Raw genomic sequence first — 56228 nt, forward strand, 5'->3', positions numbered from 1 at the left:
CAGCGCCCGCGGGGCCTGCGCTGGCTGCTGCGGCCCACCCTGCGGCTGCGGCTCACCCTGCTGAACGGGATCCTGCTGGTCGCGGCCGGCGCGGTGCTGGTGGTGCTGGCCTGGCTGCTGGTCGACGAGTCCCTGCACCCGGCCGACGAGCTGCGCCCCGGCTCCACCGTGACGCTCAACGACGGCAGCGTCCGGGAGGCCCGCGCCTGGCAGACCGAGACCATCGACGAGGCCTCCGACCAGCTGCTGATCAAAGGGCTGAGCGCGCTGGTGGCGATCGGCATCATCGGCATCGCCGGGGGATACCTGGTGACCCGGCGGGCGCTGCGCCCGCTGCACACCGTCACCCAGACCGCCCAGCGGCTCGGCGAGGAGACGCTGGACCAGCGGATCCGGTATTCCGGCGCGGACGACGAGGTGGCCGAGCTGGCCCGCACGTTCGACGCGATGCTGGACCGGCTGGCCGAGGCGTTCGAGTCACAGAAGCGGTTCGTCGCGAACGCCTCGCACGAGCTGCGCACCCCACTGGCGGTGATGCGCACCGAGATCGACGTGACGCTCAGCGACCCGGACGCCGACGTCGCGGAGTACCGGCGGATGGCCCGGGTGGTGCGCGACGCCTCGTCCCGGGCGAACGGGCTGGTCGACGCGCTGCTGGTGCTGGCCCGCTCGGAGGCGCAGTCCGGCCGGCGGCTGGTCCGCAAGGTGCCGGCCGACCTGGCCACCAGTGTGTACAACGCGCTGTCCGCGGTGAAGGACGAGGCCGAGCGGATGCGGCTGGAGGTCACCACCGACCTCGCGGCGGCCCCGGTGGTCGGCGACCCGAGTCTGCTGGACCGGCTGGCCGGCAACCTGATCGAGAACGCGATCCGCTACAACCACCTGCTCGGCCGCCTCTGGCTGCGCACCGCGTCGGTGGACGGGCAGGCCCGGTTGATCGTCGGCAACACCGGCCACGAGGTGGAGCAGAACGAGGTGCCGGGGTTGTTCGAGCCGTTCCGGCGGGGTGGCTGGGAGCGGACCGGCTCGCGCGGCTCCGGCCTGGGGCTGTCGATCGTCCGGGCGGTGTGTGACGCGCACGGCGGCACGGTCTCGGCCATCGCCCTGGTCGACGGCGGCCTGGAGGTCACCGTCTCGCTGCCGGCCGCGGACACCACCCCGGTGGTGGCCGCGACCGCGAGCGTCCCCCGGTCCCGCTAGCCGACCTTCTCGATCTGCCCCCGCAGGACCGGGAACTCCGCCTTCGCCCTGGTCGCCGACGAGTGGTACCAGACCAGCATGCCGACGCTGCCCTCGTCGCTCCAGACGCAGACGGCCAGGTCGATCCCGGACGTCTCGCTGTTGCCGCACCTGGCCACGCCGCCGAGCGAGCCGGTGCCGACCGGTGCGACGTCGTCCACCGCCAGGCCGGTCAGGCTCATGTTGGTGAAGTTGCGGTCGAGCTCCAGCGCCGGGTCCGGGATCGGGGCGGCCACCGCGATCGCCATCACCATGTTCTTCTTCGGCGGCGCGCCGTAGAACGCGCCGAACGAGGTGCTCGCCCCCGGGTACGAGGTGAGCAGGCTGTCCTCCATGGTGCCGGTGACCGCGGAGAACTCCGCGTTGTCCAGGTGCGGCCGGCCGCCCAGCGTCTTCGGCTCGCTCACCGTGAGAACGCTCCCGCCCGGCATCCGGGCGGGAGCGTGGGGGAGATCTCGTTCAGGAGCGGCGGACGTCCGCCACGCCGCGCGGCAGGAACCGCTTGCCGGTGACCCGCTCCGCGACGCCGCTGCGGTCCAGGTACGGCGTGATCCCGCCGAGGTGGAACGGGTAGCCGGCGCCGAGGATCATGCACAGGTCGATGTCCTGCGCCTCGGCGACCACACCCTCGTCCAGCATGATCCGGACCTCCTCGGCCAGCGCGGCGAGCGCCTTGGCGCGCACCTCGTCGGCGGTCAGCGGGGTGTCGCCGACCTCGAGCAGCTTGACCACGTCGGCGTTGATCTCGTCGTCGACCAGCAGCGGCAGGCCGGCGTCGACGATCCGCTTGAGGTTGGGGCTGTCGGCGAACCGGTCCGGGAACGCCCGGTGCAGCGTCTCGCCCACGTGGTACGCCACCGCGGGGCCGACCAGCTGCAGCAGCGCGATCGGGCGCATCGGCAGGCCCATCGGGTCGAACGCCTCGTTCACCACATCGAGCGGGGTGCCGCCGTCGATCGCCTTGAAGACCTCGCTGGTGAAGCGGGTCAGCACCCGGTTGACCACGAACGCCGGGGCGTCCTTGACCAGAACCGAGGACTTCTTCAGCTCCCTGCCGACGGCGAACGCGGTGGCCAGCGTGGCGTCGTCGGTCTGCTCGCCCTTGATGATCTCCAGCAGCGGGAGGACCGCGACCGGGTTGAAGAAGTGGAAGCCGACCACCCGCTCCGGGTGCTGCAGGTCGGCCGCCATCTCGGTGATCGACAGGGAGCTGGTGTTGGTGGCGAGGATCGCCTCCGGCTTGACGATCGTCTCGAACTCGGCCCAGATCTTCTTCTTCAGCTCGAGGTTCTCGAAGACCGCCTCGATCACGAAGTCGGCGTCCGCGAAGACCGCCTTGTCCACCGAGCCGCTGATCAGGCCGCGCAGCTTGGCCGCGGTGCCCTCGTCCAGGCGGCGCTTGCCGACCAGCTTGTCGATCTCGCCGGTGACGTAGGCCACGCCCTTGTCCACCCGAGCCTGGTCCAGGTCGGTGAGGACCACGGGGACCTGCAGGCGGCGCAGGAAGAGCAGGGCCAGCTGGGACGCCATCAGGCCGGCGCCGACGATGCCGACCTTGGTGACCTTGCGAGCCAGCGACCTGTCCGGGACGCCGACGGGGCGCTTGGCGCGTCGCTGGACCAGGTCGAACGCGTACAGGCTGGCCCGCGCCTCGTCACCCATGATCAGGTCGGCGAGCGCCTCGGTCTCGGCAGCGGTGCCGTCGGAGAAGGACGCCTCCTTGGCCAGAGCCAGCAGCTCCAGGGCCTTGTTGGCGGACGGGACCGCGCCGTGCAGCTTCTCGTCCAGCTGGTTCTTGGCGAACCAGAGCACGCCGTCCCACATCTCCCGGTCGATCTCCGGGCGCTCCACCGTGACCTCACCCTTGACCACGCCGGCCGCCCAGGCCAGCGAGCTCTCCAGGAAGTCGGCGGCCTCGAAGAGCGCGTCCGCGACGCCCAGCTCCTTGGCCTGCTTCGGGCGCAGGGTCTTCTGGGTCAGCGGGTTCTGCAGGATCACCTGGGCCGCGCCGGCGATGCCGATCAGGTTCGGCAGCAGCTGGCTGCCGCCCCAGCCGGGGATCAGGCCGATCGCGACCTCGGGCAGGCCGAGCGCCGCGGCGCCGGTGGACACCGTGCGGTAATGGCAGTGCAGGGCCACCTCGAGGCCGCCGCCGAGGGCCGCGCCGTTGACGAACGCGAACGTCGGGATGGTGCTGTCCCGCAGCCGGGCGAACACCCGGTGGCCCAGCTCGCCCAGCTCGACGGCCTGCTCCCGGGAGGAGAGCAGCGGCATGCCGGTGATGTCCGCGCCGACGCAGAAGATGTACGGCTTGCCGGTGATCGCGATGAACGCCGGGTCCGACTCGACGGCCGCGGTGATCGCGTCGTCCAGCGACTTGAGGCCGGCCGGGCCGAAGCTGTTCGGCTTCTTGTGGTCGAAGCCGTTGTCCAGGGTGATCAGGGCGACCGGCTTGTCCAGCCCGGGGACCCGGACCGGGCGCAGGAGCGCCTTGGTGACTACCTCGTTCGGGTTCTCGATCACTTCGCGAAGCCTTCCCAGTTCGGGTTCTCCCAGATCACGGTGCCACCCATGCCGATACCGATGCACATGGCGTTGATGCCGTACCGGACCTCGGGGTGCTCCGCGAAGTGCCGGGCCAGCTGCGTCATCAGGCGCACGCCGGAGGACGCCAGGGGGTGACCGATGGCGATCGCGCCGCCCCACGGGTTCACCCGCGGGTCGTCGTCGGCGATGCCGTAGTGGTCCAGCAGCGCCAGCACCTGTACCGCGAAGGCCTCGTTCAGCTCGAACAGGCCGATGTCGTCGATGGTCAGGCCGGCCTTCTTCAGCGCCTTCTCGGTCGACGGGATCGGGCCGTACCCCATGATCTCCGGCTCGACGCCGGCGTAGGCGAACGACACCAGCCGCATGGCGACCGGCAGGCCCAGCTCGCGGGCGGTCCCCTCGTCGGCGATCAGGGCCGCGGTGGCGCCGTCGTTGAGGCCCGCCGCGTTGCCCGCGGTGACCCGGCCGTGCGGGCGGAACGGGGTCTTCAGCGTGGCCAGCTTCTCCATCGAGGTCTCGCGCGGCGCCTCGTCCACGGTGGCCAGGCCCCAGCCCAGCTCGGAGCTGCGGATCGCGACCGGGACCAGGTCCGGCTGGAGCTTGCCGTCGGCGTACGCCTTGGCCGTCTTGAGCTGCGAGTTCAGCCCGAAGCGGTCGGCCCGCTCCTTGGTGATGTGCGGGAGCCGGTCGTGCAGGTTCTCCGCGGTCGCGCCCATCACCAGGGCGGACGGGTCGACCAGCTTCTCGGTCAGGATCCGCGGGTTCGGGTCGGCGCCCTCGCCCATCGGGTGCCGGCCCATGTGCTCGACGCCACCGGCGACGGCGATGTCGTACGCCCCCATCGCGATGCCGCCGGCGACGTTCGTCACCGCGGTCATCGCGCCGGCGCACATCCGGTCCACGGCGTACCCGGGCACCGTCTTGGGCAGGCCGGCCAGCAGGGCCGCGGTCCGGCCGATGGTCAGGCCCTGGTCGCCGGTCTGGGTGGTGGCCGCGATCGCGACCTCGTCCACCCGGTCCGTGGGGAGCTGGGGATTCCGCTTGATCAGCTCTCGGATGCAGCGGATCACCAGGTCGTCGGCGCGGGTCTCGGCGTACATGCCGCCCGCCTTGCCGAACGGTGTGCGGACGCCGTCGACGAAGACGACCTCGCGTACTTCACGGGGCACAGCAAGCCTCCTTGCGGGCGTGAACCCAAATGTCCCGGCAATGCTACTCGCCGGTAACTAGAGGCTGCCATCCCCTCGGGAAAGTTCACAAAGTCGCCGGAAGCACCGCCGCGAGCTGGTTGGCGATCAGGCCGACCTGCCAGTTGCGCGCCCCGAACCCGCGCAGCGTGTCGCTCACCGTCTGCGCGCTCACCTCGTCCGGCGGCGACCAGGCCAGCCGGCGGATGTAGTCCGGGCTGATCAGGTTCTCCGGGGGCAGCCGGTGCGTCTCCGCGGTGCCCACCACCACCTGCCGGCAGCGGGCCAGCCGGGCGGCGGCCATCGGGTCGCGCTCGGCCCAGCGGTGCGGCGGGGGCGGGCCCTCCACCGGCTGGTTCACCGGCAGCGCGTCGTCCGGCAGCGCCCGCGCCTGGTCCAGCGCGTCCAGCCAGATCTTCGCGAGCCGGCGCACCGAGCGGCCACCGAAGCCGGGGATGGTGAGCAGCGTGCGCTCGTCCTTCGGATCGGCCTCGGCCGCGGCCACGATCGCCGAGTCCGGCAGCACCCGGCCGGGCGCCGAGTCCCGGCGGGCGGCGACGCCGTCCCGCGCGTACCACAGCGCGCGCACCCGGGCCTGGGCGCGCGCCCCGCGCACCCGGTGGATGCCGGAGGTACGGCGCCACGGGTCGGGGCGGACCCGGGGCGGCCGGTCCGCGCCGGCCACCAGCGCGGCGAACTCCTCGGCCGCCCAGCCGGCCTTGCCCTGCCGGTCCAGCTCGGCGGCGAGGATGTCGCGCAGGTCGGTGAGCAGCTCCACGTCCAGGGCGGCATAGGTCAGCCAGGACTCCGGCAGCGGCCGGGTCGACCAGTCCGCCGCCGAGTGGTGTTTCTCCAGGGAGAAGCCGAGCAGGTGTTCGGTGAGCGCGGCCAGGCCGACCCGCTCGAACCCGGCCAGCCGCGCGGCCAGCTCGGTGTCGAACAGCCGGCGCGGCCTCATCCCGAGCTCGGCCAGGCAGGGCAGGTCCTGGCTGGCGGCGTGCAGCACCCACTCGGTGTCGGCCAGCGCGGTGTCCAGGGTGCGCAGATCGTCCAGCGGCAGCGGGTCGATCAGCACGGTGCCGGCGCCGGCCCGGCGCAACTGCACCAGGTACGCCCGCTGGGTGTAGCGGTAGCCGGACGCGCGCTCCGCGTCGACGGCGACCGGGCCGGAGCCCGCGGCCATCCGGGCCACGACCTCGGCGAGTTCGCCGGTGCTCTCCACCGGGGCGGGGGTGCCGTCGCGGGGCGCCGTGAGGGGAACAGCCTCGGGACCGCCAGAACTCGGGTCGGGCGGCACGTCGTGCGGTCCGTCCCCTGCTGGCTCTGGCGTGTCCCGACGGCGCAGGGGTGTTTCGTCGGTCACTCCGTAACCGTACGGGGGTCTTCCCCATGGCGCGCGCAGCCGGGTCCCGGCGCGCCGATTTCTCGATCGACTTCTCGGTTCAACCATTGAGCGTCCCGCTCCGTATACCCGGGTGCCACGCCGAACAACCCGGGAGGCCGTGCGGATGACCGCCACCTACGAGCCCTTCACCCCAGCCGGTTCCCCGGAGCCGCGCCGGGACCGCTACGCCTCGCGACAGGACGAGCGTTACGGCTCGCGGGACGACCGCTACGACACCCGGGACGACCGCTACGACACCCGGTACGACGACGGTCACCGCCGGCCCGAGGACCCGTGGGCGGCCCAGCAGCCTTCCTGGGCGCAGCCGGAGCCGGCCGTCCCGCGCTGGTCCGGCCAGCCCGAGCCGGCCGCCCCGCGCTGGTCCGACCAGCCCGAGCCGGACTACGGATACGCCGCCCCGGCGCCGGTTCAGCACGGCCCGGGTCCGGGGCCGGGCCTGGCCCCGCTCCGCGAGAGGCGTCCCGCCCGCACCAAGCCGATGGTCATCGGCCTGGTGGCGGTGCTGCTCGCGGTGACCGGCTGGCAGGCGTACCGCATCGAAACCGTGATCCAGAGCAGCAACGACCTGGCCACCGCGGTCTCCACCGAGCAGAACCGCAGCGCCGAACTGGAGAAGGCGCTCACCAACGTCTTCGACCCGGAGGGCATCTCCTCGTCCGCGCTGCCCAGCGTCTTCCGGGTGCGCGCCGGCGACTTCACCGGCACCGCGTTCTCGGTCGGCGCCAAGGCCAAGGACGGCACCGCCAACCTGCTGACGAACTTCCACGTCGTCGAGTCGGTGTTCAACGCCGGCAACCGCGGGGTCACCCTGGAACAGGGCGCCACCCGGATCAACGCCACGATCGTCAAGGTCGACAAGGCCAAGGACCTGGCGCTGCTCACCGCCAAGAAGGAGATCAAGCCGCTCGCGGTCGCCGCCGGCACGGTCAAGCCGGGCCAGCCGGTGGTCGTTCTGGGCAACCCGCTCGGCCTCGACGACACCGTCACCCAGGGTGTGATCAGCGCCTTCCGCCAGGACGACGCCGACGGGCCGACCATCCAGTTCGACGCGCCGATCAACCCCGGCAACTCCGGCGGCCCGGTGGTCAACACCGGCAAGCAGGTGGTCGCCCTGGCCACCGCCAAGGCCCGCGACGCCGAGGGCATCGGCCTGGGCATCCCGATCGCGACCGCCTGCGCCACCTTCAAGAACGTCTGCTGACCGCTGCGGGCCGCTGGTGGCCCGGGCTCGCCTCGTGCCGTCGACACCCCTCGCGGCCCGCCGGGAACCGCGGACCAGTCGGCGTCCGAGTCGTCGCCGCGCGGTCACCCCTCGCGGCCCGCCGGGAACCGCGAGCCGGGTCAGGTGGCGGGGGCCCGGTGGCGGTCGGTGAGGGAGGCCACGCCGGGCGGGGGCAGGCCGGCCGTGGAGGCCAGCATCGCGCACCAGCCCCGCAGGTGGGCGGCGAAGTCGTCGGAGAGCGGCGTCCAGGAGGCCCGGACCTCCAGGTCGGCCGTCGGAGCCGGGCCGGCCAGCTCGCCGAAGCGGGTCGACGCGGTCTGGGTGACCGTGCCGCCGATCGCGGTGTACGCGGCCGTGTGCTGGTCGAGGGCGTCGGTCAGCCAGGTCCAGGCGACCGCCGGGAGCAACGGGTCGGTGGCCAGATCCGGCTCCAGTTCCGCGGTCACCAGGGTGACCAGCCGCATCTCGCCGCGCCAGGCGTCGTGGCCGGCCGGGTCGTGCAGCAGGATGAGCCGGCCGCTGGCCACCTCGTCCCCGGCGCGCAGGACGGTGGCGCTGAGCGCGAACGAGTACGGCGCGAGCCGCTGCGGCGCGGCGATCTCCTCGAGCAGGATCTCCGGCCGTGGCGAGTCCGCGCGCAACGCGGCCACCGCACGGGTGAACGCCTCGGGAACAGCGGAGGGGGACGCCATGGTGGAAGAGTATGCCGATCTACGCCCCGGCAGCCTTCGCCGCGCCGCCGGGGCTTCTTCACTCACGTGGCACCATGAGCCGGTGACCGTTCTCGAGGATTCCCCGTTCGTCCGCGCGTGCCGCGGCCTGCCCGGCCCGCACACGCCGGTCTGGTTCATGCGGCAGGCCGGGCGCTCGCTGCCGGAATACCGCAAGATCCGGGAGAGGACCGGGATGCTGGAGTCGTGCCGCCGGCCCGACCTGGTCACCGAGATCACCCTGCAGCCGGTGCGCCGGCACAACGTCGACGCGGCGATCCTGTTCAGCGACATCGTGGTGCCGATCGCGGCGGCCGGCATCGATCTGGACATCGTGGCCGGCACCGGCCCGGTCGTCGCCGACCCGGTCCGCTCCGCCGGTGACCTGGAGCGGCTGCGGCCGATCACCACGGCGGACGTGGACTTCGTCGCCGAGGCGGTGCGGCTGCTGGTGGCCGAGCTGGGCGCGACGCCGCTGATCGGTTTCGCCGGTGCGCCGTTCACGCTGGCCAGCTATCTGATCGAGGGCGGTCCTTCACGGACCTACCTGAAGACCAAGGCGATGATGTACGCCGAGCCGGCGCTGTGGCACGCCCTGCTCGGCCGGCTCGCCGACATCACGCTGACGTTCCTGACGACGCAGGTCGACGCGGGTGTCAGCGCGGTGCAGCTGTTCGACTCGTGGGCGGGTGCCCTCTCCGAGGCGGACTACCGTGAGTTCGTCATGCCGCACTCGGCGAGCGTGCTGCGCGGGCTGGCCGGCGCCGGCGTGCCGCGGATCCACTTCGGCGTCGGCACCGCGGTGCTTCTGGAGGCGATGGGCGAGGCCGGCGCGGACGTGGTCGGCGTCGATTGGCGTACTCCGCTGGACGTGGCGGCGAAGCGGGTCGGCCCGGACCGCGCGGTGCAGGGCAATCTGGACCCGGCGATCCTGTTCGCCGGCTGGGACGTGGTGGAGCGGGAGGCCCGGCGGGTGCTGGCACAGGGCCGGGCAGCCTCCGGTCACGTGTTCAATCTCGGTCACGGCGTGATGCCGGAGACGGACCCGGACATCCTCACCCGGCTCGTCGCGCTGGTGCACGAGATCACCGCCCGGTAGGGACCTTCGTCCCTGTCCCGCCCGGCTTTCCCCGGGCGGTCCGCCCAGCGGCATCTCGACGGCACTGGACACCGCTCGCGTCCAGCCGGCGGCGGCCGGCTGGCACCGAGGGGCCTCTCGACGGCCTTGAGCCATCCGTGACGGCCAGCCGGCAGCCGCCGACCGGAGGGTGTGTCGACGGCCTTGGGGCGCCCCTGAGGGCCAGTGGCCCGCGCGGGCCGGGCGTGAGAGGTGTGCGGCCCGAGGACTGCCGCGCGGGCTGCCGCCGGGGTGGCGGTCACAGGGGTGGACCCCGGGCGTTGCGGATCGGGGCGGGCTGGGAGGGTGGAGAGCGTGCGGAAGCGGATCGCGATCATCGGCGGCGGCATCGCCGGGCTGGCGGCCGCCGTCCGCCTGCGGGATGTGACGCCCGCGGACACCGAGATCGTCGTGTACGAGCAGAGCGGCGCCCTCGGCGGCAAACTGCGCACCGGCGAGCTGGCCGGCGTCCCGGTCGAGCGGGGCGCCGAGTCCTTCCTGAACGGCGCTCCCGGCGGCGGCGAGTCCGCGGCCGTGCGGTTCGCCCGCCGGCTCGGCCTCGGCGACGCGCTGGTGCACCCGGCCCCCCAGCCGGCCGCCCTGGCGATCGGCGGGAAGCTGGCCCGCATCCCGGCCGGCACTCTGGTCGGCGTCCCCGGCGACCTGTCCGCGCTGGACGGCGTGGCCGTCCCGGACGCGGACTCGGACGCCGACACCGGGCAGCCGTTGCTCGCCCCGGGCCAGGACGTCGCGGTCGGCGAGCTGGTCCGCTCGCGGTACGGCGCGCAGGTGGTGGACCGGCTGGTCGACCCGATGCTCGGCGGGGTCTACGCGGGCCGCGCCGACCAGCTGTCGCTGCGCGCCACGATGCCGCAGCTGGCCCGCACGGCGGAGACCGAGCACACGCTGCGCGGCGCGGTCCGGGCGGCGCAGGCGCTGAGCCGGCGCACCCCGGGGCAGCCGGTCTTCGCGGCCGTGGCCGGCGGGATGAGCCGCCTGGTCGAGGCGGCCGCGACCGCCGCCCGGGCGCGGATCGGCCTCGGGCTGCCGGTGCGCGAGCTGGTCCGTACCGGCGATCGCTGGCAGCTGGTGCTGGGGCCGGCGCCCGATCCGCGGACCGAGGACGTCGACGCCGTGATCCTGGCCGTGCCGGCGAAGCCGGCGGCCCGGCTGCTGGCCGGGGCCGCGCCGGAGGCCGCGCGGCTGATCGGCGCGCTGGAGTACGCGAGCGTCGCCCTGGCCGGGATGGCGCTGCCAGCCGGCACCGAACTGCCCGAACTGTCCGGTTTCCTGGTCCCGCCGGGCGAGGGCACACTGGTCAAGGCGGCCACCTTCTTCACCCGTAAATGGCCGCACCTGACCGGTGCGGACGGCCCGGTGATCGTGCGGGCCTCGCTGGGCCGGGCGGGTGAACAGGAGCGCCTGCACCCCAGCGACGAGGCGTTGCTCGAGATCGCGCACCGGGAGCTGGGCGAGCTGGCCGGCACACGGCTGCCGGCGCCGGCCGCGTCGTGGATCCAGCGCTGGGGCGGTGGCCTGCCGCAGTACGCGCCGGGCCACCCGGACCGGGCGCTGGCGGCCCGGGCGGCGCTGCCGCCGGGCCTGGCGGTGGCCGGCGCCGCCCTGGACGGCGTCGGCATCCCGGTCTGTGTGGCCAGCGGTGAACGCGCGGCGGACGATGTGAACAGTTATCTGGACGCGTGAGCGGCAGCGTCCGGGGAGCATGCAAAGGAAGGCACACGACTGTGAGTGAGCAGCAGACCAACGCGGCTCGGATCAACGAGCTGAACGCCACCATCCGGTACACGATGTGGTCGGTCTTCCGGGCGTCCACCCCGCTGCCGGCGCTGCGTGACGAGCTGGCCGGTGAGGTCGACGGCCTCTTCGAGCAGCTGGCGGCGAAGGATGTGACGGTCCGCGGCACGTACGACGTCTCCGGCCTGCGCGCCGACGCGGACGTGATGATCTGGTGGCACTCGGCCGACTCGGACAACCTGCAGGAGGCGTACTCGCTGTTCCGGCGGACCGCGCTGGGCCGGCACCTGACCCCGGTCTGGTCGCAGATGGCCCTGCACCGGCCGGCCGAGTTCAACAAGAGTCACCTGCCGGCGTTCCTGGCCGGGGAGGAGGCGCGGCCGTACATCTGCGTCTACCCGTTCGTCCGCTCCTACGAGTGGTACCTGCTGCCCGACGAGGAGCGCCGGGACATGCTCGCCGAGCACGGCCGGCAGGCCCGCGGGTACCCGGACGTGCGGGCCAACACGGTCGCGTCGTTCGCGCTCGGCGACTACGAGTGGATGCTCGCCTTCGAGGCGGACGTGCTGCACCGGATCGTCGACCTGATGCGGGACCTGCGGGCCTCCCGGGCGCGCCGGCACGTCCGCGAGGAGGTGCCGTTCTACACCGGGCGGCGCCGGTCGATCGCGGAGATCGCCGCCAGCCTGCCGTGATCTAGACCCGCCGGGCCATGGGTACGTGGGGGATGCCGTCCTCCACGTACTCCGGCCCGGACGGCTCGAATCCGTACCGCATGTAGAACTTCACCAGGTACGACTGGGCGTCCAGCACGCTCGGCCGGTGACCGACGATTTCCAGCGCGTGCTCCATCAGCCGGCCGGCCAGCCCGGCGCCCCGGGCCGCCCTCGCGGTCACCACCCGGCCGATCCGTTCCATCCCGTGGTCATCGAGAATCCGCAGATAGGCCCGGATCTCCCGGTCCCGGGAGAACCATAGGTGTCGGGTGCCGGGTTCGGTGTCGCGGCCGTCCAGGTCGGGATAGGCGCATTCCTGCTCGACCACGAACACGTCGCTCCGTAGCCGGAGGATGTCGTAGAGCGTCGCGGCGGGGAGGTCGCGGAACGATGACACGCGCAGTTCGTCGTGCGGTTCGGGATGCATCGGGCCAGCGTATGCGGCGCGTCGTCGCCGTTCCCCCCGGTCCCGCGTAGTAGTGATGTGGCTACTGCCTGTGGAGGACGCATGATCAAACGCAGCAAGCTGTTCGGCAACAAGACCCGGGTGACCTTCTCCCTGCCGGCGGACGAGCCGTTCGGGGTGGTCAGCGTCGTCGGCACCTTCAACGACTGGCAGCCCGGCAAGCACGAGCTGCAGGTGCGCCGCAACGGCACCCGGACCGTGAGCGTCCCGCTGGAACCGGGGGAGTACCGGTTCCGCTACCTGGCCACCGGCGGCGTCTGGTTCGACGATCCGGACGGCAGCGAACTGCACCTATAAGCGTTTCGGCGACCGGTTCCGGGGGATCTGTTCGAATCTGCGGTTCAGGCGTCCCGGAGGGGGAATCGTGGCAGACGTCAAGCTGGCGATCGTCTACTACTCGGCGACCGGCACCGTGCACGCGATGGCGAAGCGGTTGGCGCGCCGGATCGTCGCCATCGGCGGCAAGCTGAAGGCCTGATAGAAAGGGCCCATGGCCGTCGACACGCAATACGAGGAACTGCTCCGGCGGGTGCTGGAGACCGGCACGCCGAAGAGCGACCGCACCGGGACCGGCACCCGCAGCCTCTTCGGCGAGCGCCTGCGCTACGACCTGTCCGCGGGTTTCCCGCTGATCACCACGAAGCGCGTGCACTTCAAGTCGATCGCCGTCGAGCTGCTCTGGTTCCTGCGCGGGGACACCAACGTGCGCTGGCTGCGGGACCAGGGCGTGACGATCTGGGACGAGTGGGCCGGCCCGGACGGTGAGCTGGGTCCGGTCTACGGCTACCAGTGGCGCTCCTGGCCCGGCCGGAACGGCGGCATCGACCAGCTCTCCGGGGTCCTGGACACGCTCCGGAGGAATCCGGACTCGCGGCGCATGGTGGTCTCCGCCTGGAACGTCGGCGACCTCGACGAGATGGCGCTGATGCCGTGCCACGCGATGTTCCAGTTCTACGTCGCCGACGGCCGGCTCTCCTGCCAGCTCTACCAGCGCAGCGCCGACCTGTTCCTCGGCGTCCCGTTCAACATCGCGTCCTACGCCCTGCTCACCCGGATGATCGCCGACCAGGTGGGGCTGGCCCCGGGCGACTTCATCTGGGTGGGTGGCGACTGCCACATCTACGACAACCACGTCGATCAGGTCCAGGAGCAGCTCGGCCGCGAGCCCTACCCGTTCCCGTCGCTGCGGATCGCGCCGCGGCCGAGCCTGTTCGACCACGAGTACGCCGACTTCGAGGTCGTCGGCTACCGCCACCACCCGGCGATCAAGGCGCCGGTGGCGGTGTGAGCGTGCACCTGATCTGGGCGGAGGCCCGTCACCGGGTGATCGGCGCCGGGGGCGGTATCCCCTGGCACGTCCCGGGCGAACAGGCGGTCTTCAAGGAGCGGACGATGGGCGCCACAGTGGTGATGGGCCGCGTCACCTGGGACTCGCTGCCCCGCCGGCCGCTGCCCGGGCGGCGCAACGTGGTGCTCACCCGGGACCGGTCGTGGAACGCGGACGGCGCTCACGTCGTACACCATCGTGATCAGATCGTCGAAGACGATTTCTGGGTGATGGGTGGCGCGTCGATCTATGCGGACTTCCTGCCGCTGGCCGACCACATCGTGCGGACGACCATCGACCTTGCGGTGGAGGGCGACACCTACGCCCCGGAACTGGGTCCGGAGTGGAAGGTGGCCGCCTCCACCGGGTGGACGACCGCGCCGAACGGTGTCCGTTACCTCGTCGAGGACCTGGTCACTTCGGGTCGAGGCGGATAGACAGGCTGTTCACGCAGTGCCGCGTGTTCTTGGCGGTGAAACCCTCACCCCGGAACACGTGGCCCAGGTGCCCGTCGCAGCGCGCGCAGCGGATCTCGACGCGCACCATGCCGTGGCTGCGGTCCTCGATCTCCTTGACCGCGCCGGGGATGGCGTCGTCGAACGAGGGCCACCCGCAGTGCGAGTCGAACTTGGTGGAGCTGGGGTAGAGCTCCGCGCCGCAGCCACGGCAGTGGTACATCCCCTCGGTCTTGGTGTTCACATACTCCCCGCTCCAGGGGGCCTCGGTGCCGGCCTCGCGAAGCACCCGGAACTCGGCCGGGTCGAGCCGGACCCGCCACTCGTCCTCGGTGGTGGGCAGCGTGGTCTCTTCGATCGCCATGCCGTCAACGGTACGTCGGCCTCCCGTCGCACCGGACGTGCGGCGACACGCGTGGGCGGGCCGTTGAGCCGTCTATGGAAGCTGCATCTCCGACGTTCCGGCCGACCTTCCAGCAAGCTTTCGGCCACGGCCTGTATCTCGGCGCGCTGAGCGCGGTGGCGAGTGTCACGACGGGGGTGATCGCGACCATGTTCTGGCCCGGGCCGTCGAGCCCGCCGGGATGGTCGTGGGCGGTGCTGGTGCTGGCGCCGCTGCTGCTCGGGATCGCGCTGGGGATCATGTCGGGGCGGCGGACCGGGGTCCAGGTCGGCAGCCGCGAGATCCGCACGTCGTCGTTGCTCGGCGAGGGCGAGGTGCCCTGGAACCGGGTGGTGGACCTGCGCGCCGAGCGCCGGGGGCGGCGCAACGTGGTCTCGGTCTACCTGGACTCCGGGGCCAGCGTGCAGTTGAACGCGCCGTACAGCGGGGGGCTCTTCGCCGCGGATCCGCAGTTCGAGCTCAAAGTGTTTGCTTTGTCGCATTTATGGCGCAGTCACCGATTCGGTGGTCTTCCGAGTTGAAGACGCGCCGAGAGTGCCTTTCGGGTAAAACGGGCAATCCCCGCTAAGCTCCCGTGCGACCATGCAATCGTACCTAACAGCAACAGAACGGATACTCCTCATGAGTCTTGCTCGTCGGCTGGCCGTGGGTCTTCCCGTGGCCGGCGCAGCCGCTTTCGCCGCTCTCGCCGTCTCGTCGCCGGTCCTCGGGGCGACCGATCCGGTCCGGGCCGGCCATCCGGTCGTGATGGCCAGCCCGGACCGGGGCCACGCCGGTTACGGCCCCGGAGGCGCCGCTCCGGCGACGCCGGCCACCACCGCGCCGGCCACCACGGCTCCACCGGCGGGTGCCGCGCCGGTCACCGAGACCCCGGGCACCGTCGGCGGCGCCCGCGGGAACGCCGGTTACGGCTCGATCAGCCCGGCGGGGTCCCCGACCGTCACCGGCGGGGCGAAGAGCGTTCCGGGCCGGGTCAGCTCGGCGTCCGTGCCGCAGCCCGGCGGCGTCTCGAACGAGCGCCTGCCGCTGACCGGCGGGCCGGTCGGCGCCACCGTGGCGGTCGGGGCGGTGCTGGTCGCCGGTGGCGCGGGCGCACTCTGGTACACCCGCCGCCGGAAGACCGCCTGATCGCGTCATGTGTCCGATTTGCGAGGGTCGCCCGAGTTTTTCGGGTGACCCTCCAGCTTTGGCATAGGGTCGGGGGCATGCCGAGAGCCGCCGCCGAGGAACACCTGATCGCCGGTCACACCGTGCGCCTGAGCAGCCCCGACAAGCTCGTCTTCGCCGAGCGCGGCTATACCAAGCGGGACGTCTTCGAGTACTACCTGGCCGCTGGCGACGGCATCCTGCGCGCCCTGCGCGACCGGCCCACCACGCTGCAGCGGTTCCCCGACGGCCTGGACGGTGAGGCGTTCTTCCAGAAACGCATACCGACCCGGGGCGTCCCCGACTGGATCACCACCGCGAAGATCACATTCCCGAGCGGCCGTACGGCGGACGAGCTCTGCGTCGCCGACCTCGCCCACGTGGCATGGGCCGCCCAGATGGGCACCGTGGTGTTCCACCCGTGGCCGGTCCGCGGCTCCGCGCCGGACCACCCCGACGAGCTGCGCATCGACCTGGATCCGCAGCCGGGCCTCGGCTTCGGCGACGTGACAGCGGCCGCCGGCGTGGTCCGCGAGGTGCTCGACGAGCTGGGCTGGGTGGGCTATCCGAAGACCTCCGGCGGCCGGGGCGTGCACGTCTACGTCCGGATCGCGCCGCGGTGGGACTTCGTGCGGGTGCGCCGGGCCGCGATCGCGCTGGCCCGGGAGGTGGAGCGGCGCAACCCGGCAGGCATCACCACCGCCTGGTGGAAGGAGGAGCGCGGGCAGAAGGTGTTCCTCGACTTCAACCAGATGGCCCGGGACCGGACCATCGCCTGCGCGTACTCGTTGCGCGCCAACCGGCGGGCCACCGTCTCCACCCCGGTCACCTGGGACGAGCTGCCGCAGGTCGAGCCGGACGACTTCGACCTGCGGACGGTGCCGAAGCGGATCGCCGAGCGCGGCGACCCGCACGCCGGGATCGACGACCTGGCGCACGACCTTACGCCACTGCTGGAGTGGGTCGAGCGGGACGAGAGGGCCGGCCTGGGCGACCTGCCCTACCCGCCGGATCACCCGAAGATGCCCGGCGAGCCTCCGCGCGTGCAGCCCAGCAAGATGAACCGGGCGAACTGGGAGTCCTAGGAGCCGCTCACTTCGCCGGGCAGCGCAGGCCCTCCGCCGGCACCTTCAGATCGATCAGGTAGCCGTCGACGGCCCGGGTGACGCACTCGGTCGACGGGTACGCCGTGTGGCCCTCGCCCTCCCAGGTCAGCACGTGCCCGGTGCCCAGCATGCCGGCCAGGCGCGCGGTGTTCTCGTACGGCGTGGCCGGGTCCCCGGTCGTGCCCACCACCAGGATCGGCGGGGCGCCGTTCGCCTTCCCGGCCGGGTACGGGTCGGGCTTGCCCGGCCAGTACGTGCACGGCAGCATCCCGGTCGCCAGCGGCGCCCCGAACATCGGGTACTTCACCCGCCACTGGCCCTGCAACTCGCGGACCCGGTCGGCGGTCGGCGCGTCGTCGGTGTCCGCGCAGTTCACCGCGAGGTTGGCGTCGAACAGGTTGGAGTACGTCCCGTTCTGCTCGCGCTCGGCGTACTGATCGGCGAGCTCCATGATGCCCTTGGCGTCCCCGCGGGCCAGATCGGCGGTCGCCTTGGCCAGGCTGGTCCAGCCGGACTCGGTGTAGAGCGACGAGATCAGCCCCAGGAAGATCCAGCCCGGGGTGGCCTTGCGCCCGTCCCGGAGCGGAACCGGGGACTTCTCCGCCTTCGCCAGCGCGCCGGTGATCGCGCCCCGCGGGTCGGCCGCGACCGGGCACTTGGCCGGGTTCGCCTTGCACCAGGCGGTGAAGTTGCCGAACGCCCGCTCGAAGCCCTTGGCCTGGGTCTCCGAGCTCTCCACGTAGTTCTCCGTGGGGTCGACCGCGCCGTCCAGCACCAGGGCCCGCACATTCTGCGGGAACAGCTGCGCATAGGTCGCGCCGAGCAGCGTGCCGTAGGAGAAGCCCAGGTAGGTCAGCTTGCTGTCGCCGACAGCGGTGCGCAGCGCGTCCATGTCCCGGGCGGCCTGCTCGGTGGAGAAGTTCGGCAGCTGGTCGCCGTACTTCCGGCCGCAGCCGTCGGCGATCTTCTTGTTCAGCGCGGTGAGCTGGTCGAACGAGGCCTGGCTGACCGGATCGGGGTCGGCCCCGAAACTGGCGTCCTGGTCGCTGTCGCTGATGCACTTGATCGGGCTGGAGCGGCTCACCCCGCGCGGGTCGAAGCCGACGATGTCGAAGCGGTCGGTGATCTCGGCCGGCAGGCCGCCCATCGCCTGGCCGAACGAGAGGTAGACGGCGATGTCGACGCCGGAGCCGCCCGGGCCGCCCGGGTTGACCAGCAGCGAGCCGATCCGGTTCTTCTGCGACGTGGAGCGGACGCGGATCATCGCGACGTCGTACGTCTGGCCGTTGTCCGGTTGCGCCCAGTCCCGGGGGACCGCCACCGTGGCGCAGTCGTAGCTCATCCCGGCGGCGCCCCGGCCGATCAGCTTCTCCGGCACGTCCGGGCACGGAGACCAGTGGGCGGCGGCGCCGGCGGTCGAGGCGACGGTCGGGACACCGCCGACCGGCTCGGCCGAGCCCTCCGGCGCGAACGCGGGCAGCGTGCAGCCCCCGAGGGCGGTGAGCAGCACGGCCAGCAGAGCGGTGACCGAACGCGATCGACGGGGCACGGCGCGACCTTTCGACGGCAGGCCACCCAGGCTAGCCTGTCCCCCCGCACGCCTCGCTCAGCGGCTGGTGAGCACCTGCGCCAGGTCGAAGCTGACCGGGCGCTCCAACTGCTCGTACGTGCAGGTCCGCGGCTCGCGGTCGGGCCGCCAGCGCTCGAACTGGGCGGTGTGCCGGAACCGGAGGCCCTCCATGTAGTCGTAGCGCACCTCGACCACCCGTTCCGGCCGCAGCGGGGTGAAGGACAGGTCCTTGCCGCTGTTCCAGCGGCTCACCTCGTTCTTGCGCGGGGTGCGCTCGCCCTGCAGGTGCGCGGCCCAGTCCCACGGGTGGCCCTCGAGCTCGGTGACCAGCGGCTGCAACTGCTCGAACAGCTCCTCGCGCACCTTCATCGGGAACGAGCCGATCACCCCGACCGAGACCAGCACGTCCCGCTCGTCGTAGAGGCCGAGCAGCAGCGACCCGATCCGGTTCTCCGCGGACTTGTGCACCCGGTACCCGGCCACCACGCAGTCCGCGGTGCGCTTGTGCTTGATCTTGAACATCACCCGCTTGTCCGGCTGGTACGTCAGATCCCGCCCCTTGGCGATCAGGCCGTCCAGCCCGGCGCCCTCGAACTGCTCGAACCACCTCCGCGCGGTGGCCAGGTCGTCGGTGGCCGGAGTGACATACACCGGCGCCCGCGCCTTGTCCAGGGCCTGTAGCAGGCGCTCGCGCCGCTGCTCGAAGGGCAGCTCGGTGAGATCCTCGTCGCCGAGCGCCAGCAGGTCGAACGCGACGAAGCCGGCCGGGGTCCGCTCGGAGAGCAGCGTGACGCGGCTGGCCGCGGGATGGATGCGCTGCTGCAGGGCCTCGAAGTCGAGGGTGTTGCGCCCGGTGTCGGCGACGATCACCTCGCCGTCGATCACCGCCCGCTCCGGGAAATTGGCCAGCACCGCCCGCACCACCTCGGGGAAGTACCGGGTCATCGGCTTCTCGTTCCGGCTGCCGATCTCCACCTCGTCGCCGTCCCGGAAGATGATCGACCGGAATCCGTCCCACTTGGGCTCGTAGATCTGCCCCGGGGGGATCTCCGCGACGGGTTTGGCGAGCATCGGCTTGACCGGGTGCTGGAACGGCAGCTGCATCCGCTCAGTCTGCCGCGAAACCCGGCGCCGTGATGCCCTTTACTCGGCCCCTGGGGCGGAGTCCACCATCGACGCCATGAGAACCCGGCCCGACTGGCTGTCCATCGGGGAGTTCGCCCGGCTCGCCGGCCTCTCGATCAAGGTGTGCGTGCCCTTCTCCGGCGGGGTCGAGCCGGTCCGGGACGTCTCATGGACTGGACGTGACAGAGCCGGTTCTCCGACCCGCGCCCGCACCCGGGACCGGCGGTCGTCTGCGCCTGCCCACGGGGCGTGCGCTCCGTGGTGGACCTAACGGACCAGTAGCCCGACGAGCCGCTCCAACTCGGCGGCCGGGTCCGCGGCCAGCCCCATGTGGACCGGGCCGGCCCGCAGCACGGTGCTGCGCGGGGCGACCAGCCAGCGGAACCGCTCGCCGAGCTTCATCCCGGCGGATGCGCCGCCGCCCGTGCAGGTCGTCTCCCAGGAGTCGAGCGCGGACCGGATCGCCGCCACGTCGGCGCCCGGGTCCAGGCAGAGCAGCCGGGACTCGTCCAGGTGGGTGCGGGCGGCCAGGAAGTCGTGCCGCTGCGAGTAGAGCAGCACCCCGACGTTGATCAGCTCACCGCGCTCGATCCGGGGCACGGCCTGGATGACGGCGTACTCGTAGGGGACCCTCATGGCAGCCACGCCTCCGGCTTCGCGGCCCGGCGGGCGAGGTGGTCGAGATAGGCGTCCCGCCCGCCGTCGTCCAGCCAGTCCTCCGGGACCAGCGCGACCGCCTCGCCGATCAGCTCGGGCGTGATCCGGGCGGCCAGCGCCGGGCCCTCGGCGGCGAGCTGGGTGGCGTACGGCCTGAGCACGTGGTCGTCCCACCGGTACGGCCGGTGCACGACGCTCCCGGCGCGCGCCCAGTTGTGGTGGAAGTAGAGCGTGGCGCCGTGGTCGATGAGCCACAGGCCGCCGTGCCAGATCAGCAGGTTCGGGTTGCGCCAGCTGCGGTCCACGTTCTCCACGAAGGCGTCGAACGCCAGCACCCGGCTGGCCAGCCCGGCGTCGACGGGGTGCGCGTTCGGGTCGTAGCCGAGCGCGCCGGGCAGGAAGTCCATCCCGAGGTTGCCGCCGGCGCTGGCCTTGATCAGCTCCTGCACCTCCTCGTCGGGCTCGGCGCGCGCCACCACCGGGTCCAGCTCGACCCGGGCCAGCTCCGGCACCGGCAGCCCGAGCCGGCGCGCCAACTCCCCGGCGATCACCTCGGCGACCAGCGCCTTCGGGCCCTGCCCGGCGCCGCGGAACTTCACCACGTACGTCCCGAGGTCGTCGGCCTCGACGACGCCGGGCAGCGAGCCGCCCTCCCGCAGGGGGGTGACATAACGAATGGCGGTGATCTCACGCAGCACGCGACCACCCTAGGGCGCGCCCCGCCGACCGCGCGGGACAAGCCCCGGGGCCGGGCCGGCGCCGGGGGTCACCGGGCATCCGGCCCCTGGCGGCGCAGCTCGTCGACCTTCGTCATCGCCGAGCGCAGATCGGCCAGCCACTCCTGCGTGTGCTGCCCGACCAGGCGCACGCACCAGGCCAGCGCGTCCGACCGGGAGCGGGCCACCCCGGCGTCCACCAGCGTGTCGAGCACCTGCCGCTCGGGCTGGCGGAGCCGGGTCATCACCGGGGCGGCCAGATGCGTGAACAGCTCCGAGGTGTCGCCGCAGCGGGCGCCCCAGGCCACCTTGCGCTGGTAGCGGTGCTCGACCTGGCGGGCGATGAGGATCCGGTCGTCGCGGGTGTTCTCCCGGAACTGGGTGACCCGGCCGCTGTGGGCGGCGGCGCGGTCGGCGTCGGTGGCCTCGGCCGGCAGATCCGGCTCGGGCAGGCGGCCCCAGACGATGATCTCGTCGCGGTCGGTGACCACCTCGGGCGGCTCGACGAACCACCCGTCCGGCACCGCGCCGGTCACCCAGGCGGCGGCGTCGTCGGCGGGTGGCGGCTCGGTCCGGGCGCCGGGTGGGGCAGGGCGGAATCGCATAACGGCCTCCTCGTTCTTTGCACTGATTACATGATTACACCGCAATGGCTCAGGCCGCCAACCCGAGGGGAGGCGTCGACTTGAGCAGTCGCTCAATTCCGTCTAGCCTTCGGTTTGAGCGGTCGCTCAAAAACGGGGAGCGGCCGCTGACGACCAGGGGTGAGGTGTCTCCGCATGCGGATGGAACGGGAAAGACGGATCCGGCCGGCGAACCTGTGGCTGGCCGCGCTGATCGGGCTCTCCGGAGTGGTGTGCTTCGTCGTCACGGTGCGCTCGGGCCGTGCCGACAGCGCCCTGCTCTTCGTGGCGTTCCCGGTCGCGCTCGCCGTGGCGCTGGCCCTGACGCCGGGCCGGAGCCCGCACGGCAAGGTCTTCCGGATCACCACGATCGCGCTGCTGCTGTCCGCGGTCTGGTTGCACGAGGGCGCCATCTGCGTGCTGCTGGCCGCGCCACTGGTCTACCTGGTGGCCCATGCGGCGACCGCGGCGGCGCAGGCCGCCAGGCGCGGCGGCCGGCGCACCCTCGCCCTGCTGCCGCTGCCCCTGCTGCTGGCCGGCGGCGTGGAGGGCACGAACGCCGGCTGGCGGGTGCACCCGGACCAGTCGGTCGAGGTCACCCGCACCATCGCGGTGCCCGCGGAGCGGGTGGCCGTGATCCTGGAGGCCGGCCCGCAGCCGACCGCCGCCCGCTCGCTCGCGCTGCGGCTGCTCGACGTGCCGATGCCCGTGCACGTGCACGGGGACGGGCTGCGGCCCGGCGACCGCTGGACGTTCGTCTACCACGGCGGCTCGCACGGACCGGGCGGCGACATCGTCACCGAGGTCCGCGACGCCACCCCGCGCAGCATCACCTGGGCGGTGGTCGAGGACACCTCGATCACCAACCGCTGGGTCGGCATGCGCGACGCCACGCTGAGCTGGCACACCGTGGCCGGCGGGACAGCCGTGCGGCTGCGGATCGACTACCGGCGGGGGCTCGACCCGAGCTGGTACTTCGGGCCGCTCCAGGACCGCTTCATGCACGCCGGCGCCGATCATCTGCTGGACATGCTGGCCCTGCGATGACCGCCGCCAGGTATCTCTCCCTGCTGTTCCCGGTGGCGGCGATGCTCGGCGCGGCGGTGGGGACCGGCCGCCGGGCCCGCACCGGCGCGGCCCTGTCGTTCCTGGCGGCCGCGCTCGGCGTCGCGGGGCTCACCGAGATCCAGTCCGGGTGGTACTCGTTCGCCGCGGTGGACGGCGCTTTCCGGGGCCTGCCGGTGGACCTGTGGCTGGGCTGGGCGGTGCTGTGGGGACCACTGCCGGTTCTGCTGCACCGCAGGCTGCCGCTGCCGGCCGCGCTCGCCCTGCTGCTCTGGATCGACCTGATCGCGATGCCGGCGCTCGACCCGCTGGTCCGGCTCGGCCACCACTGGCTGCACGGGGAGCTGCTCGGGCTGGCCGTCGTGGCGCTGCCGGCGCAGCTGCTCGGCCGGTGGACCGGGACCGGGCGGCGCCTGTACGCCCGGGTCGTACTCCAGATGATCCTGTTCTCCGGCCTGATCCTCTGGCTGCTGCCGACCCTGGTCTTCACGCTCGGCGGGAGCGGCGGCTGGGATCGCCTGCTCGGCCTGCCCGGTCCGGTGCTTGCCGGGTTCGTCCAGGTCGCCGCGGTGCTCGGGGTGCCGGCGGTGGCGGCGGTCCGGGAGTTCGCGGTGCGCGGCGGCGGCACGCCGTTCCCCTGGGATCCGCCGGTGCGGCTGGTGACCACCGGGCCGTACGCCTATGTCGCCAATCCCATGCAGCTGAGCATGGTCGCCGTCCTCGTGCTGCTGGCCGCCGGCACGCGGAGCCCGGTGCTGGCCGCCGCGGCGCTCGGCGCGGTGGCCTTCTCGGCCGGTGTCGCCGCCCCGCACGAGCACGACGACCTGCGGCGCCGGCACGGGGACGGCTGGCTGGAATACCGCCGCCGGGTGCGCGACTGGTGGCCGCGGCGCAGGCCGTTCGAGGGGATCGAGCCGGCCCGGATCTGGCTGGACGACGACTGCGGGCCGTGCGCGGCGACCCGGGACCTCGTGGCGGGGCGCTCGCCCGTACGGTTGGACCTCGTGCCCGCCGCGACTCACCCGACCACGCTGTGGCGCGCCCGCTACTCGGCCGCGGACGGCTACTCGGCGTCCGGCGTGGCAGCCGTGGCGTCCGCGTTCGATCACGTCAGCCTGGAATGGGCGTACCTCGGCTGGCTCTTGAATCTCCCGGTGTTCAACCGCCTGGCGCAACTGATCGCCGACGCCCAGATCGCCCCGCCGCACCCCGCCGGAGGAGCCAGATGATTGATCAGAAGAAGCCGGACACCAAGCAGCGGCTCCTCGACGGCGCCCTCGCCGCGGTGCGCGAGCACGGCGTGAGCGGGACCTCGGCGCGGACCATCGCCGCCGCGGCCGGGGTCAACCAGGCGCTGGTCTTCTACCACTTCGGCTCGGTCGACGACCTGCTCGGCGCGGCCTGCCGGCAGGCGACCGAGCAGCGGGTGGCCCACTACGCGGACCGGTTCGCCGCGGTGACCTCGTTGCGCGAGCTGCTCCAGGTGGGCCGGACCCTGCACGCCGCCGAGCTGGCCCAGGGCAACGTCTCGGTGCTGGCGCAGATGCTCGCCGCGGCGCAGAGCAACGAGCGTCTGGCCGAGCCGATCCGGGCCACCTTCGCGCTCTGGACCGGCGAGATCGAGACGGTGTTGCGCCGGGTGCTGACCGGCTCGCCGATCGCCGAGGTCGCCGACGTGCCGGGACTGGCCCAGGCGATCTCGGCGGCGTTCGTCGGGCTGGAGCTGTTCGAGGGCGTCGACGCGGCCGGCGGGCGCCGGTCGATGGAGGCGATCGACCAGCTCGCGGTGCTGGTCGAGGTGATGGACGAGCTGGGCCCACTGGCCACCCGCGTGCTGCGTTCCAAGATCAAAAAACGCCTATAGTACGAACGCGTCCGTCCACAGCTGCCGCGAGCGCCCGGACAGCGCGTCCATCAGCCCGACCGCCTGCCCGTCGGTGAGCCCCGCCACGAAGTCGATCACCGCCCGCCCGCGCGCCCGGCTCAGCCGCTCCGGGGTGTCCCCGGGCAGTTCCACCTCGGCCAGCTCCACCAGGTCGCGCAGCCGCCGCGGCAGCCGGTCCTCCTCGTCCGGATCGGTCAGCCAGCCCAGCAGCGCCTCCACCAGCGTGGTCAGCAGCCGCCCCTGGCCGCGCTGGTGCAGGGCCAGGTCCGGCCGCGCCAGCACGAACCGGTTCTGCACGAACTTGAGGATCTGCACCTCGTGCCACTGCGCCACGGCAAGCTGCACGTGACCGCTGCGGATCGCCGCCTGTTCGGTCAGCCCCACCGAGTCGACCAGCCGCCGCGTCCAGGTCGCCGAGAACGCCGCGACCCGCGCCTCGGCCGCCACCGACCCGTCGAACGGCTGCGCCAGCAGACCGTCCACCAGCTCCGCGCGGACCAGCTCGACCGCGTCGGCGAACGCGTCGTCGTCGGCGATCCACCCCTCCTTGCGGTGCAGGCTGCGGCGCAGCGACTCGATCGCGCCGCCGGCCCGCTTCGGGTCGCTCGCCGCGCCCCAGCGCTGCCAGGCCATCAACTCGCTGGCCACGGCGCCCTGCTGCAGGACGCCGACCCGGTGCACATCTTCAAGATCATGGATCGCGTACGCGATGTCGTCCGCCGTGTCCATCACCGAGGCCTCGACGGTCTGCTGCCAGTCGGCGACCCGCCCGGCGAACGGCGCGCGCGCCGCCCGGACGTCGTTGATCTCGGTGGAGTAGGCCCCGAACTTCGCCGAGCCGGCGTCCGGGTCGTCCGGATGGGCGGCGGCCCCGCGCGGCGGCGGCTCCATGAAGCGCGGATGCGGGTCCGGGTGGCCGTGCCGGGTCCACGGGTACTTCAGGATCGCCGCGCGGGTGGCGGCTGTCAGGTTCAGCCCGATCGTGGTCTGACCGCGCACCTCGGTGCTGGTCACGATCCGGTAGGACTGGGCGTTGCCCTCGAACCCGTCGCGCAGCCCCAGCCGCTGCCGGGCCAGCCGGTCCAGCACCCGCTCGCCCAGGTGCCCGAACGGCGGATGCCCCAGGTCGTGGGCGAGCGCGGCGGCCTCCACCACGTCCGGGTCGCAGCCGCCCAGCTTCTCCGCGAGATCCGGCTGGCCGGCCCGGATCCGCTCGGCGATCGCCCGGGCCACCTGCGCCACCTTGAGGCTGTGCGTGAGCCGGTTGTGCACCAGCAGCCCGGCCCCGCCGGGGCTGATCACCTGGGTGACCCCGGCGAGACGGGCGAAGAAGGGCGAGCTGACGATCCGGTCGCGGTCCACCCGGAACGGGCTGAGAGCTAGGTCACCAGGGGCGACAGTGCTGTCGCCGAAGAGCCGGGCGGCGCGGGGATCGTCCATGCCCCGGGAGGCTACCGGGACTGCAGAGCGTCCAGCGCGACGGCCATCGCCACGACCAGCCGGCGGTCCAGGTTCGGCTCGTGGATCGCGACCCGGTAGGTGTCGCGCAGACCCCACTTGCGCTCGACCGAGAACGCGGTGCGGCCGTCGACGACGAAGTCGAAGTGGTACGGCAGCCACGACAGGTAGTCGACGAAGCGCCTGGCGATCGCCACGAAGACGTTGCGCTCCTGGCCGACGATCTCGGGCCAGCCCGGCTGCTCCAGCACCCAGGTGGAACGCAGCAGCGAGGCGCCGAACTTCTTGCGGAACAGGCCGATCGAGGCGCCGGCCGCGTCCAGCACGTCGTAGGTGGCGCCCAGGTCGATCACCTGGCGTGCCTTGAAACCGAGCACCGGGACCTGCTTGGTGTCATCGGTGTAGAGGGTCACCTGCTCCTTGAACGCGAGCCGCTTCTGCTGCGCGAAGGCGAGGACGCCGGCTTCCTGGCCGTCCGGGGTGACCGCGTGCACCTCGTACTGATTGACCATCAAACGGATGCGCTGACGCACGATGAGCTGCGTCTGCTGCTGGAGAATATCGATCGTCACCGCGGCAGTGTGCCATATGCCGTCACCAGGGCAGGATCGGTCGTCCTGCCGGCCCGTGCCTCCTGCTTTCCGCCGGCGGTCCCGGCCGGCCGGCTTACCGCCGCGGCGCGGCAGGACATTCCGGGGGCGAGCCCGGCCGGGTTTTCTGCCGGCGGCCTTTCTGAGAGCGGCCTCAGGGAGGCGGTGGGCGGGACAGCGGGGGTCAGGTCAGACTGGGCGCATGGCGAAGCGTGTTCGTACCCGTACGGTGGTGGCTCTGGCACTCGGTGCCGCGGCGGTCTGGGCCGCTCGTGATCTCCCGGCCCAGATGGGCGCGCGGGCGCGCGGCGCGCGGCGCGCCCGGATGGAGGCCTCACCCCAGTTCTCCGGCGGAAAGTTCCGCAACACTGTGCCGGCCACCGAGGTGGCCGCGGCGTCCATGCCCCGGCTGTTCGTCGCCGCGATGACCGATCGTGACGCCCGCCGGCCGCACCTGCCGGTCCCGGTCGTCACCCCGCCCCCGGCCGCGTCCGACGGCCTGCACGTGACCTGGTACGGACACTCGTCCGCGCTGGTCGAGATCGAGGGCCGCCGGGTGCTGCTCGACCCGGTCTGGAGCGAGCGCTGCTCGCCGTCCCGCCTGACCGGCCCGCGCCGCCTGCACCAGCCGCCGGCGCCACTGCGCGAGCTGCCCCCGCTGGACGCGATCGTGATCTCCCACGACCACTACGACCACCTGGACATGGAGTCCATCCAGAACCTGGTCGACCTGCAGGCGGCCCCGTTCCTGGTGCCGCTCGGCGTCGGCGCCCACCTGGAGCACTGGGGCGTTCCGCAGACCCGGATCGTCGAGCTGGACTGGAACGAGTCCCACCGGATCGGCACGCTGGAACTGATCGCCACCCCGGCGCGGCACTTCTCCGGCCGCGGCCTCAACCGCGACGAGACCCTCTGGGCCAGCTGGGTGATCAAGGGGCCGACCCGCCGCGCGTTCTACTCCGGCGACACCGGTTACTTCCCCGGCTTCGCCGACATCGGCGCCGGGCACGGCCCGTTCGACGTGACGCTGGTGCAGGTCGGGGCGTACGGCGACGCCTGGCCCGACATCCACATGGTGCCGGAGGACGGCGTCTCGGTGCACGTCGACGTCCGGGGCGGCCTGATGATCCCGGTGCACTGGGGCACGTTCAACCTGGCGCTGCACGAGTGGCCGGAGCCCGCCGACCGCACCTGGCGGGAGGCCAAGGCGCGCGGGGTGCGCCTGGCGATCCCCCGTCCGGGCGAGCGGGTCGACGTCGACAACCCGCCCCCGGTGGACGGCTGGTGGCAGCAGATCGCCTGACCCTCTTCCACCCGCCGGCCCAGGTCGCAGCTGGTCCCATGGGGGTCTCGGCGAGCGTGGATGGAAAGCGGGCCGGACCCGGGGGGAGAGGTCTCCGGTCTCATGGGGCGGCGGGCACGCAGAGCGTGACCGCCGCCGGGACCACCGACACGGTGAAGTGCCTGGTCCGCGCGCGGGCGCCGCCGTCGAGCTCGTACTCCAGCTTGGAGTCCAGCGTGACCTCGATCCGGCGGGCCCGTGTGGTCCGCACGAACGGGGAGCTGTCCGAGCGCTTCACCGCCATCGTGCCGAGCGCCCGCGCCCACTGCAGCGCGCCCTGCGCGGTCGCCACGCCGACGTCCAGCCAGCCGTCGTCCGGCACCGCGTCGTCGAAGGCGTGGATGCCGCCGGTGATCGTCCCGACGTTGCCGATCAGCACGCAGCTGGCGGCGTCGTCGAACCAGGTGGTGCCGTCCACCTTGATCTTCGTGCGCGGGGCCTCGCCCTTGACGTGGCGGATGCCGGTCCAGACGTACGCGAGCTTGCCCAGGCGGTCCTTCAGCGCCCCGTCGGCGTCCTTGATCATCGCCCCGTCGAAGCCGACGCCGGCCATCACCGCGAAGTGCTCGCCGTTGACTTTGCCCAGGTCCACCCGGCGGTGCTGGCCGGTGAACGCGATCTCGACGGCCTTCTCCAGGGACTCCGGCACGCCCAGGTTGGTGGCGAACAGATTGCCGGTGCCGGCCGGCATGATCGCGACCGGGACGTCCGAGCCGGCGACCACGTCGAGGGTGCGCTGCACCATGCCGTCGCCACCCCACACCACCAGCAGGTCCGGCTTGCGGCTCAGCGCCTTGCGGACCTTCTTCGGGGCTTTGCGGCTCTTCGGCACCTCGTACCAGATGAGTTTCTTGACGTCCTTCTCGGTGAGCCGGCGGCGCAGCTCGTCCAGCCCTCCGTCGAGGGTCTTGCGCTGATGGGCAACGACGGCGATCGTGCGGGGGGTTCGCATGTCGCCGCCGTTACCCGGGAGCCGCCGGGCGCGAAACGTCAGCGGAAACTGAAACGCCTGCGTTGCGGCTTCTTGCGACCGAACGTGGACTGGACGGTGTCGGCGCCCTGGCGCAGCAGCCGGGTCGCCCGGCTCGGCCCGCGACGTTTCTCGATGACCTCACTGAGCTTGCGGGCGCCGGCCGCACCCAGCGGCACGACGATGGCGGTAATGATCAGACGACGCAGCAGATTCCAGATCATGCCGGCCGAATACCCGCCGATCGGGCATCAGAAGCGTGCGAACGACCGAACTGGCATACGCGGGCCGTAGCGCGGGGCCATCAGGCCGCCCATCGCCAGCAGGTCGCAGACCCGGCCGCGGTGCCCGCGGAACGGCTCCAGCAGCTCCAGCATTCGTTCGTCGGTGCCGCGTGGCTCGCCGGCCAGCGCGTACGCCACGGTGTTGGGAATGTGGAAATCGCCGACGCTCACCGCGTCGGGGTCGCCGAAGGCGGTCCGGACCACCTCGGCCGCGGTCCACGGGCCGATCCCGGGCAGCGCGGTCATCCGCGCGGTGGCCTCGGCCGAGTCGGCGCAGCGCTCCAGCCGCTGGGCCACCTGGGCGGCGCGCAGCAGCGCCTGGGTGCGGCGCTGTTCGACGCCGAGCGGATGGAACTCCCAGTACGCGCTCGCGGCCACGGCGGCCGGTTCGGGCGGCAGCACCAGGCCGGCCGGGCCGGGAGCGGGCTCGCCGAAGTACCGGCAGATCGCCCGGTACGAGCGGTGCGCCTCGTTGCCGGTGACCTTCTGCTCCAGGATCGCGCGCAGCAGGCGCGGGAAGACCTGGCCGGTGGCCGGCATCCGGACCCCGGAGAAGGTCCTGGCCAGCCGGGCGACCACCGGATGACGCACGGCCAGCGCGGGGAACTCCGCGACGTCGTCGCGGAGCCCGGCGATCGCGTCGGCGCGCTCGACGACCCAGGCCGCCCCCGGCCCGAGCCCGGTGGCTACCAGTTCGCCGCCGGCGCGGGCCAGGTGGAGGGTCGCCCCGCCCTGCGGAGTACGGACGGAGAGCCAGAGCTCGCCGTCCCGGAACGTGCCGCACGGATCGTGCTTGGGCACCAGGAGCGACCGCACCGAGGCGCCGAACTGATACCGCTCCGGCGGCGTCAGACGGCGGCTCACCTCGGAAGTCACCGCTGAACTGTACTGCCGGCAAGCCGATGGCCCTGTCCCCGGTGCTGGGGTCAGGGCCATCGGACGGTGATCGAACACCCGAGAAAGGCTCGATCACCCGGTTGCGGAGCGATGCCCCGGGTGGAGGCCGGGCAGCCGCTGTGCACGTCCGGCAGGGGGAAGGACGGCCGGCGGGCCCGCAGGGGGTTCCGGGAAGGCACGACGGGAACGTGCTCTTCCCGGTACGGGCCCGCCGAACGGCTGTGCTCCGCGCGTTCGGAGAGTTACCGCACCCGGATCCGGACGATGTCGAACGCCGGGGTCTGGTTGGCGCGCTCCATCATCGGGATACGGTGCGAGCCGTCACCGGCCCACGAGGCGCACTGCGCGGTGCCGGCGGTCGGCAGGCCGGGAACCTGGATGGTGACCGTGTCCGGGGTGGCGCCGCCCTTGCTGTCCTCGGTCGCCACGAAGAACGCCGGCACCGGGTCCGGCGCGGGCGCCGAGTTGGTGTTGGCGAGCATCCGGCAGGCGGTGTGGAAGTGACCGCGGACCAGGCCGTTCTGCAGGACGCTGGACTCCACGTAGTAACCGCCCTGGCCGGCCGCGAGGAACCGGTCACGGATCAGGTTGCGGGTGCTGACCTGCAGGGTGAACGCGGTGTTCCGGTTCACCTGGCGGGGCGCCTGGGTGATCAGCAGCGACGGGTTGTTCGCGGCCGAGCCGACCTCACCGAACTCGGTGCTGACGCAGCGGTCGCCCTTCTGGAAACCGTCGTGCTGCGGCAGGTTGCTGGTGTCGCAGCTGTTGGTCAGGATGCCGAGGCCGGCGCCGGGCGGCGGGGTGCTCGGAGCGGCGCCACCGTTGTTGCCGCCGTTGTTGCCGCCGTTGTTGTTGCCGCCGTTGTTGTTGCCACCACCGTTGTTGTTGCCACCGCCGTTGTTGTTGCCACCGCCGTTGTTGTTGCCACCGCCGTTGTTGGCGCCGCCGTTGTCGCCGCCGTTGCCGGCGGGAGCGCTGGCCGCGCCGCTGGCCGGGGCGCTGGCCGGAGCGGAGGCGTTGCCGTTGTTACCACCGTTGTTGTTACCGCCGCCGTTGTTGTTGCCGCCGTTGCCACGGCCGCCGCCACGACGCCGGTCGGCGTTCGTGTTGGCCACGTTCTTCATCACCCAGTCCCGGCACCGCGCCTTCACCTGCTCGGTGGTCGCCACGTCCCCGGCGCCGTCGTCCGGGTGCTGGGTGACGGTGCCGTTGTTCGTGGTGTACGTGTCCTTGCGGGTCTGCGTGGAGAGCTTGGTCTGCCCCCCGGCCTTCAGGTTGTCGCAGGCGGCGAGCGCGGACTTGGTGCCGTCGTTGGTGCTCGCGCTGGAGATCTGCGTAACCGTCACGATGCCGCCGAACGCCGCGAGCGTGGCCGCCACGGCGATGACCCGGCGACGCCCGCTGAACCACGTCGAATCACTGGCGCGCCGGTACTTGGACCTTCGCATGGGTGACACCTTTCTTCGTCGCCGTCGGGGCGATTAGTTCGGGCTACCGCGAACGGAAGATGCGCATGGTGGTGATCACACCGATCACCAGCGCGGCAGCAAGGACGAGCAGAACTACTGTGTTGCTGAGGCCCGGCACCCCACCGCCGTTGCTGGCGGCGGCGATCATCTGGTTGTCGATCGGCACCGGGCCCTTCTGGCCGGTGGCCGGCGCGGGAGCGGTGGGCAGCGCGCCGTAGTCGACGATGCCGCTGCTCTCCAGCAGGGTCATGTGCGTCATCACGAACTGGTTGGCCTGCTGGGCCAGCTTCCGGACGGTGTCGTTGCGGGTGCTCGCCCGGATGGTGCCGATGGCCGGGAAGATCTTGCCGTGCGCGGCGCGGAGCCGGTCGACGAAGATCTGGTCGAACTGCGCCCCCTCGGCGTTCTTCATCTCGTTCAGCCAGCCCTGCTGATCGTCGTTGGGCTGGTTGGGCAGGTCGATGCCGAGCTTCTTGGCCGCCGCCCGGTCCAGGTTGTCCAGGGCGACGTGCTGCTGGGCGATCGACTTGCCGATCTTGACGACGTTCGGGTCGTCCGACTTCTCCTGGGCCATGTTGCCGGCCGGGACCTCCCACAGACCGGCCAGCCGGACCTTGATCACGAAGTCGACGTCAGCGGCGCTGACCGAGCCCTTCGCGGTGTCGGTGAGCCCCGTGTTCGGGGGGACCGGCACCGCGTCGTCGGCCAGAGCCGGCGCGGCCGGTGTCAGCAGGAACGCCAACGACACAGCCGCGGCGCCGACCAGCCAGGACTTCATCTTTCCACCCACCACCATCAGTAGCTGTAGTCGCTGCCGGAGTCTCCGGCGTCGCTTCCGGAGGCGTCCGCGGGCGGCGCCACCGGCTTCGAGATCTTGGGAAGGCAGGTGAGGTTCTTGGTGCCGGTCGGCGTGATCACGAACCACTTGCCGTTCACGTTCTGGCCCTTCCACTCACCGGGCTTCTTGTCACCGGCGTAGGTGTAGAGCGGCCAGCCCTTGAGTGTCAGCTGCTTCGTGCCGTCCGCCCGGGTGACCGTGCCGACCAGCTTCGCGTCGACGCCCTTGAGGGTCGGCTTGCCGTCGTTGGTCACGGCCGGCGGCCAGATCTTGGCGCAGTCGCCGTTGCAGTTGGACTTCGACGGGTCGTCGCCGTCGTCGTCGAACCGGTAGAGCACGAAGCCCTTCGGGTTCTCCACGACCTTGCCCATCTTCGGCACCGAGGCGCCGGTGAGCGACTTGGTCACCCGGTCGTCCGCAACGTCGGAACCGGTGTCGCCCGGGGCCGGCTCGGCGGTCGGGTCGGCCGCGTTCGGGTCGACCGCGCCGTCGGTCGCCGAGGCGCCCGGGGTGGCCGCCACATCGGCCGCGGCGGGCTCAGCGGCGTTGCCGTAGTCGGCCGCGTCGTATGAGGCCGGAGCGCAGCCGGGCAGTGCGACCAGTGCCGCCAGTGCCGCGCCGACGACCATCAACTTGCGCTTCTCCGGTGCCACTGGCTCCTCCAGCTGATCGATACCTCTAGCCATTTCCGCGCTGTAGTACGGGACCCGCGCCGGAGCGGTTGAACATTCGGCTCGATCAAATTCGGGAATTTTTGTTTGAACCCACCGGGGGGTCGCGTACGTATGGGAAGGGTCCCAGCAGCGAAAAAGGGCCCAGCCGGCTCGGCTGGGCCCTTATCGTGATCGGGCGATTACGGAATGCTGATCAGCGTCTCGCTGTTCCCGTTCGCCGCGAGTTCCTGGACCTGGACGTGCGCGATGTCGTCGCGCGCCGTGCCGGTGACCGCCTGCAGCATCAGCGGCGCCGGGTTGGCCGCCGTGCCCCAGCCCTTGTCGCCGATCGTCCAACTGGCCACCCGCTCCGAGGTGCCGTCGGTGTGCACCAGGACCAGCGCGCAGGTCTTCGGGCCCTTGATGTTGGAGACCGCGAAGGAGACCTGGGTGCCCCAGTCCTTCTTCTCCAGGCCGACCGCGGCGCTGACGTTGGTGCGGTTGTCGGTGCCGCTGTAGTTCTGTCCGGGCAGCGGGGTGCCGCCGATGCCGACGCCGTCGCTGTCCGGCAGCGGGTCGAGCTGGTCGCTGCCGCGCTGGGCGGTGGTGGCGCCACCCTTGGCCGGCGTGTCGTCGCCGAGCCACTTGCCGCCGGCGAACAGCGCGCCGATGGAGAGCATGGCGAAGACCACGACGGCGGCGGCCAGCGAGTAGAGCCGGCGGCTGTTCGCCCGGCTGCGGTCGGTGCGCACCTCGGCGAGCATCTTGTTGAGCAGGACGGCGTCCTGCTCGGCCTTCTCCGCGGCGAGCAGCGCCTCCGCGTCGACGTCCGCCAGCACGTCCGCGACCTGGACGAAGGACTCCAGCTCGAGTGCGCACTGTGGGCAGTCGATCAGGTGGTCCTCGAACCGCGCGGCGTCGCGGTCGTCCAGCACGCCGAGGGCGTACGACGCGACGTCGTAGTGCTCTTCCTGGGTCATTCCGTCACCCCCCGCTGCTGCAGAGCGGTACGCAGCGCACGCAGAGCGTAGTACACCCGGGACTTCGCCGTACCCAACGGAAGGTTGAGAACCTCCGCCGCCTCGGGCACCGTGCGGCCCCGGAAGTACGTCTCGATCAGGATCTCCCGGTGCGAGTGGCTCAACTGGCGGAGCGCGTCCGACACCGTCATGGACTGCAGCACCCGGTCGGTCTCGTCCGACGTGGTCGGGAAGCTCTCCAGCTCGCGGTCGTACGTCTCCGCGGGCCGCGCGTTGGCGCTGCGGTGCTCGTCGATCGCGATCCGGCGGGCCACCGTGACCAGCCACGGGCGCAGCGACTGCTGGCCCTGCGCGCCGAGCCGGTGCGCGTTGCGCCAGGCCCGCAGCAGCGTCTCCTGCACGATGTCCTCGGCGCGCTGCCGGTCGCCGCCGGTCAGGCGCAGCACGAACATCAGCAACGGGCCGGCGTGCTCCTCGTAGAGCAGCTTGACGAGGGTGTCCTCGTGGGACGCGCTCTCCTTCGGCGCCCCGTGCCGGGCCGACTGGCGAGGGATCACCGAACCGTCGTCCTGCGCACCACGGCCTCCGTCGAGTGCCTGCCACCTACTTCCGGAGTGTCGCGCCATCACACGCACCCTCTCCGGCGTGAGCCGCTTCTCGGCCACCGCATGCATCGATACCTCCGCCCGGACTTTCCCCGTCGCCTGTCTTACGGCTGGGGAGCCCGGCCGGGATCAAAGCCGGCACGAGATTTTCCGGGACACTCGGTCTCAAGGGTCCTCCGCTTGGTGACGATCGTGACGGCGTGCCGGGTCGCGGATCATGGGGGATTGATCTACGCCGATTCGGACGCCAGGTAAGGCGGAATGATACTCAGTGACATCGGGGCCCAGACATGGCTGTGGAAATAAATTTGCCCACCCGGGAGAGTATGATCTCGCTGTGTGAACGAATGATTCCGCTCGGTGTTCGCGGATGAGTATTGTGTGGTGAAAGGTGGGGTCGTCGAGCCGTTCGGGGGATGCCCGGATATCTCTCGGGCCCCTTTCGGGCGACACTCGGTGGGAGCGCTCCCATTTGTTGATCTTGCTGCTCGGGAGCTTCTGGATATTGTAAGCAGTTGTTTACTCGTTGCTGGTGAGAGGCGCGGAGGCGGGTGATGCCGGCGGGTTGCGGAAGTGCTGCGACCAATTTTCTTCAGTTGATCGGCCTGTTCCGGCATGCGGTCGGCCGTCCCGATAATTGAGACAGGCGGTCGCTGCCACCCCGGGCCGCCGATGACGACGTACGCCCTCGCCCCGTCACCCCCTCACCCCGGCCCAGAGCGCCGCCGCCCGCAGCCCGTAACGCCCCTTCCACCCCGCCGTGGCGTCCTCGTGAGGTGCGCCGTGCTCGCGGTGGTCAGGCGGCGCGGCCCCCTCCCGGCCGGTCCTGATGGGTGTCTCACGGCCTCGGGACACCCATCAGGACCAGCCGGCGACCGTGGCGGGCCGGGTGGGTGCGGTCGCGGGTGGTGGAGGCGGTCAGCGGGTCCGGGAGGTGGCCAGCGCCAGGGCGCGGTGCAGCACCCGCGAGTCGCCGAGCATCCCGCGCAGCCGCCGCTCCAGCCCGGCGATCGGCACCAGGTTCTGTGGCGCCCGCGGATCCTTGTAGGACGCCGACGCGAACCGCGGCAGCGTCGCCCCGGACAGGTGGGCCAGCTCGATCGCCTGCTCCACGGTCAGATCCGGCGAGCACTCCACCCGCACGATCCCGGACCACGGCGCGCCGCTGGCCCCGGGCAGACGCAAGTACCACGACCAGCCGCCCCACACCGTCCCGAGGTGGAAGACAGGCGTCCGCTGGCCCGGCCGCAGCGCGGTGACCACAGTGGTGAGCGCCGCCGGCAGGTACTGCTTCTGCTGGGTCTTCACATACCCGATGGTGCGCGGCAACTGCCGCCGGTTGCGCAGCGGCCCGTCCACGATCAGCAGGTCCGCGCCGTCCGACCCGCCGTCCCGGGCCGCGCTGGAGATCTCGATCTCCAGCGCGGTGAGCGGCCCCTGCACCGCGGCGGGCAACTTGCTCGCCTCGCCGCTGCCGTTGATCCGGTGGATCTCGTAGCGGACCGTGCCGGCCTGCAGGTCGCCCGCGGACGGGCTGGCGGTGAACAGGCCCCGGCCGACCCGGGCGCCGACCAGCTCGGCGGCGCCGCGGGCCAGGTCGCAGCGGACCACCCCGGCGGCGTACGACGCGGCCAGCCCCGCGTACGACGTACCGTCCTCCTCGGCCGTCCACAGTCCGGCGTCGTTGCGCCGCACCCCGTCGACCAGGAACACCACGTCCGGCGGGCGGGCCGCGGCGGGCACCCCGATCGGCGCCCACTCGGCGGCCGGCACCTCCACGTCGGTGTCCACCTGAGCGCTGCTGGGCGAGGCCGGCCCCTCGCCGTCCCCGCCCTCGAAACTGGCCCCGTACGCGGGGTCCCACGCGTCGACGAACATCCGTGTCACAGGCCGACCCTCTCGACGTGCGCGGTCCGCGCGTCCTTGTGCACCTCGAACCGGACCGGCACCCGCTCGGCCAGCGCCTGCACGTGGGTGACCAGACCGACCATCCGGTCGCCGCGGGCGGCCAGGTTCTCCAGGGTGGCCGCGACCACGTCGAGCGTCGCCGCGTCCAGGGTGCCGAAGCCCTCGTCCAGCACGATCGACTCCAGGCTGGCCGCGGTCGTGCTCATCCCGGCGAGCTGCTCGGACAGGGCCAGCGCGAGGGCCAGCGAGGCCTGGAACGTCTCGCCGCCGGACAGCGTGCGCACACCGCGCCGCAGCCCGGCGTCATGGTGGTCGACGACGTGGAACTCGCCCTTGTCGTGCATCAGCTCGTACTGCCCGCCGGTGAGCTCCCGCAGGATCCGGGACGCGCCGTCGACCAGCATGTCGAGGGCCTCCTCGAGCAGCCAGCGCTCGAAGTTGTTCGCCCGCAGGTGCCCGGCCAGCGACTTGGCGACCCGGCTCTCCCGCTGCAGGGCCATCCGTTGCTCCTGCTGCTCGCGGGCCTGCTCGAGCCGCTCGACCAGGCGCTGCCAGGCCGCCTCGGCGCGTTCCGCGGTGACCGCGGCGGCCCGGATCAGGGTGGCCTCGGCGTCGTCCGGACGGGCGGCCGGCGGTTGCAGCCCCGCGTCGGTGAACAGCGCAGCGATCGCCGCGTGCGCCCGCACCGTGGACTCGTGCGCGGCGGCCACCGTGGCCTCCGCCTGCGCCCGGCGCGCCGAGCGGGCGCCGTGCTCGGCCCGGGCCCACTCGACCAGGGCCTGCCAGGCGCCGGCCAGATCGTCCCGGTCGGCGGGCGGCGGGACGAATAGGGCCAGCCCGTCCCGTACCACATCGAATTTCTGCCACGCCGAACGTTGCTGCTCCTCGGCGGCCCGGACCGCGGCCTGCGCGGAGCGCAGCCGGTCGCGTGCCGCGCGCACCGCGGCGGTGGCGTCCTCCAGCTTGCCCCGCAGGCGGCCGAACTCGGCGAGCCGCTGCTTGATCGCGTCGGCGCCGGGCAGCCCCTGCACCGCCTTGCGGACCTCGGCCAGCCGGGTCAGATGGTGCTCGTACTGCCCGCGCTTGCGCTCCAGGTCGCTCTCCAGGTTGCGGGCCACCGCGTCGCGCTGCTGCCAGCGCGCGGCGGCCAGCTCGGCGGCCTCCCGGGCGGCGGCGCCGGCCGCCTCGGCCAGCCGGACCGCCGACTCGGCCGGCACCTCCGGCACCACCTCTACCTTCTGCAGGCAGACCGGGCAGTCGTCGCCGGCGGTCAGGTGTCCACGCAGGGCGGCCGCGCGGTCCCGCTGCTGGGCGTCGCGGTAGTCCTGCCGGGCCTGCTCCAGCAGCTGCTGCGCGCCGATGTGCTCGGACTCGGCCAGATCGGCGGCGGCCCGCGCGTCCTGGCTCTCCACCTCGGCGACCGAGACCTTGCCGGCGAACCAGGTCTCCTGCTCGGTGAGGCGCTCCAGCTCGGTGTGCCGGTCCAGCGCCAGCCGCAGCGAGCCGGCGTCGCCGGCAGCGGCCAGTTCGCCGCGGACCTTCTCCTCGGCCTCCTCGGCCTCGTGCACCGCCTCGGCCGCCTCGGCGGCGGCGTCGCGCGCGGAGGTCACGGCCCCTGTCGCTTCCGCAAGACCCGACGGGGTACGGACCGAGCCCAGCAACCTCAGCTCGGAGTCCAGCGTGTCGCGGGCGCCGCGGGCGGCCTCCTCGGCGTCGCGGGCCACGCGCAGCCCGGGCACCGCGGCCTCCACCGCGGCGGTCAGCTCCCGCATCCGTGCCAGGTGCGCGGCGGCCTCCTCGACCGCCTCGTCGGTGGCGTCCTCCAGCGCCGCGAGCGCCTGGTCCACCACGGTCAGCTTGGCGTCCGCGGCCTTGCCCCGCTCCGCGGCCCGGGTCTGCACCCTCTCGTACATCTGCAGGCCCAGCAGGTTGACCAGGATCTGCTGGCGGGTGGCCGGTTTGGCGTGCAGGAAGTCGGCGAACTGGCCCTGCGGCAGCACCACGCAGCTGGTGAACTGCTCGTAGGGCAGGCCGACCGCGTGCAGCACCGCGTCGTCCATCTCGGCCGGGACGCCGGCCAGCACCTCGCCGAGGTCGGCCAGGTCCATCCCGGTGTCCAGCTTCGTCACGTCGAAGCCGGGCGGCATCAGCTGCAGGCCGGCGCCGGACGTCTTGACGTTGCCCCGGCCGTCCCGCCGGACCACCCGGGTGGCGACGTAGCGGTCGCCGGCCGACTCGAAGACCAGGCGGACCCGCGCCTCGGCGGCGGACGGCGCGAGCGCGTTGCCGATGCCGCGGGCGCCGCCCCAGCGCGGGACCTGGCCGTAGAGCGCGAAGCAGATCGCGTCCAGCACCGTCGACTTGCCCGAGCCGGTCGGCCCGACCAGCGCGAAGTAGTCGGCGTCGGTGAAGTCGACGGTGGTCTGGTCGCGGAACACCGTGAACCCGGACATGTCCAGCCGAATGGGCCTCATTGGTTGCTGCTCACCTCGTCGTACAGCTCGTCGAAGAGCTCGCGGACGCCCTCCTCGGCGTTGCCGCGACTGTCCAGGTAGTCACCGAAGAGTTCGCGCGGGGAACGGCCGGAGCGTTCCGCGGCGCGCGCTCCCGTACGGTCGGGCAGCATGTCCGGGTCGATGCGGACCTCCAGCGCGTTCGGCAGCAGCTCCTGCACGTCCTCGCGCAGGCCGGGGCGGGGCGCCTCCCGGACGAGGACACGCAGCCAGGCCTCCGGAAGGTTCACCGTGGCGAGCTGTTCGAGGGTGCCGCGGACCGTGCGCAGGGTCAGCGCCGAGGTCACCGGCACGTCCCGGACCTGGGCCGCCTTGTCCACCCCGACGTCGACGATCGCCACCGAGCAGACGTTCTCCTCCTCGCCGAAGTCGATCGCGAGAGGGCTGCCGCTGTAGCGCACCGGGCACGGGGCGATCACCCGCTGCGAGCGGTGCAGGTGGCCGAGCGCGACGTAGTGGGTGTTCTGCGGGAAGACCGTGGCGGGCACCGCGTACCCCATGATGGTGTGCGCCTCGCGCTCGCCGCCGCCGGTGCTGGCGCCGACCATGGTCAGGTGCGAGGTGATCAGGTTGACCACGCCGGGCTCGGTGAACGGCTCGCTGAGCTTGCCGATCAGCCTGGCGATCAGATCGGCGTAGGTCTGGTTCGATTCGGCCTCGGTCAGGTCGTACATCTCGACGGCGCGGACCGCGTACCGCTGGGAGAGGAACGGCAGGGCCACCAGCCGCCAGCGCTCGCCGCCCTCGGTGGTGCCCTCGATCAGCAGGTCCCGGGGGTTGTCGAAGGAGCCGCGCAGCTCGATGCCGGCCGCGTCGGCCCACGGTCGGAGCGCGTCCAGGGCCTGCCCGTTGTCGTGGTTGCCGCCGATCGCCACCACCCGAGCGCCGGTCCGGCGCAGCGCGGACAGCGCCCGGGTGACCAGCTTCGTCGCCTCCGCGGTCGGCGCCGCGGTGTCGTAGAGGTCGCCGGCGACGATCACCAGATCGGGCCGCTCGGCCTGGGCGATCTCGATCACCTGGGCGAGCACCCGCCGGTGCTCCTCGCGCCGGTCGCGGCCCTTCAGGACCTTGCCGACGTGCCAGTCGGAGGTGTGCAGGATGCGCATCGCGAAACCTTAGCCCCTGTCGCGCAGGGGCCGGCCGGGCTGCGACGTGGCCCGAACGCCGCCTGGCCGCACGGCGTGCGCACGCGGATGCGACCCCGGTGTCCGGGTGCTCACCGCGCACCCCCGGACGACACCTGAACCTCGCCTCACCTCGACCACCCTCCCGACACGGGGGCTAGAACGGAATGTCGTCGTCGCCACCGGCCCGCCCGCCGATCACGGCGAACGGATCGGCGCTCTGCACGATCGAGCGGAGCGTCTCGGCCGGTGGGGGACCGGACTCCGACTTGCGGGTGGCCCAGGCCGGGAACGGGAACTCGACGCAGAGCGGGACCGGGATGTCCGGCTGGTTGACGAACATCGTGCCGGGCCGGGCCAGCAGGGCGCGCTGGCGCATGGCCGGCGGCAGGAAACCGTACTCCGGCCGGGACGCCTCCGCCGGGTCCAGCCGGCCGACCACGCGGATCGCCGAGTTCGTCACGATCCGCCGCTCGACCTCGCTGGCGGTCTGCTGCGCGCCGATCAGGATCACGCCCAGCGAGCGGCCGCGCTCGGCGATGTCCAGCAGCACCTCCTTGATCGGGGAGGTGCCCTCGCGGGGCGCGTACTTGTTCAGCTCGTCGAGGACCACGAAGAGCAGCGGGCGGCCGGTGCCGGCCTTCTCCTTCTCCTCGAATTCGGTCTTGAGCGTCACGCCGACCACGAACCGCTGCGCCCGGTCCGGCAGGTTGTGCAGGTCGACGACGGTGACCTGGGCGCTGTCCGCGGTGCGGATCTGGTGCGGGCGGCGCTGCGCCAGGTCGCCCCGGATCAGCCGGGACAGGTCGCGCTTGCTGCTGATCAGCCGCCGGGCGAAGGCGTTCACCGTGCCCATGTTGACCGCGCTGCCGGCCCAGACCGACCGCGTCTCGTCGTCGGTGAGCTGGTCGACGATGTGGTCCACCAGGTCGCCGTAGGAGCCGATGCGGCGGCCGTCGATGCTGATCCCGCCCTCGGCCGGGACGGCGAACCGGTTCAGGTGGGCGGTGACCGAGTGCACCACCATCGTGTACTGCTGGCGCTCGTCGTCGGCGTCGGCGAACACGTACGGCAGCAGCTTCGCCGAGCAGAACTCCTCGAGCGTCCAGTAGAACGCGTCGACGCCGGTCAGCCGGCCGCTCACGTCCGGGGCGCCGGAGGGGTCGCCGGGGCGGGGCGGGGCGTACACCCGGACGTCGGTGAACGGGCTGTCCGGCAGGTCGAGCAGCTTGTAGTAGGCCCGGGTGCCGTCGTCCAGCTTCGTGTTCGGGTGGTCCAGGAAGAGCAGGTCCTCGCCCTTGACGTTGAAGATCAGCGCGCGGGCGTTCGCCCCGTCGGCGCCGAGCTGCCCGGACCGGAACACCGAATAGAGCAGGAAGGTGGCGAAACTGGTCTTGGTGGCCACGCCGGAGATGCCGGAGATCGACACGTGCGCGCCCCGGGTGCCGTCCAGGAAGTCCGCGTTCAGGAAGACCGGGACGCCGTCGCGGCCGGTGCCCATCGGGACCCGCCGCTCCATCCGGTCGAAGTGCAGCGCGGCGTCGCGGGTCTCGCCGGAGGCCCGGTGCACGATGGCGCCGGGCGCCGGCGGGACGTAGAGCTCGGGGTCGACGCGGGTGGTGGTGATCTCGGCGGCCTCCTGCACCATGGCCGGCAGCGTGCCGTCGGCGATGGCGAACACGTCCGAGTCGAACTGGGCGCCCTCGTGCCGGGCCCGGACCTGGGTGACCACCCCGGCGATCGTCACCGGCTCGCGGTCCGGCAGGTCGCGCCGGGTCACCACGACGTCGTCGAGCTGCAGGTAGCTGCCGGGGGCGACGGCCGTCCAGAACTGCAGCGGGGTGGCATCCGCGGTGCCCAGGACCCGCCCGACCGGTTCTGACTCCGGTTTCGCATTCGGTTCTCCGCCGCGGGGAGGCTCAGCTTCGTCAGACACGCCGATCATGGTGCCTCAGAGGTACGACAAAATCCCCATGGGATCTTCAGCCTTTCGGGTTTTCCACAACTTCTTGTGTTCATCCACAGAGTTATGCACAAGATCTTGATCGAGAGCGTCAGGCGCGCGGGCGGGCGTATCGGAGGAACAACATGTCCTCCCGGGTCAGCGCATGCCGCAACGTCATCGCCCGCGGCGGCGCCGCCGCCGGGCCGTGCGCGATCCGCCCGGCCGCCCCACCGGCCAGCAACGGCGCCACCGTGAGGCACAGCTCGTCGACCAGGTCCGCGGCGATCATCGAGCCGAGCAGGCCCGGCCCGCCCTCGCAGAGCAGCTGGGTGGCCCCGCGCCGGTGCAGCAGCCGCACCCCGGCGGCCAGGTCGACCCGGCCGTCGCCGATCGGGACGACCTCGGCCACCTCGGCGACCGGCGCGGCGACCGGCGCGGCGCGGTGGGTCAGCACGATCGGCCGGACCGGCGCGTCCGAGAAGACCAGTTGCGCCGGGTCCAGGTGGAGCGAGCCGGAGACGATCACCATGAGCGGGAACTCCGGCAGCCCGTGCGCCGTCCGCCAGGCCCGGGCCGCGGGGGTGAGGCGCAGCGCGTCGTACCGTTCGGCCCGGACCGTCCCGGCCGCGACCACCAACGCGTCACAGACCATCCGGAGGGTGTCGAAGACCTCCTTGTCGCCCGGGCCCTGCAGCCCGGCGGAGAGGCCGTCGACGGTGACCGCGCCGTCCGCGCTGGCGATGAAGTTCACCCGCAGGGTGGGCCGGTCCAGCCGCGGATAGAGGCCGGCCAGCTCCTCCGGATCGGTGGGGAGCGTCCTCACGGGCCGGGCGGCCCGGTCACCGGCGGGACCGGCCGGGGCTCGCGGTGCTGGCAGTCGCACCACGATCCGCCCTTGCAGTCGTCGTGCCGGCGCTCCCGGCAAGCCGCGCAGATCATGCCTCGACTCTAGAACCGGGACCCGCCGCCCACCCGCGCGACCGGCGGGACCCGCGCGGACCGCCCGGGCGACTGTCCGACACCCGACAGCGGGCGGGAAAGCGGGAGTCCGATTTCTCTACTCCGAGTCGTTAAATCTGGCATATCCGGTACGGCTTGACGGCCGGGACACGGCCGTGCAATCGGTCGGAAACGCCGGATGGGCAGGGTGTTCACAGGACGGCGCGCCGGCTGTCCGCGACGGGAGGAGATACATGTTGCTGCGGGTTCGAGTCACCCTGCCGGACCGTCCCGGCGCCCTCGGCCAGGTCGCGCGCACCCTCGGTGTCGCCGGCGCGGACATCGTCCAGGTGGTGGTGCTGGAACGTCTCGGCGGCCGGGCCGTCGACGACTTCACCGTCGTCTGGCCGGGCGCGGCCCGCGTGGAGCGCCTGCTCGCCGGACTGGCCGCGATCCCGGGCGTCCAGGTCGACGGGGTGTGGAAGGCGATCGGCGCCCCGGTCAGCGGCGGCCACGACGCCGAGCTGCTCGCCCAGGTCGCGGCGAACCCGTCGGACGGCCTGGCCACCCTGGTCGACGCGATGCCCGGCCTGCTCGCCGCGGACTGGGCGGCCGCCGCGGTGGTCCCGGCCGACTGGGCGGCGCGCAACGGCTCCCGCGCGACCGGCAACGAGCCCCGGGTGGCGTACGCGAGCTGGCGCGCCCCGTCCCCGCTGTACCTGCCCGAGGTCACCCCGCTGCGGGCCCGCGCGTTCGCCGAGCCCGGGGGCGCCCGGTACGCGGTCGCGCCGTTCGGCCGCGGCGGGCTGGTCCTGCTGATCGCCCGCGCCGACGACAACGACCTGCCGGCCGCCGCGTTCCACGTGACCGAGGTCGATCGGGTGGCCCAGCTGGTGCGCGCCGCCGCGGTGATCCTGGGCGGCCGGCTGGACGTCGTGACGCCCGCCACGACCGCCCAGGTGTGACGGTCTTAACCAGGAAATCGCTGCTGAAGGCAATATCGACGCAACAACGCCGGGGCACTCTGGAGACAGCCGAGCGAAAGGAGTGCCCCGCATGGCGTTGTGGCGGATCCGGGCCACGGTCGACGACCGCCCCGGCTACCTCTCCGTGCTGACCGCGAGTCTCGCCCTGAAATCGGTGAACATCCTCGCCGTCCAGGTGCACACCACCGAGGGCGGCGCGGTCGACGACTTCCTGGTCGACGCGCCGGACACGATGACCGAGGCGGCCCTGCTGGGCGCGGTGGCCAAGGGCCGCGGCCGGGACGCGTTCGTGACCCGTGCCGAGGCCCACGGCCTGGCCGACCAGCCCACCCGCGCGCTGGCCATGGCCGGCCGCCTGGTGCACGAGCCGGACGCGCTCGGCGAGACCCTGGTCACCCTGCTCGACGCGACGGACGTGCGCTGGCGCCCGCACCCGGCGTTCGACCGGCCCGGCGTGCACGGCGGCCGGATGACCCTGGCCGACCCGGCCGGCGGCTCGTACGAGGTGCTGCGGGCACTGCCCGCGTTCACCCCCGCGGAGTACGCGCGGGCCCAGGCGCTGGTCGAGCTCGCTGCCGGGGTGACCCGAAGGCAGCGGGAGACCGTGACGTTCCTGCTGCCCGACGGCGTCGAGGCCACCCTGCGCCCGGCGGTCGCCGAGGATCTGGCCGCCGTCCGTGAGCTGCACGACCGCTGCTCGGCCGGCACGCTGCGCCGGCGCTACCTGAGCGGCGGCGCCCCCTCCGAGGCCCGGCTGCGCCGGCTGCTGGAGCCGGCCGGCGGGACGACCCTGCTCGCGGTGGCGCCCGGCGGCCAGGTGGTCGCCATGGCCAGCCTGCTCGCCGAGGGCGACCTGGGGGAGGTCGCGGTCCTGGTCGAGGACGACTGGCAGCGCCGCGGCCTGGGCACCGCCCTGCTGCGCCGGCTCCGGGCGCACGCCGGGCGCTCCGGCTTCGCGGCCGTGGTCGCGCACACCGGGGCGGACAACGTGGCGATGCTGCGCACCCTGCGTCGGCTCGGCCACGGCCCGCTGGAGCGGGACGGCGCGCTGGTCAGCGTCACGCTGCCGAGCGCCGGCCGGCAGGTCTCCGACGAGACCGCGGCCAAGTCGGGCTGACGAGGCTTAGCCGGCTGTCCAGAAGCGGGAGATCCCGGCTGCTCCGCCGGTTGGTGAGGCTTCCGCTGCCTCAGCGGGAGCGGAGGAGAGGGGTGGCGGCGGGTACTGGTTCAGACCCGCCGTCACCCAGGGGTCCACCCTTTACCGCCCCCGTGCTCGACGCGGGTCGCCGTCCACCCGCCCGGCACGACCCGCACCTACATCCGGCGGCGGCAGGCCGGGGGAGAACCGCGGCGGCTCCGGCTCGCGCGCCGGGGCGCAGGCGGTGCGGTCGCCGAGCGGGGTGCCCGGCCGCGGGTCGAGGACGTTCGGCGGCACCTCGTGCGGGTCCAGCTCGGCCGGCTGGGCGGCGAACTCGGCCCGCTGCTCGACGGTCTCGCCCTGCCCGGGGATGCCGCCGCCGCAGACCTCCCCGCCGGGCTCGCGGACCACGGTCAGCGCGCTCCAGTGTCCTTCCCACGAATGGGTGGTCACCACGTGGGGGAACAACGACCGGCACGTCCCGGACGCGAACAGCGCCGGCCGGGAGCAGGAGTGGCAGTCCTCCGGGCAGCCGCCGGCCCTGAGCGAGACGATCCCCTCGGCCTCGGCCTCGACCTCCCGGCCGCACCACTTCATCCGCACGTCGGGGGCGAGCCGCGCGAGCTACGTCAGGTCCTCGCCGGGCAGGCGCCGGATCCGGAGGATCTCGGCCTGATCGAGGCCGCCGCCGTCGAGGACACGGGCACGTGCCCGGTCGAGGGTCCGGGGCATGTCCGTACCCTACAGACTCTCCGGCCCGGCAGGGACTGCCGGAGGTGGGTGGTAGTTTCCGGTTCTCGTGATCTCTGGGGGCGTCTTGGCGGACTGGTTGGAGTCGCTCGATCGCCTGGCCCGCGAACGGGCCGAGGCGGGGCTCACCCGTCAGCCGCGGCCGGCCGGCGCCGCGGCGGCCGGCGTGGCCGGGCGTCCGGACGTCGTCGTCACCGCCACGCTCTCCGAGTCGTTGGGTGGCGCGGGCGGGATGGTCGCCGGTGCCGAGCCGGTGATCCGGTACCTGGTCGACGCGGGCGTGCCCGAGGCGGACTTCGCCCGGGCCCTGGACGTGATCGTGGAGTGCGCACCATGAACGCCAACCCTCCCCGGGCGGACCGCCCCTGGACGGACCGCGACCGAGCGGACCACGAGCGGACGAGCCGTCCCCGGACGGACCGCGAGCCGGCCGGCCGGCCGCGAGCGGACCGCTCCCGCGCCGATCGTGACCGGCCGGGGGCCGCCTCCTACGCCGGGATCGCGGTCACCCCGCTGCCTCGTGGGTGGCGCAGTGGCGGGCACGGGCTACCCGTCCCGCCGCCGGCCCGGCTGCTCGATCGGGCCGATCCGCTGCCGGCCCACGGCGGCGGTCACCAGGCCACCGGTCCGGCCGGCTTCGCGGGCGCCGGGCGGTCGGCCGAGGGTGCTGGGCAGCCGGCCGGGGGCGTACTGTCGCAGGACGTGACCGCGCCTCATGCCGAGCCGGAAGCCGGGGAGCCCACCTCGGCCACCGACGCGCCGCCGGAGGCGGAGCCGATCTCGTCCGACGCTCCCCGCCCGGAGAACCACGGAGCCGGCGAATCGGAAGGATCCGATCTGTCGGAGGAGGGCCGGGCGCCGGACGCCGCCGGGGCAGCGGCCGCGGCGCAAGCGCCGCCCTCGGTGGCGCCGCGCCGCCCCGCGGACCCCCGGGAGTGGCACGGGATCGTGCTGGTCACCGGCACCGACACCGAGGTCGGCAAGACGATCACCACGGCTGCCGTGGCCGCCGCCGCGCAGGCCGCCGGGCTGCGGGTCGCAGTGCTCAAACCAGGGCAGACCGGCACGGTGACCGGCGCGCTGACCGACGCCGAGGTGGTCACCCGGCTCGCCGGGCCGGACACCGTGCGGACGCTCGCGGAATATCCGGAGCCGCTCGCCCCGCTCGCCGCGGCCAAGGTGGCCGAGCTGCCGCCGCTGGAGCTCCACGAGGTCGTCGACGTCATCCGGGCCGAGGCCGAGAAGCACGACCTGGTGCTGGTCGAGGGCGCCGGCGGCCTGCTGGTGCCGATGGGGCTGCGGCCGTCCGGGGAGGCCTGGACGTTCGCCGACCTGGCCACCACGCTCGGCGCGAACGTGCTGGTGGTGGCCCGCGCCGGCCGGGGCACGCTGAACCACACGGCGCTCACCCTGGAAGCGCTGAGCCGCCGCGGGGTGCGGGCCAAGGTGATCCTCGGCGCCTGGCCGGCCGAGCCCGATCTGGTGCACTGGGCCAACCTCAGCGAGCTGGTGCCGCACCTGGTCGGCGCCCTGCCGGCCGGCGCCGGATCGATGGACCCCGGTGTCTTCCGGCGCTCGGCCCCGGGCTGGCTGACTCCGGCGCTGCACGGCGTCCTGGATAATTGGCGAGTCTGGGCCGAGGAGGCGGGCTGACCGCTTCGGTCCCTGGCAACGATCACCTTCCACCCCTGGCGGCAGCCGCCGCGCAGTGCGCCCCTCCGACGTCGAGAGGTCCGAGAATGACAAGCGAGGCCGGGTCGTTTCCGGATTTCCCGGCGCCGATCTCTCCGGGGCGCAACGCCGCCGAGCGGGCCGAGGCGATCAAGCACAGCGCGACGTTCACGCTGACGATCGACTGTGGCGGCGGCGGCATCAAGGGCTCGGTGCTCGACGAGGCCGGCACCATGCGGGCGCAGCCGATCCGGGTGCCCACGCCGTACCCGCTGCCTCCCGAGCTGTTCGTGAAGACCCTCGTCGACCTCGGCAGCCAGCTGCCGAACGCGGACCGGGTCACCGTGGGGATGCCCGGGATGATCCGGCACGGCGTGGTGGTGGCCACCCCGCACTACGTGACCCGCAGCGGCCCGCGCACCAAGGTCGACCCGGAGCTGTTCGAGGCGTGGCGCGGGTTCGATGCCCGGACCGCGCTGGCCGAGGCCTTCGGGCTGCCCACGCTGGTGCTCAACGACGCCGAGGTGCACGGCGCGGGGGTGGTCGCGGGCACCGGCTTCGAGCTGGTGCTGACCCTCGGCACCGGGCTGGGCTGCGCGCTGTTCGACGGCGGCGAGCTGGCCCCGCACCTGGAGATGTCGCAGGCCCCGGTGCGCTGGGGGATGTCCTACGACACGTACATCGGCGAGCACGAGCGCCGCCGGCTGGGCGACGCGCTCTGGTCGCGCCGGGTCCGCAACGTGATCGAGGGGCTGCGCCCGGTCTTCCTCTGGGACCGGGTCTACCTGGGCGGCGGCAACTCCCGCCTGATCACCCCGGCCCAGCTGGCCCGGATGGGCGACGACGTGGTGGTGGTGCCGAACACGGCCGGCATCGTCGGCGGGGTACGGGCCTGGACGCTGGGGCAACGGTGACACCGGCCGCGCTGCTGCTGGACTTCGGCGGGGTGCTCGCCGACGCGCCGCCGGTGGAGCGGACCGCCTCGCCCGAGCTGGTGCTGCGGGTCTTCAACCTGATCGGGGGCGCGCTCAGCCCCGGGCAGATCCAGCGGGCGTTCACCGAGGGCGGCGCGGCGTACGCCCGCTGGCGCGACGAGGACCACCCGGACGAGCTGCCCCAGTCGGAGGTCTGGGAACGCTTCGTGATCCGGGACTGGCCGCCGGCCGCGCAGGTGAAGGTTCGGGGCGCGATCGCCCGGCTCAGCTACGACTGGGCGTGGCGCAACGGCTGGGCGCTGCGGCCGGGCATCCCGGAGGCGCTGGCGGCGTACTCGGCTGCCGGGGTCCCGTTGGCCGTGGTCAGCAACACGCTCAGCGGCGCCGCACACCGGGACTTCCTGGCCCGCGCCGGTGTGGGTGGCCTCTTCGCGGTGCAGATCTACAGCGACGAGGCAGGCGTCCGCAAGCCCAATCCGCAGATGATCTGGAACGCCACGGATGCTCTCGGGGTGCCGCCGGCGGACTGCTGGTTCGTCGGGGACAGCAGGCGACGGGACGTGGCCTGCGCCCGGCGGGCCGACGTGGCCAGGGCGATCCTGATGCCGTCCGGCCGTCGCGACCCGGACGACCCGGCGATCAGTCCGGAGCCGGACGTGGTGGTCGAGGACGGTTTCGGGCTGGTGCGTCTGCTGTCCGCCTGAACCTGCCCTCGCGGACGATCAGACGACGACCTGCCACACCGAGGTACGCCGGACCGTGCAGCTCTCCAGCGCCTCGGTCACCGGCACGTCGTAGGTGGCCCGCCGGACCAGCCCCTCCGGCAGGTAGGCCCGCCCCGGGTCGCCGACCAGCACCAGCGAGCCCCGGCCGGCTGCCCGCCGCAGGTAGGGCAGCACCCGCCCGGCCATCTCCCGGCTGTAGAAGACGTCGCCGGCGAGCACCACGCCGTACCGCTCGTCGGTGTCCAGCAGGTCGCCCTCCAGCGTCTCCACCGTCACCCCGTTGTCCGCGGCGTTGGCCGCGGCCGCGGCCAGCGACAGCGGGTCGATGTCGTTGGCGACCACCGGACGCGCCCCGGCCCGGGCCGCCGCGACCGCCACCAGGCCGGAGCCGGTGGCCAGGTCGAGCACGCTGCGCCCGGCGACCAGCTCCGGATCGTCCAGCAGGTGCCGGGCCAGTGCCTGCCCGCCGGCCCAGGCGAACGCCCAGAACGGGGGCGGCTGCTCGGCGCCGCCGGCCTCGGTGGCCTCCCAGAGCGCGATCGGCTCCTCGGCCTGCCGGAGCCGGACCTCCGGGACGAACGGGACCGGGGCCAGGACGGTGTGGGCGCGTACGAAATCGAGGAGCACCCGACGATTGTGCCCTTTCCCTCAGATCCGTGATCCACCAGCCGAAGGGTCCGGCACAGGTACCTGAGTCGGGAGGGTGACGGGGATGCCGACGCGCTGGCCGGCCGCCCTCTTCGGCGCCTGGATCGTGGTCCTCGGCGTCGCTTACGCGCTCACCCCGCGGGCGCACGGCTGGCTGATCCTGGCCGGCGGCCTGTCCGCGGCGGCCGCTGTCCTGGTCGGCACGTACCGCAGCCAGCCCGACGACCGTCTGCCCTGGTGGCTGCTGGCCGCCGCGACCGGACTCTCCGGCCTGGGCGGCGCGCTCGGCGCCGCCCCGTCGTTCGTCACCGACCTGCTGCCCTGGCTGGATCCGGCCGGCACCGCCCTGCTGCTGCTCTCCTACCCGGTGCTGGCGTTCGCGCTGGCCCGGTTCATCAGGCGGCGGACCGGCTCGGACCGGGACGTGCCCGGTGTGCTGGACGCGCTCATCGTCACCTCCGGCGTGGCGCTGCTGATCTGGACGTTCGTGGTCGGCCCCCGGATGTCGGACGCGACCGTCGGCGGGCTGGAGCAGTTGCTGCCGGTCGCCGACCTGCTCTGCCTCGGCCTGCTGATCCGGCTGGCGCTGGTCCCCGGGCGGCTGGTCGCCTCCGGGTACTGGTTGGGAGCGGGCACCGGCGCGATGCTGGTCGCCGACGTGGCGCGGGCGTCCGGGTACGGCCAGTTCGCTCTCTATGCCACAGCGGCGATGGCGGCGTTGATCCCGTCGATGGCCGAGCTGACCCGACGGTCGGCGGCGCCGGCCGCGGAGACCAGCCGGGGCCGGCTCGCCCTGCTGGCGGTCGCCGCGCTGGCCGCGCCCACCGTGCTGATCGGCAAGATGTTCCAGGACGGCCAGGTGGCCGGCCTGTTCCTGGTGGCCGTGCTGAGCCTGCTGATGTTGATGCTGGTGCTGGCCCGGATGGCCGGGATCATGACGAGCCACCGGCAGGCGGTGACCCGCGAGCGGGCGCTGCGCGAGGCGTCCGCGGCGCTGGTCTCGGCGGCCGACGCGGAGGCTGTCGGTCTGGCGGTCCGCACCACCGTCGCGCAACTGCTGCCCGGCGACGTGCCGCACGGCGTGGTGCTGGCGATCAGCATCGCCCAGGACGAGCCGATGTCGCCGGAGGCCGCCGCGCAGGCGGCGGTGGACCGGGCCACCGGCACCGCGGCCCGGCTGGTGCAGACCCGGGACGTGGACTGGGCGGTCTCGGTCCGGCTCACCCAGTTCGCCGAGACGCTGCGCTGCCCGATGGTGCTGCAGGACCGGCCGACCGGCGACCCGCTGGTCGGGGTGCTGCACGTGGGCGCGCCCGGCTGGGCGTTGCGCGAGCTGCAGCGCTCGGTGGAGGTGCTGGCCGGGCAGGTGGCGCTGGCGCTGGAGCGGATCGCGCTCAGCCACGAGGTGAACCAGCGCAACAGCGAGGCGTACTTCCGGACCCTGATCCTGAACACCGCCGACGTGATCACCATTCTGGACGAGGAGGACCGGATCCGGTACGCCAGCCCGTCCGCGCTCGGCGTCTTCGGCGCCGACCCGACCGGGGTGCGGCTGCCCGACGTGATCCACCCGGGGGACCGGGAGCGGCTGGACGGCGTGCTCGCCGCGGTCCGCGGCGGCGACCTGGGCGAGCAGCAGCTCGACTTCCGCGCGGTGAACGCCCGCGGCACCGACCTGCTGCTCGAGCTGCACTGCCGGGACCTGCGCGCCGACCGCAGCGTGGCCGGCCTGGTGATCACCATGCGGGACGTCACGGAGCGGCGCAAACTCGAGAACGAGCTGATCCACCAGGCGTTCCATGACGCGATGACCGGTCTGGCCAACCGGGTGCTCTTCCACGACCGGCTGGAGCACGCGCTGGCCCGCAGCGCCCGGGACGGCTCGGTGGTCGGCGTGCTCTTCATCGACCTGGACGACTTCAAGATCGTCAACGACACGCTCGGCCACGCGGTCGGCGACCAGCTGCTGATCGAGGTGGCGAACCGGATCGCCGGATCGCTGCGCGCCGACGACACGGCGGCCCGGCTCGGCGGCGACGAGTTCGCCGCGCTGATCGAGAACGTGCGCGACCCGCTGGCGGTGGAGGACACCGCGAACCGGATCCTGACCGCGCTGGCCTCACCGATCGAGACCGACGCCAAGCCGCTGTACGCGATGACCAGCATCGGCATCACCACCACGCTGGAGGCGACAGACGGCGACGAGCTGCTGCGCCAGGCCGACCTCGCGCTCTACGTGGCCAAGGGCGCCGGCAAGAACCAGTGGCGGCGCTACCAGCGGCACCTGCACGACGAGATGGTGGAGCGGCTGGAGCTGCGCTCGGCGCTCGGCCACGCGGTGAGCGAGGGCCGCTTCCTGCTGCACTACCAGCCGATCGTGGATCTGGCCGGCGGTGTCGCGGTGGGCTTCGAGGCGCTGGTCCGCTGGGCCCACCCGAACCGTGGCGTGATCACTCCGGACCAGTTCATCGAGGTGGCCGAGGAGAGCGGGCTGATCGTGCCGATGGGCCGCTGGGTGCTGGAGGAGGCGCTGCGGACGGTCTCCGAGTGGCGCCGGGTCCTGCCGTCCGGGCACGCCCCGTACGTCAGCGTCAACGTCTCGGTGCGGCAGTTCCGCGAGGCCGGCTTCGTGGAGCAGGTGCGCGCCGCGTTGCAGCACACCGGCGTACCACCGCGGGCCCTGATGCTGGAGATCACCGAGACCCTGCTGATGAAGGACGACGAGCAGCGGATCTGGGCGGATCTGAACACGCTGCGCGAGATGGGCATCCGGATCGCCATCGACGACTTCGGCACCGGGTACTCGTCGCTGGGTTACCTGCGGCAGCGCCCGATCGACGTCGTGAAGATCGACAAGACCTTCATCGACGACATGGTGGCCAGCCCGCAGCTGGTCGACGGGATCGTCAGCCTGGCCCGTTCGCTGGGGCTCACCGTGGTGGCCGAGGGGATCGAGGACCCGGCGCACCGCGATCTGCTGGTGCGGATGGGCTGCCCGCTGGGGCAGGGCTTCCTGTTCTCCAGCCCGCTGGGGCCGACCGAGGTGCTGGCCTGGATGACCGGCGCCGCCGTCGCGGTCTGATCAGTACGGGTCACCGGTGCCGGGCAGCCGCCCGCGCAGCAACCCGCCCAGCCGTCCCGGCTGGCTCGCCGCGGCGTCCAGCGGCGGCGAGTCCGGCCGCCCGGCCCGTTCCGCCAGCCCCGCCACCAGCTCACGCAACGCCTCCACGGCGTCCCGCGACGGCCGCCAGCCGAGCTCCGACGCGGCCCGGTCACAGCACATCAGCGGCGCCTTCAACGCGAGCCGCACCCAGCCCCGGTCCACCGGTTGCAGCCGCAGCAGCCAGCTCAGCGCCGCGGCGCCCTCCAGCGCGAACCCCGGGACCGGGACCGGCACCCCGTGGAACGTCCTGGCCAGCACCCCCGGATCGAGAACCGGCCCGGCCGCGATGTTGAACGCTCCGCGCACGTCGGCCCGCAGCACCCGCAGGTACGCGTCGGCCACGTCGTCCGCGTGCACTCCCTGCAGCCGCAGCCGCCGGTTCGCCGGCAGCGCCGGCAGCCAGCCGAACCGCAGCAGCCGCGCCGGCAGCAGCGGCCCGGCGAAGTACCGCCCGATCTCGGTCCCGGCGTCCCGCTGGAAGATCAGTCCCGGTCGCAGCCGGACCACCCGCAACGTCGGATGGTCCGACTCGATCTCGTCGAGCATCCGCTCGGTCAGCGCCTTGTGCCGGCTGTACGACGACTCCGGGACGCCGGTGCGCAGCCAGGTCTCCTTGACGTACGCCCACTTCGGCCCGGGCGCGTAGACCCCGACCGAGGACGCGTGCACCAGCGCGCCCACGCCGGCTCGTAGCGCCGCGCGGAACACCGCGCGGCTGCCCAGCACGTTCGTCCGGTAGAGCCGCCGCGCGTCGTGGCTGGGCTGGATCTGCCAGGCCAGGTTCACCACCGCGTCGGCGCCCTGAAAGATTCCGGTGAGCTGATCCGGGGCGTCGTCGTGGCCCACGTCGACCGAGTGCCACTGGAGGCCGGCGTACGGCCCGGTGTCCTCGGGCAGACGTCGGGCGACCCCGATCGCCTCGATGTCGGGTTCGGTCCGGAGCCGGCGCAGCAGCGCGGTGCCGGCGTTGCCGGTCGCGCCCACGATGACGACACGCATGCCCGCAGCCGTACCCGCCGGTGGGCGATCGAATCACATTTCCGTCACCATTCCGGCGCCGGTCCGCGCCCGGAAGGATCATCGGATTTCGGCCCCTGCCGGGGGCCGGCGCGTTCCGATCGGCGAGGCGGCTCGGGGGCCGGGGCGTTCCGGTTCCGGCTTTCGGCGTTCTGTGATGCCGGTTTCCGGACTTTCGCCGGGTTTGCGTTCGGCTCGGCGGCGGCCGCGACGAAAGGTCGGCCCGGTACCGACCCGGCGTCACTGTTTTCCGCCCGCCGCCGGGCCGCTTTCCACCGGCTCCGCTCGATTTCGTGGTACGGCCCCGGCCCGAGCCCCGGCCCCGATTCCACAGGCGCGCGAACCGAGGCGCCGGCCGGTGGCGAACCGCGTCCCGGTTACGCCCCTGATCTGCGGCGCGGGTCATTCCGGGCCGACGGCGAATGGCCCGGTCACCTGCCGTTTCCGATCTTGCCGGGGTGTCGTGGGGTCCTTATCGGTCGCCGTGCGCCGGGTTGTCCCGCCGTGCTCGAGCGGAATCGCCCCGATTGACTACGGTCATCGCCGGAACGGCCGTACGGTCCAGTTGCAGCCGTCCTGACCAGGCTTTACAGCCAAAACGGCGTCACCGGTGGCCCGGTGACGCCGTTTTTGGAGGACAGTCGATCAGCGCTTGGCGTGGTACGCCTCGACGACGTTGCTGGGGATCCGGCCCCGTTCGGAAACGGGGTAGCCGTTCTTGTTGGCCCACTCGCGAATGGCCTGGTTCTGGTCGCGGCTGGACCGGCTGGTCGCGGCCGGGGCGGTCCGCCGGGCAACGGTCGGAGTGGCGCCGGAACGGCCGAGCCGGGTGGCCGCGGAGAGGAACGGTTCCAGGGCCTTGCGCAGCTTGCCGGCGTTCTTCTCGGACAGGTCGATCGTGTAGTTCACGCCGTCGAGTCCGAATTCGACGGTGCGGTCGGCCTCCCCGCCGTCGAGGTCGTCGGTCAGAAGGGTAATTATCTGCTTGGCCATGTTGTGTTCGCTCCTACAGCGATGTCATTCGGGTGACGGCTGTACGCGAGCGGTGGGGGTGCCGCGATTAGTCGTCGTCGCATTCATTGTGTCGCGCACATGGTGGGTAATGCAAATTGCACGTTCTGGCATGTCGCAATTCCGCTGCGCATCCGCCCGGCAGCGGAGGGTGGTCACCGCTGGCTGGAAACGTCGGCGCGAGCCTCTTTTCGAACTCGTGAATGTGCGGTAACGTCGCAGGTGGGAGCGCTCCCAGCGCTCCGGCCGCCACGCCGGTGGACCATGCGTGCCATCCGCCGGCGCCGCGACAACCCGCACCGTACCGGGCCCGGCCCGGCACCCGCAGTCCCGAGCCGCCTCGTCGCCGATTCTCCGGTGCCGGGGCGGTTCGCCGTTCCACCGCGGGGCGGCGCACGACGGCCCGCCCGATCCCGCCGCAACCCGCCCGATCCCGCGCGGCCCGCCAGTCACGCGGCCTGGCGAGGAACCACCGCGCACCCGGGCACCCCAGTCCGCTGGTCACGCCCGCCCGTCGCGCCACTCCCGGCAGGCGGTCGACCTTACTGCCGCCGGCGCCGGCTAGGGCTGGTGGTGGTCATCCGGGCTGTTCAGCGACGAAAACGCCCAGCCGGGCGTTTTCGGGTCGGGTCGGTGGTGGTCATCCGGGCCGTTCGGGACCATGACGCCCACCCGGGCGCTTTCGGCTGGGCTGGTGGTTAGGTGCCCCCGTGGGCTCGGCGGATGGGAGCGGATCGGGCGTCCCCACCGCGACGTGGCAGGGCCCGGCGACCGCCCCGGACGGCATTGAGCGGATCTCCGGTGCCTCAGAGCAGACGGAGAGCCGCCGGCGCGTGCGCGGGCACCGCCGGCGAACGCGGCGCCACCGGCGTCACCCGCTGGTAGGGCTCGCCGGGAGCGGGCCGCGGATCCGCGTCCCCTTTGTTCGGCCAGAGCGACATGGCGCGCTCCGCCATGGCGGTGATGGTCAACGACGGATTGACCCCGAGGTTCGCCGGGACGGCCGACCCGTCCACCACGTGCAGCCCGGGGTAGCCGAAGACCCGGTGATACGGATCCACCACGCCCGAGGCCGGCGAGTCCCCGATGGTCGCCCCGCCCAGGATGTGCGCCGTCATCGGGATGTTGAACACGTCCCCCACGGTTCCGCCGGGGAACCCGCCGATTCGGTCGGCGATCCGGCGGACGGCCTCGTGCCCCACCGGGATCCAGGTGGGATTCGGCTCC

General features: G+C 72.8%; 51 protein-coding genes and 3 pseudogenes (2 of these 54 cut by a window edge). 22 read left to right on the forward strand and 32 right to left on the reverse strand.

The window, feature by feature from the left end:
- Positions 1-1200, forward strand: partial view of a sensor histidine kinase gene (locus Asi03nite_RS17075; protein WP_203680884.1) — the 3' portion only. It extends 18 nt beyond the left edge of the window; only the last 1200 of its 1218 coding nucleotides appear in the window; its start codon lies beyond the left edge, outside the window; the stop codon is at positions 1198-1200.
- Here the strand turns inward: Asi03nite_RS17075 and Asi03nite_RS17080 are convergent.
- The 4 genes from Asi03nite_RS17080 to Asi03nite_RS17095 all read right to left on the reverse strand — a co-directional run bounded on the left by Asi03nite_RS17080 (position 1197) and on the right by Asi03nite_RS17095 (position 6336).
- Complete coding sequence (locus tag Asi03nite_RS17080; RefSeq protein WP_203680886.1) at positions 1197-1646, reverse strand: hypothetical protein; 450 nt, start codon at positions 1644-1646, stop codon at positions 1197-1199. The genes Asi03nite_RS17075 and Asi03nite_RS17080 overlap by 4 nt on opposite strands.
- Before the next feature lie 52 nt (positions 1647-1698).
- On the reverse strand, positions 1699-3762 hold the full coding sequence (locus tag Asi03nite_RS17085; protein ID WP_203680889.1) for a 3-hydroxyacyl-CoA dehydrogenase NAD-binding domain-containing protein: 2064 nt from the start codon (positions 3760-3762) through the stop codon (positions 1699-1701).
- Entirely contained in the window at positions 3759-4955 is a 1197-nt protein-coding gene (locus Asi03nite_RS17090; RefSeq protein ID WP_203680891.1) for a thiolase family protein, read from the reverse strand. Before Asi03nite_RS17090 ends, Asi03nite_RS17085 begins: the two co-directional genes overlap by 4 nt.
- Positions 4956-5040: 85 nt before the next feature.
- A complete protein-coding gene (locus Asi03nite_RS17095; protein WP_203680892.1) occupies positions 5041-6336 on the reverse strand; it encodes a ribonuclease D in 1296 nt (431 codons plus the stop codon).
- 145 nt (positions 6337-6481) lie between these two features.
- On the opposite strand from Asi03nite_RS17095, the gene Asi03nite_RS17100 reads away from it, so the two are divergent.
- The gene (locus Asi03nite_RS17100) at positions 6482-7579 is read left to right on the forward strand and encodes a S1C family serine protease (protein WP_203680894.1); all 1098 of its coding nucleotides are present in this window, start codon (positions 6482-6484) and stop codon (positions 7577-7579) included.
- 140 nt (positions 7580-7719) lie between these two features.
- On the opposite strand, the gene Asi03nite_RS17105 is transcribed toward Asi03nite_RS17100, so the two are convergent.
- Positions 7720-8292 carry a DUF3000 domain-containing protein gene (locus Asi03nite_RS17105; RefSeq protein WP_203680896.1) on the reverse strand — a complete coding sequence of 191 codons (573 nt, stop codon included), beginning with the start codon at positions 8290-8292 and terminating at the stop codon, positions 7720-7722.
- Positions 8293-8374: 82 nt separating this feature from the next.
- Between Asi03nite_RS17105 and hemE the strand changes: the two genes are divergently transcribed.
- The 3 genes from hemE (at position 8375) to hemQ (ending at position 11877) form a co-directional block, all read left to right on the forward strand.
- The gene (hemE, locus tag Asi03nite_RS17110) at positions 8375-9409 is read left to right on the forward strand and encodes a uroporphyrinogen decarboxylase (RefSeq protein ID WP_239102742.1); all 1035 of its coding nucleotides are present in this window, start codon (positions 8375-8377) and stop codon (positions 9407-9409) included.
- A gap of 324 nt (positions 9410-9733) precedes the next feature.
- Entirely contained in the window at positions 9734-11131 is a 1398-nt protein-coding gene (gene hemG, locus Asi03nite_RS17115) for a protoporphyrinogen oxidase (RefSeq protein WP_203680899.1), read from the forward strand.
- 41 nt (positions 11132-11172) lie between these two features.
- Complete coding sequence (gene hemQ / locus Asi03nite_RS17120) at positions 11173-11877, forward strand: hydrogen peroxide-dependent heme synthase (protein WP_373872125.1); 705 nt, start codon at positions 11173-11175, stop codon at positions 11875-11877.
- Position 11878: 1 nt separating this feature from the next.
- Here the strand turns inward: hemQ and Asi03nite_RS17125 are convergent, their stop codons facing one another.
- Complete coding sequence (locus Asi03nite_RS17125) at positions 11879-12325, reverse strand: GNAT family N-acetyltransferase (protein WP_203680900.1); 447 nt, start codon at positions 12323-12325, stop codon at positions 11879-11881.
- Between the two features lie 81 nt (positions 12326-12406).
- On the opposite strand from Asi03nite_RS17125, the gene Asi03nite_RS17130 reads away from it, so the two are divergent.
- The 3 genes from Asi03nite_RS17130 to Asi03nite_RS17140 all read left to right on the forward strand — a co-directional run bounded on the left by Asi03nite_RS17130 (position 12407) and on the right by Asi03nite_RS17140 (position 14128).
- The gene (locus Asi03nite_RS17130) at positions 12407-12661 is read left to right on the forward strand and encodes an isoamylase early set domain-containing protein (RefSeq protein ID WP_203680901.1); all 255 of its coding nucleotides are present in this window, start codon (positions 12407-12409) and stop codon (positions 12659-12661) included.
- A 193-nt stretch (positions 12662-12854) separates the two neighbouring features.
- Positions 12855-13652: a thymidylate synthase gene (locus tag Asi03nite_RS17135; protein WP_203680902.1), complete on the forward strand. Its 798-nt coding sequence runs from the start codon at positions 12855-12857 to the stop codon at positions 13650-13652.
- Complete coding sequence (locus tag Asi03nite_RS17140; protein ID WP_203680903.1) at positions 13649-14128, forward strand: dihydrofolate reductase; 480 nt, start codon at positions 13649-13651, stop codon at positions 14126-14128. Before Asi03nite_RS17135 ends, Asi03nite_RS17140 begins: the two co-directional genes overlap by 4 nt.
- Here the strand turns inward: Asi03nite_RS17140 and msrB are convergent.
- Positions 14106-14510, reverse strand: coding sequence for a peptide-methionine (R)-S-oxide reductase MsrB (gene msrB, locus Asi03nite_RS17145; protein WP_203680905.1), 405 nt, complete (start codon positions 14508-14510; stop codon positions 14106-14108). The two genes, Asi03nite_RS17140 and msrB, sit on opposite strands and share 23 nt — an antisense overlap.
- A gap of 74 nt (positions 14511-14584) precedes the next feature.
- Between msrB and Asi03nite_RS17150 the strand changes: the two genes are divergently transcribed.
- The 3 genes from Asi03nite_RS17150 (at position 14585) to ligD (ending at position 16780) form a co-directional block, all read left to right on the forward strand.
- Positions 14585-15070, forward strand: a complete 486-nt coding sequence (locus tag Asi03nite_RS17150) for a hypothetical protein (protein WP_203680907.1) — start codon at positions 14585-14587, stop codon at positions 15068-15070.
- A 100-nt stretch (positions 15071-15170) separates the two neighbouring features.
- Positions 15171-15677: a hypothetical protein gene (locus Asi03nite_RS17155; protein WP_203680909.1), complete on the forward strand. Its 507-nt coding sequence runs from the start codon at positions 15171-15173 to the stop codon at positions 15675-15677.
- 77 nt (positions 15678-15754) lie between these two features.
- Positions 15755-16780 carry a non-homologous end-joining DNA ligase gene (ligD, locus tag Asi03nite_RS17160; RefSeq protein ID WP_203680911.1) on the forward strand — a complete coding sequence of 342 codons (1026 nt, stop codon included), beginning with the start codon at positions 15755-15757 and terminating at the stop codon, positions 16778-16780.
- Positions 16781-16787: 7 nt separating this feature from the next.
- Here ligD and Asi03nite_RS17165 read toward each other — a convergent pair whose 3' ends face one another.
- From Asi03nite_RS17165 to abmR, 5 genes are all read right to left on the reverse strand, one after another.
- Positions 16788-18350, reverse strand: coding sequence for an alpha/beta hydrolase (locus Asi03nite_RS17165; protein WP_203680913.1), 1563 nt, complete (start codon positions 18348-18350; stop codon positions 16788-16790).
- A 57-nt stretch (positions 18351-18407) separates the two neighbouring features.
- Positions 18408-19475, reverse strand: coding sequence for an ATP-dependent DNA ligase (locus Asi03nite_RS17170; RefSeq protein WP_203680915.1), 1068 nt, complete (start codon positions 19473-19475; stop codon positions 18408-18410).
- 288 nt (positions 19476-19763) lie between these two features.
- Entirely contained in the window at positions 19764-20132 is a 369-nt protein-coding gene (locus tag Asi03nite_RS17175) for a DUF3037 domain-containing protein (RefSeq protein ID WP_203680916.1), read from the reverse strand.
- Positions 20129-20851: a HipA family kinase gene (locus Asi03nite_RS17180; protein ID WP_203680917.1), complete on the reverse strand. Its 723-nt coding sequence runs from the start codon at positions 20849-20851 to the stop codon at positions 20129-20131. Before Asi03nite_RS17180 ends, Asi03nite_RS17175 begins: the two co-directional genes overlap by 4 nt.
- Before the next feature lie 68 nt (positions 20852-20919).
- On the reverse strand, positions 20920-21474 hold the full coding sequence (gene abmR / locus Asi03nite_RS17185) for an ATP-binding transcription factor AbmR (protein ID WP_203680918.1): 555 nt from the start codon (positions 21472-21474) through the stop codon (positions 20920-20922).
- A 174-nt stretch (positions 21475-21648) separates the two neighbouring features.
- On the opposite strand from abmR, the gene Asi03nite_RS17190 reads away from it, so the two are divergent.
- From Asi03nite_RS17190 to Asi03nite_RS17200, 3 genes and pseudogenes are all read left to right on the forward strand, one after another.
- On the forward strand, positions 21649-22539 hold the full coding sequence (locus tag Asi03nite_RS17190) for an SRPBCC family protein (RefSeq protein WP_373872126.1): 891 nt from the start codon (positions 21649-21651) through the stop codon (positions 22537-22539).
- Positions 22536-23861 (forward strand): annotated as a pseudogene (locus Asi03nite_RS17195) (methyltransferase family protein). Before Asi03nite_RS17190 ends, Asi03nite_RS17195 begins: the two are co-directional and overlap by 4 nt.
- Positions 23858-24421: a TetR/AcrR family transcriptional regulator gene (locus tag Asi03nite_RS17200; protein WP_373872127.1), complete on the forward strand. Its 564-nt coding sequence runs from the start codon at positions 23858-23860 to the stop codon at positions 24419-24421. The pseudogene Asi03nite_RS17195 and the gene Asi03nite_RS17200 overlap by 4 nt, the downstream one beginning before the upstream one ends.
- On the opposite strand, the gene Asi03nite_RS17205 is transcribed toward Asi03nite_RS17200, so the two are convergent.
- Together Asi03nite_RS17205 and Asi03nite_RS17210 are read right to left on the reverse strand one after the other, a co-directional pair.
- Positions 24416-25882 carry a deoxyguanosinetriphosphate triphosphohydrolase family protein gene (locus Asi03nite_RS17205; RefSeq protein ID WP_203680921.1) on the reverse strand — a complete coding sequence of 489 codons (1467 nt, stop codon included), beginning with the start codon at positions 25880-25882 and terminating at the stop codon, positions 24416-24418. The two genes, Asi03nite_RS17200 and Asi03nite_RS17205, sit on opposite strands and share 6 nt — an antisense overlap.
- An 11-nt stretch (positions 25883-25893) precedes the next feature.
- Positions 25894-26412: an LURP-one-related family protein gene (locus tag Asi03nite_RS17210; RefSeq protein WP_203681015.1), complete on the reverse strand. Its 519-nt coding sequence runs from the start codon at positions 26410-26412 to the stop codon at positions 25894-25896.
- A gap of 280 nt (positions 26413-26692) precedes the next feature.
- Between Asi03nite_RS17210 and Asi03nite_RS17215 the strand changes: the two genes are divergently transcribed.
- A complete protein-coding gene (locus Asi03nite_RS17215) occupies positions 26693-27793 on the forward strand; it encodes an MBL fold metallo-hydrolase (protein WP_203680923.1) in 1101 nt (366 codons plus the stop codon).
- A gap of 100 nt (positions 27794-27893) precedes the next feature.
- Here Asi03nite_RS17215 and Asi03nite_RS17220 read toward each other — a convergent pair whose 3' ends face one another.
- From Asi03nite_RS17220 to Asi03nite_RS17280, 13 genes are all read right to left on the reverse strand, one after another.
- Complete coding sequence (locus Asi03nite_RS17220) at positions 27894-28784, reverse strand: diacylglycerol/lipid kinase family protein (RefSeq protein ID WP_203680924.1); 891 nt, start codon at positions 28782-28784, stop codon at positions 27894-27896.
- Between the two features lie 38 nt (positions 28785-28822).
- Positions 28823-29026 carry a hypothetical protein gene (locus Asi03nite_RS17225; protein WP_203680925.1) on the reverse strand — a complete coding sequence of 68 codons (204 nt, stop codon included), beginning with the start codon at positions 29024-29026 and terminating at the stop codon, positions 28823-28825.
- A 27-nt stretch (positions 29027-29053) separates the two neighbouring features.
- On the reverse strand, positions 29054-30022 hold the full coding sequence (locus tag Asi03nite_RS17230; protein ID WP_373872129.1) for a DNA-3-methyladenine glycosylase family protein: 969 nt from the start codon (positions 30020-30022) through the stop codon (positions 29054-29056).
- A gap of 203 nt (positions 30023-30225) precedes the next feature.
- Entirely contained in the window at positions 30226-31431 is a 1206-nt protein-coding gene (locus tag Asi03nite_RS17235; protein ID WP_203680927.1) for a Pecanex-like protein 1, read from the reverse strand.
- Between the two features lie 43 nt (positions 31432-31474).
- The gene (locus Asi03nite_RS17240) at positions 31475-32230 is read right to left on the reverse strand and encodes a DUF4142 domain-containing protein (protein ID WP_203680928.1); all 756 of its coding nucleotides are present in this window, start codon (positions 32228-32230) and stop codon (positions 31475-31477) included.
- A gap of 17 nt (positions 32231-32247) precedes the next feature.
- Positions 32248-32976, reverse strand: coding sequence for a COG4315 family predicted lipoprotein (locus Asi03nite_RS17245; protein WP_239102745.1), 729 nt, complete (start codon positions 32974-32976; stop codon positions 32248-32250).
- Between the two features lie 167 nt (positions 32977-33143).
- A complete protein-coding gene (locus Asi03nite_RS17250; protein ID WP_203680929.1) occupies positions 33144-33923 on the reverse strand; it encodes a zf-HC2 domain-containing protein in 780 nt (259 codons plus the stop codon).
- Complete coding sequence (locus tag Asi03nite_RS17255) at positions 33920-34597, reverse strand: sigma-70 family RNA polymerase sigma factor (protein WP_203680931.1); 678 nt, start codon at positions 34595-34597, stop codon at positions 33920-33922. Before Asi03nite_RS17255 ends, Asi03nite_RS17250 begins: the two co-directional genes overlap by 4 nt.
- An 849-nt stretch (positions 34598-35446) precedes the next feature.
- Positions 35447-36415, reverse strand: a complete 969-nt coding sequence (locus tag Asi03nite_RS17260; protein WP_203680933.1) for a hypothetical protein — start codon at positions 36413-36415, stop codon at positions 35447-35449.
- Entirely contained in the window at positions 36412-38910 is a 2499-nt protein-coding gene (locus Asi03nite_RS17265) for an AAA family ATPase (protein WP_203680935.1), read from the reverse strand. Before Asi03nite_RS17265 ends, Asi03nite_RS17260 begins: the two co-directional genes overlap by 4 nt.
- The gene (locus Asi03nite_RS17270; RefSeq protein ID WP_203680937.1) at positions 38907-40055 is read right to left on the reverse strand and encodes an exonuclease SbcCD subunit D; all 1149 of its coding nucleotides are present in this window, start codon (positions 40053-40055) and stop codon (positions 38907-38909) included. Before Asi03nite_RS17270 ends, Asi03nite_RS17265 begins: the two co-directional genes overlap by 4 nt.
- Before the next feature lie 175 nt (positions 40056-40230).
- On the reverse strand, positions 40231-42018 hold the full coding sequence (locus Asi03nite_RS17275; protein ID WP_239102746.1) for an ATP-binding protein: 1788 nt from the start codon (positions 42016-42018) through the stop codon (positions 40231-40233).
- Positions 42019-42127: 109 nt separating this feature from the next.
- Complete coding sequence (locus tag Asi03nite_RS17280) at positions 42128-42841, reverse strand: pyrimidine reductase family protein (RefSeq protein ID WP_239102747.1); 714 nt, start codon at positions 42839-42841, stop codon at positions 42128-42130.
- Positions 42842-43211: 370 nt separating this feature from the next.
- Here Asi03nite_RS17280 and Asi03nite_RS17285 point away from each other — a divergent pair, with 370 nt between their 5' ends.
- Both Asi03nite_RS17285 and Asi03nite_RS17290 read left to right on the forward strand, forming a co-directional pair.
- Entirely contained in the window at positions 43212-43922 is a 711-nt protein-coding gene (locus tag Asi03nite_RS17285; protein WP_203680941.1) for an ACT domain-containing protein, read from the forward strand.
- Between the two features lie 91 nt (positions 43923-44013).
- A complete protein-coding gene (locus tag Asi03nite_RS17290) occupies positions 44014-45060 on the forward strand; it encodes a GNAT family N-acetyltransferase (protein WP_203680943.1) in 1047 nt (348 codons plus the stop codon).
- Between the two features lie 264 nt (positions 45061-45324).
- Here Asi03nite_RS17290 and Asi03nite_RS17295 read toward each other — a convergent pair.
- Positions 45325-45813 (reverse strand): annotated as a pseudogene (locus Asi03nite_RS17295) (biotin synthase BioB); the annotation flags it as partial.
- 166 nt (positions 45814-45979) lie between these two features.
- Between Asi03nite_RS17295 and Asi03nite_RS17300 the strand changes: the two are divergent.
- The 4 genes and pseudogenes from Asi03nite_RS17300 to Asi03nite_RS17315 all read left to right on the forward strand — a co-directional run.
- Positions 45980-46168: pseudogene (locus Asi03nite_RS17300) on the forward strand (hypothetical protein); the annotation flags it as partial.
- A gap of 566 nt (positions 46169-46734) precedes the next feature.
- A complete protein-coding gene (gene bioD / locus Asi03nite_RS17305) occupies positions 46735-47484 on the forward strand; it encodes a dethiobiotin synthase (RefSeq protein ID WP_203681018.1) in 750 nt (249 codons plus the stop codon).
- An 86-nt stretch (positions 47485-47570) separates the two neighbouring features.
- A complete protein-coding gene (locus Asi03nite_RS17310; RefSeq protein ID WP_239102748.1) occupies positions 47571-48416 on the forward strand; it encodes an ROK family protein in 846 nt (281 codons plus the stop codon).
- A complete protein-coding gene (locus Asi03nite_RS17315) occupies positions 48413-49141 on the forward strand; it encodes an HAD family hydrolase (protein ID WP_203680946.1) in 729 nt (242 codons plus the stop codon). The genes Asi03nite_RS17310 and Asi03nite_RS17315 overlap by 4 nt, the downstream gene beginning before the upstream one ends.
- Before the next feature lie 18 nt (positions 49142-49159).
- On the opposite strand, the gene Asi03nite_RS17320 is transcribed toward Asi03nite_RS17315, so the two are convergent.
- The gene (locus tag Asi03nite_RS17320) at positions 49160-49789 is read right to left on the reverse strand and encodes a class I SAM-dependent methyltransferase (protein WP_203680948.1); all 630 of its coding nucleotides are present in this window, start codon (positions 49787-49789) and stop codon (positions 49160-49162) included.
- Positions 49790-49874: 85 nt separating this feature from the next.
- On the opposite strand from Asi03nite_RS17320, the gene Asi03nite_RS17325 reads away from it, so the two are divergent.
- Positions 49875-52892: a putative bifunctional diguanylate cyclase/phosphodiesterase gene (locus Asi03nite_RS17325; RefSeq protein WP_203680950.1), complete on the forward strand. Its 3018-nt coding sequence runs from the start codon at positions 49875-49877 to the stop codon at positions 52890-52892.
- Here the strand turns inward: Asi03nite_RS17325 and Asi03nite_RS17330 are convergent, their stop codons facing one another.
- The 3 genes from Asi03nite_RS17330 to Asi03nite_RS17340 all read right to left on the reverse strand — a co-directional run.
- Positions 52893-53972, reverse strand: a complete 1080-nt coding sequence (locus Asi03nite_RS17330; protein WP_203680952.1) for an NAD-dependent epimerase/dehydratase family protein — start codon at positions 53970-53972, stop codon at positions 52893-52895.
- 663 nt (positions 53973-54635) lie between these two features.
- Positions 54636-54983 carry a histone-like nucleoid-structuring protein Lsr2 gene (locus Asi03nite_RS17335; RefSeq protein WP_203680954.1) on the reverse strand — a complete coding sequence of 116 codons (348 nt, stop codon included), beginning with the start codon at positions 54981-54983 and terminating at the stop codon, positions 54636-54638.
- A gap of 824 nt (positions 54984-55807) precedes the next feature.
- Positions 55808-56228: the 3' portion of a GMC oxidoreductase gene (locus Asi03nite_RS17340; protein WP_203680956.1), read on the reverse strand. Its footprint extends 1214 nt past the window's final position; the window shows 421 of its 1635 coding nt (coding positions 1215-1635); its start codon lies off the right edge, out of view; its stop codon occupies positions 55808-55810.

It is taken from the genome of Actinoplanes siamensis, from assembly GCF_016862395.1.
GTDB lineage: Bacteria > Actinomycetota > Actinomycetes > Mycobacteriales > Micromonosporaceae > Actinoplanes > Actinoplanes siamensis.

Bases quoted from the DNA above. Each gene is read 5' to 3' on its own strand.
- msrB (WP_203680905.1), bottom strand. From the start codon at position 14,510: ATGGCGATCGAAGAGACCACGCTGCCCACCACCGAGGACGAGTGGCGG.
- Asi03nite_RS17245 (WP_239102745.1), bottom strand. From the start codon at position 32,976: ATGGCTAGAGGTATCGATCAGCTGGAGGAGCCAGTGGCACCGGAGAAG.
- Asi03nite_RS17330 (WP_203680952.1), bottom strand. From the start codon at position 53,972: ATGCGTGTCGTCATCGTGGGCGCGACCGGCAACGCCGGCACCGCGCTG.
- Asi03nite_RS17270 (WP_203680937.1), bottom strand. From the start codon at position 40,055: ATGCGCATCCTGCACACCTCCGACTGGCACGTCGGCAAGGTCCTGAAG.
- Asi03nite_RS17190 (WP_373872126.1), top strand. From the start codon at position 21,649: ATGCGGATGGAACGGGAAAGACGGATCCGGCCGGCGAACCTGTGGCTG.
- Asi03nite_RS17250 (WP_203680929.1), bottom strand. From the start codon at position 33,923: ATGACCCAGGAAGAGCACTACGACGTCGCGTCGTACGCCCTCGGCGTG.
- Asi03nite_RS17310 (WP_239102748.1), top strand. From the start codon at position 47,571: ATGACAAGCGAGGCCGGGTCGTTTCCGGATTTCCCGGCGCCGATCTCT.
- Asi03nite_RS17155 (WP_203680909.1), top strand. From the start codon at position 15,171: ATGAGTCTTGCTCGTCGGCTGGCCGTGGGTCTTCCCGTGGCCGGCGCA.
- Asi03nite_RS17285 (WP_203680941.1), top strand. From the start codon at position 43,212: ATGTTGCTGCGGGTTCGAGTCACCCTGCCGGACCGTCCCGGCGCCCTC.
- Asi03nite_RS17170 (WP_203680915.1), bottom strand. From the start codon at position 19,475: ATGCAGCTGCCGTTCCAGCACCCGGTCAAGCCGATGCTCGCCAAACCC.
- abmR (WP_203680918.1), bottom strand. From the start codon at position 21,474: ATGCGATTCCGCCCTGCCCCACCCGGCGCCCGGACCGAGCCGCCACCC.
- Asi03nite_RS17100 (WP_203680894.1), top strand. From the start codon at position 6,482: ATGACCGCCACCTACGAGCCCTTCACCCCAGCCGGTTCCCCGGAGCCG.
- Asi03nite_RS17335 (WP_203680954.1), bottom strand. From the start codon at position 54,983: ATGGCCAAGCAGATAATTACCCTTCTGACCGACGACCTCGACGGCGGG.
- Asi03nite_RS17225 (WP_203680925.1), bottom strand. From the start codon at position 29,026: ATGATCTGGAATCTGCTGCGTCGTCTGATCATTACCGCCATCGTCGTG.
- Asi03nite_RS17240 (WP_203680928.1), bottom strand. From the start codon at position 32,230: ATGAAGTCCTGGCTGGTCGGCGCCGCGGCTGTGTCGTTGGCGTTCCTG.
- Asi03nite_RS17325 (WP_203680950.1), top strand. From the start codon at position 49,875: ATGCCGACGCGCTGGCCGGCCGCCCTCTTCGGCGCCTGGATCGTGGTC.
- ligD (WP_203680911.1), top strand. From the start codon at position 15,755: ATGCCGAGAGCCGCCGCCGAGGAACACCTGATCGCCGGTCACACCGTG.
- Asi03nite_RS17130 (WP_203680901.1), top strand. From the start codon at position 12,407: ATGATCAAACGCAGCAAGCTGTTCGGCAACAAGACCCGGGTGACCTTC.
- Asi03nite_RS17230 (WP_373872129.1), bottom strand. From the start codon at position 30,022: ATGGCCCTGACCCCAGCACCGGGGACAGGGCCATCGGCTTGCCGGCAG.
- Asi03nite_RS17290 (WP_203680943.1), top strand. From the start codon at position 44,014: ATGGCGTTGTGGCGGATCCGGGCCACGGTCGACGACCGCCCCGGCTAC.
- Asi03nite_RS17175 (WP_203680916.1), bottom strand. From the start codon at position 20,132: ATGAGGGTCCCCTACGAGTACGCCGTCATCCAGGCCGTGCCCCGGATC.
- Asi03nite_RS17210 (WP_203681015.1), bottom strand. From the start codon at position 26,412: ATGGTCAATCAGTACGAGGTGCACGCGGTCACCCCGGACGGCCAGGAA.
- Asi03nite_RS17205 (WP_203680921.1), bottom strand. From the start codon at position 25,882: ATGGACGATCCCCGCGCCGCCCGGCTCTTCGGCGACAGCACTGTCGCC.
- Asi03nite_RS17215 (WP_203680923.1), top strand. From the start codon at position 26,693: ATGGCGAAGCGTGTTCGTACCCGTACGGTGGTGGCTCTGGCACTCGGT.
- Asi03nite_RS17275 (WP_239102746.1), bottom strand. From the start codon at position 42,018: ATGATCGGCGTGTCTGACGAAGCTGAGCCTCCCCGCGGCGGAGAACCG.
- Asi03nite_RS17125 (WP_203680900.1), bottom strand. From the start codon at position 12,325: ATGCATCCCGAACCGCACGACGAACTGCGCGTGTCATCGTTCCGCGAC.
- Asi03nite_RS17255 (WP_203680931.1), bottom strand. From the start codon at position 34,597: ATGCATGCGGTGGCCGAGAAGCGGCTCACGCCGGAGAGGGTGCGTGTG.
- Asi03nite_RS17235 (WP_203680927.1), bottom strand. From the start codon at position 31,431: ATGCGAAGGTCCAAGTACCGGCGCGCCAGTGATTCGACGTGGTTCAGC.
- Asi03nite_RS17150 (WP_203680907.1), top strand. From the start codon at position 14,585: ATGGAAGCTGCATCTCCGACGTTCCGGCCGACCTTCCAGCAAGCTTTC.
- Asi03nite_RS17220 (WP_203680924.1), bottom strand. From the start codon at position 28,784: ATGCGAACCCCCCGCACGATCGCCGTCGTTGCCCATCAGCGCAAGACC.
- Asi03nite_RS17105 (WP_203680896.1), bottom strand. From the start codon at position 8,292: ATGGCGTCCCCCTCCGCTGTTCCCGAGGCGTTCACCCGTGCGGTGGCC.
- Asi03nite_RS17265 (WP_203680935.1), bottom strand. From the start codon at position 38,910: ATGAGGCCCATTCGGCTGGACATGTCCGGGTTCACGGTGTTCCGCGAC.
- Asi03nite_RS17135 (WP_203680902.1), top strand. From the start codon at position 12,855: ATGGCCGTCGACACGCAATACGAGGAACTGCTCCGGCGGGTGCTGGAG.